This is a genomic window from Claveliimonas sp. (genome assembly GCF_037273965.1).
In the GTDB taxonomy this organism is placed as follows: Bacteria; Bacillota; Clostridia; order Lachnospirales; family Lachnospiraceae; genus Claveliimonas; species Claveliimonas bilis.
The window spans coordinates 1-57,671 of the sequence record NZ_JAYAZJ010000059.1 but is presented as its reverse complement, the minus strand read 5'-3'; the positions used below and the strand labels follow the sequence as shown (position 1 = coordinate 57,671).

Genomic DNA, 57,671 nt, shown 5'->3' with positions numbered 1-57,671 from the left:
GAACCGTGCGAAAGACCGCACCCTTGCAACAGGCAGCATAAGCTGTCGGGCAGGGGTGCTTTTTTATTCAATAGGAACTCCGTTCCCTATCGAATAAAACGCTCCGCGGGATGCGCACTCGCGCGAAGTGGAAGTTGCCGTTAAAGCGACCGCGCTCGGCGCGAGAGTTCCTCTTGCGGAACTCTTTGTTCTTCAATGCAGGGTTTTGAAAAAGAAAGGAGAAAAGATATGAAAGTAAGCATGAAAGACGGATCTGTTCAGGAAATGGCATTTACGGATGAGATCGGGCAGGAGGCGTTTCGTCATACTACATCCCATATTCTGGCACAGGCGGTAAAACGGCTCTATCCTGATACGAAATGTGCTATCGGGCCGGCCATCAAGGACGGATTTTACTATGATTTTGAATTTAGTTTTCCGTTTACATCTGAAAATCTGGCAGATGTAGAAAAGGAAATGAGAAAGATTGTAAAGGAAGCCCTTCCTCTTGAGAGAAGCAGCGTCAGCAGAGAAGAAGCTCTCAAACTGATGGAGGAGAGAAATGAACCTTATAAGGTGGAACTGATAGAAGAGCTGCCGGAAGGAGAAGAGATCAGCCTCTACAGACAGGGAGAATTCGTAGACCTGTGTGCAGGACCTCATGTTTCCAACACAAGCGTTGTGAAAGCATTTAAGCTCCAGAGCGTGGCAGGAGCATACTGGCATGGTGATGAGCACAATCAGATGCTGACAAGAATTTACGGTACATCCTTCCCGAAAGCAGCGGAGTTGGACGAATACCTGAAACGTATGGAAGAGGCAAAAAAGAGAGACCACAGAAAGCTTGGAAAAGAGCTTGGACTGTTTGCCATCATGGAAGAGGGCCCGGGATTTCCATTCTTCCTTCCGAAAGGAATGGTTCTTAAAAACCTTCTGATCGATTACTGGAGAGAACTCCATACAAGAGAAGGATATGTGGAGATTTCCACTCCTATCATTTTAAGCCGTCATCTGTGGGAAAATTCAGGACACTGGGATCACTACAAAGACAACATGTATACCACAGTCATTGACGAGGAAGATTATGCAGTAAAACCAATGAACTGCCCGGGCGGAATGCTGGTATATAAAGTAGAGCCGCGTTCTTATAAAGATCTCCCGATGCGGGTTGGTGAGCTGGGATTGGTTCACCGTCATGAAAAATCCGGACAGCTTCACGGCCTGATGCGTGTGCGCTGCTTCACACAGGACGATGCCCATATTTTCATGACAGAAGATCAAATCCAGGACGAGATCAAAGGCGTTGCAAGACTGATTGATGAGGTATATTCCAAATTCGGATTTAAATACCATGTAGAGCTTTCTACAAGACCGGAAGACAGTATGGGAAGCGACGCAGACTGGGAGATGGCAACAGATGCTCTCCGTGGAGCACTGGAAGATCTTGGTCTTGATTATGTGGTAAATGAAGGAGACGGTGCGTTCTATGGACCGAAGATCGACTTCCATCTGGAAGATTCTATCGGAAGGACATGGCAGTGCGGAACAATTCAGCTCGACTTCCAGATGCCACAGAGATTTGAACTGGAGTATACAGGAGCAGACGGGGAGAAACACCGTCCGATCATGATCCACAGAGTAGCCTTTGGATCCATCGAGCGTTTCATCGGTATCCTGATCGAACATTATGCAGGAAAATTCCCGACCTGGCTTGCTCCTGTACAGGTGAAAATCCTTCCGGTATCAGAGAAATTTGCAGACTATGCAAAAGAAGTTTCTGATTCTTTGAAAGCAGCGGGAATCCGCGTAGAGACTGATGACAGAAATGAGAAGCTGGGATACAAGATCCGCAGCGCTCAGATGGAAAAAGTTCCATACATGCTGATTGTTGGTGAGAAAGAGGTAGAAGAGAAAGCAGTGTCAGTCCGTAAGAGAGACGAAGGCGACATTGGAAGCATGAAGGTAGAGGAATTTACCGCGAAAGTGCTGGAAGATAAATAGTGCTGAATCAGCAGAAGAGGAAAAGAAGGTAAAAGACAGCGTCAAGCGCTGAAAGAAGGATAGAAGCGGGGATAGTATCTGAAAAAGATATTGTCCCTGCTTCTTTTTGCCCTGAAGAAAGAGTTCGGCAGGCGGATTTATGAGATATATGTAATAATCTGGAAGAAATCTCAGATAATTGCAAAATATTGCAAATTATTGCAAAAAATTTCAAATAAAACTTGCAGTATTTGCAATAATATGATATAAATATGATAACAAATGAAAGATAAAGGAGAAAATCCATGAGAAATTTACAAATTCCTGCACAGAGACAGAGGCAGATTTTAGATTATATCGAAAAAAACAGTGGGGCGAATATAAAGGAACTGGCGCAGTATCTGGATGTATCAGAAGCTACTGTCCGGAGGGATCTGGACAATCTTGCCGAAACCGGTGAGATAGAGAGAACTCACGGAGGTGCAGTTATAGGACAGGATAGGGTACCGGAATATACCTATGATGTGAAAATGCAGCTTCGCCAGGAAGAGAAGATTAAAATAGCAAAAAGGGCTGCAGAAATGGTGCAGGCCGGAGACAAAATTTATCTTGGATCAGGTACAACTGTGTATTTTGTGGCAAAAGAAATTGCTGACATTGAAAATCTCACTATTATAACAAGTAATTTATATATTGCACAGTTTTTGCCGGTGCATCCCTCCAGTAGCCTGATCGTGACAGGTGGAGAGAGAAGATATGATTATAATTTAATGGCAGGAACACTGACGGAAAATTTCCTGAGAGATATCAGAGTGGATATCAGTATTTTGGGGTGCGATGCTATTGATGTGGAATTTGGACTGTCAGATTCAAACGTAAATGAAGCTCTTGTAAAAAAACTGGCTGCCAATGCAGCAAGAAAGACGGTGATTGTAACAGACCACAGTAAGTTCGGTAAGACAGCCCTGCAGAAAGTGTTCGATTTGTCAGAAGCGGACTGTATCATTTCTGATACTATTGAAGAGGAGGAAATGGTGGAAGCAATCCGGAGGCAGACAGAGTTAATACTGGTATAAAAAAGACAGTTTATGCGGAAGATGGGGAAGGGATCAGTACGGCAGCTAAAAATGCCGCTACTGCCGTCAATTTATAAAATATAAAAGGAGGAGAAAAAATGAGTTGGCTGAAAGAGGTAATCGGAACTGAGAAGGCAATTATTGCAATGTGTCATATGCAGGCTATGCCCGGAGATCCTGGATATGATGAGACAAAAGGAATGGACTGGATTGTGGAAAAGACTTACCATGATCTGATGGCTCTGCAGAACGGCGGAGTTGATGCAGTGATGTTCTCGAATGAGTTTAGCCTCCCCTATCTGACGAGAGTAGACACAGTGACTGTTGCGGCAATGGCTGCTGTGATCGGGGAACTTAAGAAGTACATTAAAATTCCTTTTGGAGTAAATGTTCTCTGGGATGGTGAAAAGACACTTGATCTTGCACAGGCCTGCGGTGCATCATTTGTACGGGAAATTTACTCCGGGGTATATGCCAGTGATTTCGGATTGTGGAATACAAACAGCGGTATGGTGGCAAGGCACAAAAAAGGCATACATGCAGAAAATGTAAAAATGATTTTTAATATTCTGCCAGAGGCAGCGAAATACCTGGCGGATCGCGATATTGTAGAAGTAGCTAAAACAACGGTGTTCAACTGTAAACCAGATGCAGTATGTGTATCAGGACTGACAGCAGGAGCGCAGACAAATACACAGGTGCTTGCAAGAGTAAAAGAGGCAGTGCCGGACATGGTTGTGTTGGCAAATACAGGATGCCGGCCGGAAACAATTGAGAACCAGCTCTCCATTGCAGACGGGGCGGTAGTAGGCACTACATTCAAAGTAGACGGCAAATTTGAGAACGAAGTTGATGAGAGCCGTGTGAAAAACTTCATGGAGGTGGTAAAGAATTTTAGAAATTAAGGAATAAAAGAGAAAAGAGATGGCGATTAATAATGTAAGGAGGGTTTCTATGAAAAGGAAGAAAGTTTTGTCTATCCTTCTGATTTTGGGGATGACAGCTTCACTGGCTGCATGTGGAAATTCAGAATCCGGCGGCGGAAGCGGAGACAGCGGCAGTGATGAAGATGTAGTAACAATTGTTTATATGCGTCAGGCAGGCAATACAGAAGTAGAAGACGAGTTAATTAAAGAATTTGAAGAACAAAACCCGGGGATCAAAGTACAAGCTAATGATGTTCCGACGGAGGAATGTTACAACAAACTTACATTAGCCCATAATGCGGGCAATCCGCCTGATGTCATCATGACATTCTGGACGCCGGATGCAGCGGCCAATGGTATGCTGGAACCATTGCTGGGTACATATGTGGACGAAGAGGAGTATTTGGATCGATTTGTAAAATCCTGCCGTGAAATGGACACATATGACGGCGATCTCTATGCAATCCCCTTTAGGGCAGGCCCGGATTCCTGGTTTGCCAATAAGGATATGCTGGATGCGGCAGGTCTTGAGATTCCAAAGTTTGGTGATGAGTGGAACTGGGATACTTTCAGAGAATACGCAGAGGCTTTGAGAAATCCTGATACAGGCGCGTACGGAATAGGATTGGTAGGAGGAAATACCAATGGTACAGAGTGGCAATTCTGGCCTTTCCTGTTCCAGGCCGGTGGAAAGATTATTGAGAACGGAAAAGCTGTCTTTAACAGTGAGGCAGGCGTAGAAGCACTGGAATATGTCTGTTCTCTGATCGAAGATGACTTGATTCCTCCGGGAATTACAACCGTTGACTTGAACATGCTTCAGGATATGCAAATTGCAGATACACTTTGTATGTGGACAGATGGTCCGTGGATGTTGTCAACAATGAGAAATACCTATCCGGATGAAAATATCTGTGTTGTTCCTATGACAACAGGAAAGACTGCAGGAAACCTTTCAGGAGGTACATCTTTGGGAATGTCATCTCTGTCGAAACATAAAGAAGAGGCATGGAAATTTATTGAGTTTATGACTTCCGATGAGACACTTTTGAAGTGGAACAAGGAAACAGGCAATGCGCCTCCGATTTACAGTGCATGGGAAGATCCGTATTATGCCGATGACAGAGACTGGCAGGTAATTGAAGAACTTGCGATGCAGGACAATGAATATATTATCCCGGCAAATCATTATCCGGAATCCATCGCTCTTAATCAGATCATGAGAGGATATCTGCAGGCAGCGTATATCGGTGAGATGACACCGAAAGAAGCTCTGGATGCGGCAGCGGCAGAGTGGAATGAGATATTGTCGAAATATGATCCCACGGTGTCCGATCTTATATGGAAATAATTGTCGGGGAAATTTTATAATATGAGCCGGGCCTTATGAAGACCCGGTTCTTACTTTTTGACAAGAACGCTGCCTTGGGAAGGTATTGTAAACATACTGCGGCTTTGGGTGGCGACCTATTATAGACAGGAAGGAAATCGATGAATTACGTAAAAATAGGAAATATAAAGATAAACAGAGGCGTTTTGTTTATTTTGCCGGGTATTCTGTTTTTTACCATTATGGTTATCTATCCGGCAGGATATGTTATTTATTTAAGCCTCTTTACAGAAGGAAAAGGGCTTGGGCTGGAACCGGCTTTTGTGGGGTTAAAAAATTATATAACGGTATTTACCTCTAACAGTTTCTGGCAGATTATGTCCAATACATTGTTCTATTCGTTTGTAGCAACAGCCTGTCATATTGTGATCGGTATGGCAATGGCAGTGCTTTTGAACAATAAGCTGTTAAAAAGGAAAACACTGACGGCAGGAAGATCTCTTTTTTTAGTACCATGGGCAATTTCACCGTCTGTTGTTGCGATCATGTTCCAGGTAATGCTGCATCCCAAGGTGGGGCCGATCGGGATTATATTAAGGCGGTTTGATCCGTCCATTGAATTTAATCCTCTGGGGGATCCTGCATTGTCTCTCCTGACAGTTACACTGACCAATATATGGAAATTTACGCCGTTTTATTTTCTGGTATTGCTGGCAGGACTACAGGCGATTGATGATGGACTGTATGAAGCGGCTCGGATGGATGGTGCGACAGGATGGAAACAGTTTACAAAAGTAACACTTCCACTTATGAAAAATTATATTATAACACTGGCTGTATTTGACTTTGTAAGTACTATGGCATATATGGATCTTACCTGGATTATGACAAAAGGAGGACCATTAAATTCTTCAGAAGTTCTGTCAACGCTGGCTTATCGGACATCTTTCCAGAACTTCCGGTTTGGAGAAGGTTCTGCGGTGGGCGTATTGATCTTTCTGATATCCATTATATTTACGACGATTGCCATGAGACTGATGAGTGAGGAGGATTAAAGAATATGGCAGAAAAAAGGAAAAAAACAAAATATGTGATAGGGATCACGCTGATTGTGATACTGCTGATCGATCTTTTGCCGTATTTGTGGCTTTTAATTTCTTCTTTCCGGGCATCAGATGATCCTTTTACCAGTTCGGTGTTGCCGAGCCACTATACATTTCAAAATTATACGAATATTTTCCAAAGTGAGGATATGTTAAGACCGTTCTTTAATTCATTGGTAGTTGCGGTAGGTGCTACTTTGATTACGATGATACTTGCACTTCTGGCAGCTTATGGATTTTCAAGGTACTATTTTAAAGGGCGGGAATTTATTTTAAGTTTTTTGGTGAATCTTAGGACATTTCCTGCACTGCTTCTGGCCATCGCGCTCTATGTTATGGCAGTAAAAACAGGGCTTTACAATACTTACGTGCCTCTGATCCTGGCCAATACGATGATGAATCTGCCCTTTGCCATATGGAATGTAAAAACGGTGATGGATGGTATTCCAAGAGATCTGGAGGAAAGTGCTCTTGTGGATGGATTGTCCCGAACCTCCGTTATTTGGAAGATTATTGTGCCAGTGGCGACTCCGGGACTTGCGGCCACAGGAATCTATGTATTTATTCTAACCTGGAATGAATATCTTTTTGCCACTACATTTATGAACTCAAATGAAATGCAGTTGGTTACTTCTGTCATTGCGTCAGCGGTTACACAGTTTGGAGTAGATTATGGATGGCTGATGACAACGGCAATGCTGGCATCTGTTCCGGCTATTATTATGTTTATTGCAATTCAGAAATTTATTGTTGGCGGATTGACCGCTGGTGGAGTGAAAGGATAATGCCTATGCTGAGAATGGAAAAATATTGTGAAAATGTAAAGAATGATGCATATGGAGGAAGCATTGAGCTGGTGGAAGATGGGATTACCGCCATTGAAAATGAATTGGAGGCGAGAAAACCGGACGATGTAATGGGAGAAGTGGAAGGCTACGTGGACAGTATTCTGGAGGTGACATCTCCCATACTCCCTCTTATCAATATGCTGAACAAATGTATGATATTTATGGAATCTTACAGGGAAGAAGGCGTGAAGCCGGATGTGTTGAGGGAAAAATTTATTACGTTTCTTGAGACTGTCAGAGAAGAACAAAGACAATGTGTAGACAAAATTGGGAAGATCGGTTCAAGGATGATTGATGAGGGAAATAAAGTTTCTACTTTTTCTACTAGTGGATCTGTAATGGAAATTTTAAAAAATGCAGTTCAAAAAGGAAAGAAAATTACAGCGGTTGCGTTTGAAGCACGTCCTAATGCCGAAGGTTACCGAACTTTATATGAAATCAGCGATCTGGGTATTCCGGTCACTTTCGGGTGTGATGCTCTGCTGTGCAAACTTGTTCCAGGAAGTGCTATGTTTTTTATCGGAGCAGATGCGATTTCTTCTACCGGAGAAGTATATGCAAAAACGGGATCTTATTTGGCAGCACTTGCCTGCAGAGAGTTTGGCATTCCATTTTATGTGGCTGCAGACACGAATAAATTTGATACGATGTCACTTCTTGGCTTTCCAATTAAAGACAGCCACCGTCCGGCTGATGAGGTAACAGCGCAAAAGGTCCCGGATAATTCTCGTATTATTAATATCAGTTTTGAACTGATACCGCCTTCGCTGATCACAGGAATCATTACCGAAAAAGGGCTTATTTCGCCCCAGGCAGTCAGTCTTTTGATGGAGCCGGAAAAGATGAATGATACAATGGTAAAGAAACTGGAGAGATGGAAGGAAGAAAGTGAAAAGTTAAATTAGAGGAGAGGCGGGGAAAAGTATGGATAAAAGATGGAGAGAGCTTGCAGACATTCTGGTAAATTATTCTGTGGGTGTGCAGAAAGGTGACCATGTATTGATTACTATGTACGAGACGGAAACAGCACCGCTGGCCCGGGCCTGTTACCGGGCGGCTGTTATGGCAGGCGGTTATCCACACATTGAATATCTGTCTGCATATCTGGAAAAAGATCTGATGGAATATGGAGATGAAGATCAGGTTGGCTGGATCAACGAAATGTCCCTGTATGGAATGGAGTGGGCGGACTGTTATATCGGACTTAGAGGAGCCAGAAATCCCTATGAATTTGCAAAGATAGAAGGGGGAAAAATGGCAGCTCACAAAAAGGCGATGGGTAAAATATCAGCAGCCAGAAATTCTACCAGATGGGTATTGACAAGAGTCCCCAACGAATCTTTTGCCCAGCAGGCGGGAATGCCGTTGGAGGAAATGATGGAATTTTATTTTGATTCTACCATCCGCAACTGGAAGAAGGAAAGAGAAAGTCTGGAGGCAGTAAAAGAGCTTCTCTCATCTGGAAGCAATGTCCGGGTGACCGGAAAAGAGACAGATATTTCTTTTCAGACAAAAGGGCGCCTGTATGTGGCGGCTGACGGTCACATTAATATGCCGGATGGAGAGGTGTATACCTGCCCGGTGGAAGACAGTGTAAACGGGAAAGTATATTTTGATTTTCCAGGTGTGTATGCCGGAAAGTACATAGAGGGTATTCGTCTTGAATTTAAGGATGGAAAACTGATAAATTTTTCTGCAGAAAAGAACGAAGAGCTTCTTAAAGAGATCCTTTCGATGGATGAAGGTGCATCTACTTTGGGTGAATTTGGCATTGGACTGAATTATGGAATTACGGGATACTGCGGAGATATTCTCTACGACGAAAAGATAGGAGGAACCATCCATTTCGCTATGGGACGGGGATATCCGGAGTGTCTTGGAAATGACAAGTCTGCACTTCACTGGGATCTGATCAAGGATACGAGAAAAGAAGGAGCAGTTTATTTAGAAGGGAAAAAGGTGATGGAAAATGGAAAATGGTTTACCGGAGGAGAAGCCGATTAAACTTCTGGCAATTTCGGCAAGTCCGAGAAAAAATGGAAATACCCAGTTTATTTTAGAAAAAGCTGTCGAATGTATGGAAGATCAGAAATTTCCGGTGGAGCTTATAACTTATAGCTTTGCCGGGAAAAAGATGGAATCCTGTATGGGATGTCTGGCCTGCTACAAAAATGGAGGAAATTGTGTCATCAAGGATTCTTTTGAGACGATCAGAAAGCTGTGGAAAGAGGCGGATTGTATTTTGTATTGTACTCCTGTATATGTGGCCGGGATTCCGGGACAGCTGAAAAACTTTATTGACCGGTTAAGTAATGCGGACTATGGGCTGGATATAAGGGGAACGCGTCATATGAAAACCATAGGAGTGATCGCGCAGGGCGGAGATTTCTTCGGAGGAGGAGCAGAGCTGTGTATGGTGGATATTATGCGCCATGCCGCGATGATGAATTGCGTTTACATTCCTCCAGATGCCTCCTATGTAGGAAGCGGAGGATGGGTATGGGATTCTCATAGAAAGGCCATGGAGGAGAAAGCGGCACTTGCGACAAAGGATTATCAGCTGACTCTGGAAAATGCCCGCAATATCATTACACGGTCCGTTGAGATGGCAGCGATCATCAGAACGGGTGCAGGAAAGTTAAGAGGGGTTCTCGAGACAGACGAAAAGTACAGATATTATTATGAGAGAACGGTGGAGGAGTAGATATGGCTTTCATACTGGCGATCGATATAGGTACTACAGGATTAAAGACAATCGTTACCGATGAAGAGGGAAATATTGTGGATGCCCGCGGTGTGGAATACGGAATGCTCCAGAAGGCAGAAGGAAGCGCCGAGCAAAGCCCTCGTGTCTGGTGGGAGGCAGTGATAAAAAGCTTTCAGGAAATCCTGGATCCTGAACGAAAAAAACAAATTTATGCCATTGGAGTATCCGGACAGTTTCAGAGTCTGATTATGCTGGATCAATCCTTTGCCCCTCTGTACAATGCCATCTTATGGTGCGATCACAGAGGAGAGGAAATGCTGCCGGAGATTTCGAAAAAAGTTGGAGCTGACCGACTCTATGAGATCACGGCAAATCCGGCATTGAGTGGGTCTACTGTCTCCTCACTGCTTTGGGTACGACGGTATCATCCGGATATTTTTGAAAAATGCCGTCATATTATGCTGCCTCACGAATATATTCGATTTCGCCTGACTGGTGAGTGCATGACAGATGTCACTTCTGCTTCCAGTATGCAGCTGTTGAATGTTCCAAAAAGGCAATGGGCAGGAGAGCTTTTTTCGGCACTTGATCTTGACAGGTCTATTGTTGCTCCGTTGTGTGAATGTATAGAAACAGTGGGAAGAACAACGCAGGAAATCCAGGAGCTGACTGGTATTCCCAAGGGTATCCCTGTCATTGCGGGAGGCGGAGACAGTGTGGTGTCTGCTATAGGGACAGGTGTGATACGGGAGGGGAGTTGTTTTACATCTATTGGAACTTCAGGAATCATCTGTACCAATACAAAGAACATTAAATCCGACCCGGCCGGCCGGGTAAACACTTACTGCAGTGCTGTGCCGGGGATGTGGTCAGTCATTACCTGCAGTATTACATCGGGATTTGCTCTGAAATGGCTGAAAGAAAATTTCTGTACTGCTGAACAGATAGAGGCACGAAAGACAGGGCGGGATGTTTATGATCTTTTAAATGAAGAGGCAGAAAAAGCAGGTCTGGGAGCTGGCGGCCTTATGTTCCTTCCTTATCTTATGGGAGACCGTACCCCTCATCTTAATTCTGATGCAAAGGGTGGTTTTCTGGGAATCACATCAAACCATGACAGGAGACATTTTGTGCGCGCTGTGATGGAGGGAGCAGCATATTCTTTGCTGGAAGGAATACAGGTGATGAGAGAGCTGGGAATTGAACTGGATGATTATGTTCTGTGCGGAGGAGGAGCAAAAGGAAAGATCTGGAGAGAAATTATTGCTGACATATACGGAAACCTGGTAACAACAGTGCAAAATGACAGTGGATCTGCCATAGGAGCAGCTGTTCTTGCTGCCTGCGGAAGCGGAATGTATGCTCATCTGGAAGAAGCAGTCAGTCAAATGATAAAAAGAAAAAAAGCAGATACGTACTGTACTGCTCATCACAAAAGATATATGGAATATTTCAGACTTTATCAGGAGATTTACAGAAGGCTTGAAGATCTGTTCCCTAAGTTCACATAGGATTTTCCATGATAACCATTCTGGCAACTGTCTGCGGATCTTCGCCATAGCTCTGTCTGGAAATCAGGATATTGTAAATATAGGTTTCGTCCAGTTCGAGCAGAGAAGAAATTTCGCTGATGCTTTTCCCGTCATCGTTTAAGGCGAGAACCTGCTGGACGTCTTTTGTAACTTCATTTAATGTTTTGGGCATGGGATAAGGTCCTTTCTTTCATATCTTTTTCTATAATGGCAGCGCTGCCCTACAGACAAGGCAGCGCTGTCAAAATATTATGTATCTATTGTAATACAGATGAATGAAAAATGCAAATCTTACAGGTAGTGCAGTCTGTCTAATGTGGCAAGTACCATGTGGCGGCCGGCGTCGGTACCGTCGATGATGCGTCTTGCACGGACAGAGTCTCCGATGTTGAGGATCTCGGTGTCTTCTCCGTCGAATCCTTCTACAATCTCATCCCACAGAGGCGCATAAGCTTTCATGCCGAGGCATACAAAACCATAATCAAAGGGAAGTTCCTCCTCCTTTCCATCTCTTTTCACAATGAAGGAGTGAGGATTTACTTTCTGAAGAGCAGTGTTGACAAGCTGTGTTACCTGATGTTTTTCCATGCATTCTTTCATGCTGGAAGTAGAAGAAGCGTCCAGCCCGTTTCCGATCGTTGGAAGCATTTCAATGATGGTTGTCTTTGCTCCGCGGGGAGCGAAAAATTCTACAACATCCAGTCCTACTGCACCCCCGCCGATGACGATGACAGTCTTTCCGGTCATATCTTTGTCAAATGCTTCTACATTTCCCATCAGATCCTTGATTCCGTATACGCCGGAGCCTTCCTTGCTGAGGTTTTCATGAAGCCCGTCGATCGGAGGCAGAAGAGGAACAGATCCGGTTGCGTTCACGACAAGATCCGGATGATAGGATTTGATCATATCTACCGTTGTGTCTACGCCGGTTTTAATTGTAAGGTTTTTCAGTTTTTCCGCCCGGTGTTTCAGATAGGTCGGGAAGTCTGCCAGTCTTTTCTTTGCAGGGATTTTGGAAATTTCTACGGACAGGCCTCCGATATGATCCTGTTTTTCAAGTAAAGTAACGCTGCAGCTCACTTCCGCTGCTGTACATGCTGCCTCAAGTCCGGCTGTTCCGGCTCCTACTACAACTACGTTGCAAGGTTTCCTTACCTGCTGTTTTTTGTAGGCTTCTCCATTGATAAGATCCGGATTGATGGTGCAGCGCAGTGGTTTGTTTCCGCCGATACGGTTTCCTACACAGCCGATGTTGCAGGAGATACATTTGCGGATATCCTCTACATCGCCGTATCTTGCCTTGTTGCACCAGTCAGGATCAGCGATGAGTCCGCGGCCGATGCCGATGATGTCAGAATCTCCCCGTGCCAGGATGTCTTCTGCAACCTGCGGATTCCGGATATTTCCGATAGCGATAGTCGGTTTGTGGAATTTGTCCCGCACTGCTTTCGCCATATAGGAACGCCAGCCGTCCTCCAGATAGTTTGCGTCGATCTGATACTGGATGGATGGGTTTAAAGCGGAGGAGGTATCGAAAATATCAACCTCATCATTTAAAAATTCCAGATATTCCAGACAATCATCTACTGTGTTTCCGCCTTCTACAAGCTCGTCCACGCTGAGACGAAGAGAAATAGGAATCATAGGACCGACAGCCTTTCGCACCTCGTCAATAACCATACGGCAGAAGCGGGCTCGGTTCTCGGCGCATCCGCCAAATTCATCCGTGCGGTCATTCATAGTAGGAGATAAAAACTGGCTGATGAGATAAGAATGTCCCGCATGGATCTCTACCATGTCAAATCCTGCGTTTACTGCGCGCCTGGCAGCAGTGCCGTAATCTTTGGCAATGCTTTCCAACTCTTCCCTGGTAAGAGGGCGGGGGAGCTCTCCGCCTGGTTTGGAAGGAAGGGTGGAAGCGGAGACAGGCTGCATACCTATTCTGGAAGACATAGCGGATGCTCCTGCATGGTTCAGCTGCACGCCTATGCAGGCGCCATATCTGTGACAGGCTTCTGTGAGATTGAAAAGACGGGGGATATAGCAGTCTTTATCAATACGAAGCTGTGTAGTTCCATTGGATCCTTCCGGATATTTTACACATACATTTTCTACAATGATAAGTCCTGTACCGCCGCGGGCTCTGAGTTCATAGTATTTGATGTGTTCGTCGGTGAGCTCTCCGGTATGTCCTGCGAAGTCGCTTCCCATAGGCATCATTGCAACACGGTTTGGCATGACCATTCCTCTTACTTTAAGAGGACTAAAGATATGTTTGAAGTTGTTCTTCATTTACGTTTACCTCCGTTTTATAAACCTTTGTTTGATCATATTATAAAATATTGTTAAAACAAAAACAAATTCATGTTTATGCCTTTGATGATAGAATCTGTCTATGGATTGAAAAATAAAAAGTGTTTTGTTATAATAAGTAACGATTCAGCCATGGGCCTAAGCAGTAGATCAGAGACTTGAACGGAAAAGGAGAAAAGGTGTAATGAATGATTTAGAGATGTATCGTGAACAGCTGGCGCTTTGTGATGATAAAATCATTGACGCTCTTGTGGAGAGAAATTCCATTGTGGAGAAGATTATGGCATATAAAGAGAAATACGGCATGCCGATTCTTCAGCCGCAGCAGGAGGAAAAGCAGAAAGCAAGACTGAAAGAAAAACTGGATGATAACAAATATAAAGAAGAAATTTACGATGTGTTCCGTCGGATCAACCGCAACAGTAAAAGGATACAGGCTCGAAAACTGTTCGATTACAATATTATATTGATTGGATTTATGGGAGCAGGCAAAACAACAGTTTCCGATTACTTGAGCACAATGTTCGCCATGAATATTGTGGAGATGGATCAGGTGATTTCAGAGAGAGAGGAAATGAGCATTCCGGATATTTTCGCTACATATGGAGAAGAGTATTTCCGGGAACTGGAGACAGATCTTCTGGTGGAGATGCAGAGCAGGAAGAATACCGTAGTTTCCTGTGGAGGGGGAGCTGCCTTAAGAGAAAGAAACGTAAAAGAGATGAAGAAAAACGGAAGGGTGGTTCTTCTGACAGCGAGCCCGGAGACAATCTATGAGCGGGTAAAGGACAGCAACGACCGTCCGGTTTTGAACGGAAGAAAGAATGTGGCCGGAATTTCCGAATTGATGGAGCAGCGCCGTGAAAAATATGAAGCAGCGGCAGATATTGTTGTCAATACAGACGGAAAAAGTGTTTTGCAGGTATGCGAGGAAATGATCCAGAAATTAACAGAAATGGAAGAAGAATAATGTTTGAAAAATTTTTCCCGGACCGGTATGTGGCGTCCACATATGTGATAGACTTTGAAAAATTATATAAAAATGGAATAAGGGGATTGATATTCGATATTGATAATACACTTGTACCTCATGGCGCCCCGGCGGATGAACGGGCCATCCGGCTTTTTAAACGTCTGAAAGAAATCGGGTTTTCCTGTTGTCTGATTTCCAATAATCAGGAAAAAAGGGTAAGGACTTTTAATGAACCCATTCAGGTGGATTATGTATATAATGCCCACAAGCCGTCCACAAAGAATTATAAGAAAGCTATGGAGATTATGGGGACAGATGTGTCGGATACGGTGTTTATAGGCGACCAGCTCTTTACGGATGTGTGGGGCGCCAAACGCACGGGCATTCCCAGTATCCTGGTACGTCCTATTCATCCTAAGGAAGAAATCCAGATTGTTCTGAAGCGCTATCTGGAAAATATTGTACTGCATTTTTATAAGAAAAGCCTGGAAAAGGAAAAAAAGGTTGAAAAAAGCAGTAAACTATTATAAAATGGTAAAAGTGAATAAGAATGCCATGTGCCGGGGGAAGGCACAATTTAAGGAGGATTATAATGGTTTCAGCAGGTGATTTCAAAAATGGTTTGACTGTAGAAATTGAAGGGAATATTTATCAGATCCTGGATTTCCAGCATGTAAAACCTGGTAAAGGCGCTGCTTTCGTGCGCACAAAATTAAAAAATATCATAAACGGCGGTGTGGTAGAAAAGACATTCCGTCCGACAGAAAAATTTGAGACAGCTCATATTGACAGAAAAGATATGCAGTACTTGTATACAGACGGTGATCTGTATAACTTTATGGATATGGAGACATATGACCAGCTGGCAGTAAATGCGGATGTGGTCGGAGATTCTCTGAAATTCGTAAAAGAGAACGAGACGGTAAAAGTGATTTCTCATCAGGGAAATGTGTTTGCTATTGAACCGCCTATCACTGTAGAGCTGCGAGTTACAGAGACAGAACCTGGTGTGAAGGGAGATACAGCAACAGGTGCTACAAAGCCGGCTATCGTAGAAACTGGAGCACAGATCATGGTTCCGCTGTTTGTAAATCAGGACGATGTTCTGAAGATCGACACACGTACAGGAGAATATTTGTCCAGAGTATAATGAGAAGTGTATACAGAGACAGATTCATCTGAATTTTAATAAGAAAAGAAAAAGCCTTGCATTTTGTGCGGGGCTTTTTTATAATGTAAGTTACCATAATATCTATCTGCCTGGGATCTGCAAAAAGACAAAAGCATCTGATGGAGAAAGGAGCTTTATGTCATATGAAAAATTCGTGGAACTGTTGGAAAAAAGGCTTCGGGAGGCTTTGCCGGAAGAGTGGGATATCTGTATCCGTACAGTGATCAAAAATAATGGGAGAGAGCGCAAGGGTATTGTGATCCGTGAGCCAGGGCTTAATATTTCTCCGACGATATATTTGGAGGGATATTTCGAGAGATATCAAAGAGGATATACTCTGGAAGAAATCGGGTGTCAGATTAAAGAACTGTACCAGCATGTGAAAGTGACGCACAGATGGGAGGGAGGATTTCTGACAGAATATGAAAATGTCAGGTCGAGGATTATTTACCGGGTAGTGAACTGTCGAAAAAACCAGGACTACCTTAGAGGAATCCCCTCTGTTCCCTTTTTGGATCTGGCTGTTATCTTTTTTGTAATGCTGGATCTGGATGGTGAAGATAAAACGGCTTTCATGCCTGTGGGGGAAGAGCACCTTCGCCTGTGGAATGTGAAAAAGGAAGACGTTTACCGGGAGGCATGTCAAAATACACCAAGACTTCTTCCGGCTGAATTTGCGCCTATGCAGACTGTTATATATGAAATGGCAGGGGAGGAAGGCCCGGAAGAATGGGAGCAGGGCGAAGAGGATGTCCATATCCTGACAAACAGCAGCCGGAATTTTGGCGCAGCAGCCATACTCTATCCTTCCTGTCTGAAGCGTATCGGGGAATATCTGGGCAAAGACTTTTATATAATGCCAAGCAGTATCCATGAAGTGATCATTCTGCCGGTCAGTATGGCGCCCTCCTGGGAAGAACTGGATCTGATCGTCAGAGAGATGAATCAGACGCAGCTTGACAGAGAGGATGTGCTGTCTGACAGGGTCTATTTTTATTGCCGGGAGAAGGAGAAACTCATGCTGCCGGAAAAAGAATAAGAAGAACAAAGAGTTCCTGGCAAATTAAAAAAGAGCAGTCGGTATAAACTGACTGCTCTTTACGTCTCTGACCAGAGTCGAACTGGCGCACCTGCCTCCGGAGGGCAGTGCTCTATCCACTGAGCTACAGAGACAAGTAGTATAATAGCACAAATGGAACAAAATTACAAGATTGACTTTCAAAAAAATAGCGAGTATTATTTTTAGTGCCAGACTGCATACAGAATAAGAAGTGGAGGTAGAAATGAAGGGAAGACTGAAAAGCAGCGGCAGTACAGCAAAAAAGGGCAGGCTCCTTAAGATTGCAGCGGGATGTCTGATATTGTTAGTGCTGGCTGCAGCGGGATTCAATCTTACCAAAGAGAAAGCGAAAAGCCAGGAGACAAAGGATACGGCAGCAGAGCTGCAGGAAGACATTCAGAAGAAAGAAAACAAAGGCTGGGAGCTGATCGAAGAAAATCCACTGAAAGAAAATACGGATACAGCAATCGAACAGGCCGTCCATGATTATTATGAACAAAAGACAAGTGAAAACGGCTTCGCAGAAGGGTATAACAATCTTACAATTTATCTGAAAAAGGCAAGATATGAGGATTGCTATATTGCCTTTGTGAAATATACTATGAAGATAAAAGACATTTATACAGAGGTGCCGGGGATGGAAACACTGTATCTGAGAAAAGAGAAGGGAAAGTGGCAGATCCTCTCCGAAGGGGCGGAGGATGAGATCCTACAGGAAGCAGAAGAGGTTGCATCCCATGATGACGTACAGCAGTTTATGGCGGGAGTGCAGCAGGATTATGCCGGTGCAGTTGCATCGGATGCTATGCTTGCAGAGGTGCTGACAGATCTGGAACAGGCCTCTTCACAGTAGAGAAGTAAGAAATAGGATATACAACGGATAAAGGAAAGGAATAAGGGATGACAGGTTACAAACATGCATTCAGAAAGGCGTTTCCTTATACGATTCCTGTTTTGACGGGATATCTTTTTATTGGGATTGCCTTTGGCGTTATGTATGCGGAGAAAGGGTATTCCTTTTTATGGGCAATATTGATGAGCCTGCTTGTATATGCAGGCTCCGGGCAATATCTGGCAGTAAATTTTTTTACGCCGGGTATTTCTTTTGTACAAGTGATATTCATGACTTTAATGGTAAATATCAGACACATATTTTATGGGATATCACTGCTTGACAAATTTAATCAGATGGGGAAAAAAAGGTGGTATATGATCTTCGGTCTGACTGATGAAACCTATTCCCTTTTATGTACAACAAAAATACCGGAAGGAGTAGAAGAAGAAAAATTTCTATTTGCGATTTCTATTATGAATCAGTCCTACTGGGTAATCGGTTCTGCCATTGGAGGACTTGCAGGAAGTTTTCTGCCCTTCAATTCGGAAGGGATCGACTTTGCCATGACAGCGCTGTTTGTGGTGATCTTTGTGGAACAGTGGATGGATGCCAAAAACAGGATTCCGGAAACAATAGGCGTGGCGGCAGCGTTTCTCTGCCTGCAGATATTCGGAGCCGACAGTTTTGTGCTCCCTTCCATGCTTCTTATTATCATGATCCTTTTTGCGGGACGAAGGAAGCTGGATGAGAAGGAGGTGGCAAAATGCCGTTAAGTGCAGGAGTATCATTTGTAATTATTTTCCTTGTGGCGGCCACTACTTTTGCTACAAGAGTCGTTCCGTTTTTGATATTTCCAAAGGGGAAAGAGATACCGGAAGTGGTGCGTTATCTTGGAAGAGTGCTGACACCGGCAGTGATCGGTATGCTTGTGGTATACTGCCTGCGGGCGACACCTGTGGCAGAAGCGCCCCATGGGATTCCGGAAGCGGCTGCTGTCTTTGTGACAGCGGCGCTTCATGCCTGGAAGAGAAATAACCTTTTAAGTATCGGAGTAGGCACTGTGCTTTATATGGTGTTGATTCAAGTGTTTTTTTAGGAAAAAGAAAAAGGCATATGACGAGCTGCAGATTATACTGCAGAAGTCATATGCCTTTTTGTGCAAATATCCCTTCTCTGCAAGGTTAGCTTAAATTGATTTTCTTTTTCATAATAATATAAGAAATAATATAAAGTATGATGGCAAATACAATTTCCAGGGCAAAGGAAAGATTTAATATATTTGTCATATAGGAAGCAAAGGTAAAGTCAGAGTTGCCGACAGTACCTATTATAAGGTTATCAGTAAGCAGACCGTAAATCCCCATCAGTATGGTAGCCGCAATCGAGGAGATGGTGGTAAGGACAAATAGGAAACAACAGCTCCCAATACCTTGTGACCGTTAAAAAGCTGCCCCAATATGATGGCTGACTGGATACTGACCACATTGACAACCGCGCCGATGAAGGTAAGTACTACCATATACAGCAAAAAGAAATGAAAGCTGCTCTGGCTGGAAAATCCCAAAAGCCGGATAAATTCTCCCCAATGAGCGCTGAGAGCTTCGGTAACAGGCGGGATAGCGATCAGGATAAAAGCGCACAGGTACAGGATGAAAGCATCAATAGCGCACCATATAGTTCCAGAGAGTGTCTTTGACAGTAAGTGCATCCCTTTGGTGACGGGAAGGGTATTGGTGAGATATCCCTCATCGGAGAATAAATTTTTGTAAAATCTTACTGCTATAACGAGAAGGGTACCAAATGAAGCGCCCGCAAACAGGATGATATATACAGTAAAGGTCAAAGCAATAAGCAATTCGCTTATATCATCAGCTTCATAAGGAAATCTTCCGGTCAGGAATATGCGTCCCAGTATGGAAAATATAATCAGAAAAATATGAATGACGATCAGAAATCTGGTTGTAGATTTCAGATCATACCGAATCAGTTTGCCTAACATCTGAACACCTCCCGGAATAACGCATCTACAGATTTACCCTGATCCATTCGTATTTCATCTACCGCTGCATTGAGTACAACCTGCCCCTGCTTTAGAAAGAGAACCCGGTCCAGGATGTTTTCAATGTCTGTGATCAGATGGGTGGAGATCAGGATGGTCGCGTTTTCGTTATAATTTGTCAATATGGTCTGAAGAATATAGTCCCTGGCAGCAGGGTCCACTCCACCAATCGGTTCATCCAGAACATACAGCTGGGCGTCACGGCTCATTACCAGGGCCAGCTGAACCTTTTCTTTTGTTCCCTTGGAGAGAGCGCGCATACGGGAGTTGACGTCGATCTCCAGATCTGTCATCATATGGTAAGCGCGGTCAGTGACAAAGTTTTCGTAAAAATCTGAAAAATAGGAAATGATATCCTTGATCTTCATTGAGGGATCCAGATAGGTCCTCTCCGGGAGATAGGATACGATCTTCTTTGTCTCAACGCCGGGCACCATTCCATCGATCAGAACCTGTCCTTCTGTAGGAATCAAAAGATCATTGATCAGTTTGATCAAAGTGGTCTTTCCACTTCCGTTCGGTCCCAAAAGCCCGATGATCTGTCCCCGTTCCAGAACCAGATTCAGATTCGTAAGGGCGTTGACATGGTTGTTATATTGTTTGGTAAGCCCTTTGCATTCTAATATCGGCTTCATAGTCAGTGTTCCCCCTTTATAGCTTCCTGAAGTAGAGCAAGCGTCTCTTCATCCTGGAATCCGAGACTGCGCATTTTTTCAAAAAATTCATGGATATGGCTGGCAGCCTGTTCCTGTTTCATTTTTTTCAGCATAGCTTCATCCTCCGTTATAAACCGGCCGCTGGTTCTCTGGGCGTAAACCAGGCCGCTTCTCTCCAGTTCGGAAAGAGCTTTTTGCATTGTGTTTGGATTTACCGCGGCCTCCACGGCGAGATCTCTTACAGACGGAAGTTTATCGCCGGGTTTGTAGACTCCGGAAATGATATCCCTTTGTATCCGTTCCATAAGCTGCAGATAGATCGGGCGGTCATTATCTAATTCCCATGGCATGCATGTCACCTCGTTTCTATTGTACGATTTGATATCCAACAAATGTATTAGCTATATAATACAATAATACATAAATATAAAATTGTCAAGAGAAAAAGAAAAGCCGGCTTATTTGCCGGCGATTTCTTCCTGAAGACGGGAATTGAACTGTCCGCATCTTAACATCTGTATTTCTTCCCGATAAGGAGGGAAAGACTTTTTTGAATTTTCGGAAGAGGGGATATAGGGAGTTTCGAGAATCTTGGGAACATTTTCAAAATCAGGGTGATGCACAATGGTGTGAAGGGCATCAAAGCCAATGGTGCCAAAACCAATATTGGCGTGGCGGTCTTTGCGGGCGCCCATCGGATTCTTGCTGTCATTGATATGGAAGACCGCAATCTGATCTTTGCCCAGAATGCGGTCAAATTCATCGATCACACCGTCAAAGTTATTTTTAACATCATATCCACTGTCATTGGTGTGGCAGGTGTCAAAGCATACACGCAGCTTGTCGTTATACACAACGCCGTCATAAATGCGGGCGATTTCTTCAAAGCTTCGTCCGATTTCAGTCCCCTTTCCGGCCATTGTTTCCAGTGCGACATTGACGGTTGTTTCCCTGGTAAGGATGTGGTTTAGGCCGCGGATGATCTGAGCGATTCCAGCGGATACTCCTGCACCCACATGAGCTCCGGGATGGAGGATCAGAGTGGAGCTTTTGCAGGCGGCAGTACGTTCAATCTCCAGGGCAAGAAATTCTTCTGCAAGTTCATAGGTTTCCGGTTTGACAGTATTTGCAAGATTGATAATGTAAGGGGCATGGACAAGGATCTGTCTGATCCCGTGTTCCTCCATATATTTCCAGGCCGGGTCGATATTCAACTCGCTGATGTCTTTTCGTTTTGTGTTTTGAGGCGCCCCGGTGTAAAACATAAATGTATCAGCTCCGTAGGTGACTGCTTCTTTTGCAGAGCCAAGGAGCATATCCTTTCCGCTCATTCCAACATGAGAACCAATGATCATAACATTCCTTCTTTCTTTTATTATTGGTTATTCGAGGGTAGCATAGTTTCGCGGAAATGGCAAGGAAAATCCAGTTTGTCAAAAGAGAGATATTGAGGGAAAGGGGGAATTATGGTAGACTGTAGAATGATCAAAGGGTATTGTGGAACAGGAATGGAGGAAAAAAGATGAAAAAGCTTTTAGATAAGATAACCGCAGAAATGGAAGAGGCTTTTGAAGAAGCGGGTTATGACAGATCCTATGCAAAGGTAACGCTGTCAAACCGTCCGGATCTGTGTGAATACCAGTGTAATGGGGCTATGGCGGGAGCCAAGGTTTATAAAAAAGCGCCGATAATGATTGCAAAAGATGTGGTGTCTCAGATCGGGAGACAGGGCTGCATTGCAGAAGCAGAAGCAGTTGCTCCGGGTTTTATTAACCTGAAGATTGATGACAGATACCTTGCATCTTATTTGAATGATATGGCGGGAGAGGAAACGCTCGGTCTGGAAAAGACAGAGAATCCGGAAATGATCGTTATAGATTACGGCGGACCTAATGTGGCAAAGCCTCTCCATGTAGGGCATCTCCGATCCGCGATCATTGGAGAAAGTGTCAAGAGAATCTGCAGAGCAATGGGGCATAAGGTTCTTGGAGATATACACATGGGAGACTGGGGCTATCAGATGGGACTTATAATTACAGAGTTAAAGAAACGCCAGCCTGATCTTCCGTATTTTGATGAGTCTTTTGAAGGAGAATATCCCAGTGAGGCGCCATTTACCATCGGAGAGCTGGAAGAGATTTATCCGACTGCAAGCGCCTATGCTAAAGAACATGAAGAATACAGGGAAGAAGCATTGCATGCTACCTATTTGCTTCAGAACGGACACAAGGGATATACCGCTATCTGGAAGCATATCATGCAGGTTTCCGTGGCGGATCTGAAGAAGAATTATGCCAATTTAAATGTGGAGTTTGATCTGTGGAAGGGAGAGGCGGATGCGCAGGCCTATATTCCGGACATGATCGAACGGCTGAAAAAAGAGGGGTTTGCAAGGGTAGATGACGGAGCCCTTGTCATTGATGTAAAAGAAGAGACAGATACGAAAGAAATTCCTCCATGTATGATCCAGAAATCAGACGGGGCCTCTTTGTACGGGACGACAGATCTTGCTACTTTAGTCCAGAGAGAGGAAGACTATCATCCGGATCAGGTGATCTATGTAGTGGATAAGCGCCAGGAACTTCATTTTACACAGGTATTCCGGGCAGCGAAAAAAACCGGGATCGTACCGGAAAAGACAAGGCTTCGTTTCCTTGGATTTGGTACAATGAACGGAAAGGACGGAAAGCCCTTTAAAACAAGAGAGGGCGGTGTAATGCGCCTGGAGAACCTGATCCGTGAAATTAACGAGGAGATGTACCACAAGATCACGGATAACCGGACAGTGGGCGAAGAGGAAGCAAAGGAGACTGCCGGAATTGTGGGAATGTCTGCTATTAAATATGGAGATCTGTCTAATCAGGCCAGCAAGGATTATGTATTTGATGTGGACCGCTTTACATCATTTGAAGGAAATACAGGTCCCTATATTCTTTATACTATTGTACGGATCAAATCCATTCTTCATAAATATGAAGAAATGGGAAAACATCTGGAAGATCTTTCTGTCAGCGGAGCTCACAGTGACAGTGAAAAGGCGCTTATGCTGGAAATTGCCAAATACAATGCTGTCATGGAGACCGCTTATGAGGAAACAGCGCCTCATAAGATCTGTGCGTATATTTATGACCTGGCAAATGCATTCAATCGTTTCTACCATGAAACGAAGATCCTGGCAGAGGAGGATGAAAAAGTACAGGAGAGTTATATTGCAGTTCTGATCCTGACAAAGAGAGTACTGGAGGCATGTATCGATATACTTGGATTTGAAGCGCCGGAAAGGATGTAGACAGGAAATGGAGATTGGGCAGACAGAGAAGCTTTTTTATCAGGACAGTCACATGAAAGAATTTGATGCGAAAGTGCTTTCCTGTGAAAAGGATAAAAAGGGCTATCGTGTTATTTTAGAGAGGACTGCATTTTTCCCGGAAGGCGGAGGGCAATATGCTGATACCGGATGGCTGGATGAGGCAGAGGTCTGGGATGTGAAGGAAAAACAGGGAACTGTCCATCACATAACGGATCGTCCTTTGGAAGTAGGAAAAACTGTTCACGGGAAAATCAGCTGGGAAGAGCGTTTTGAAAAGATGCAGCAGCATACGGGAGAACACATCATTTCCGGGCTTGTACACGCCCGCTTCGGGTATGATAACGTAGGCTTTCACCTGGGAAATGATTACTGTACTATGGATTTTAACGGTCCTATCACGCCGGAAGAGCTGGAGGAAATTGAGTGGGAAGCCAACAGGGCAGTTGCCCTGAATCTGAAAGTAGAGACACTTTACCCCTCCAGGGAAGAGCTTTCCTTTATGGAATACAGAAGCAAAATAGAGATCGAAGGCCAGGTAAGGATTATAGAAATTCCGGGATTTGATGTCTGTGCATGCTGCGCCCCTCACGTAAAGAGAACAGGGGAGATCGGACTGATCAAGCTGGTAGGGAGGATGAACTACAAAGGCGGAGAGAGGATTACCATGCTGTGTGGGTTCCGGGCGCTTAGAGACTACCGGATCAAACAGGCAAATGTAAAAGCCATAGGAAATCTGTTGTGTGAGAAGGAAAATGAGACAGCAAAAGCTGTGGAAAAGCTGAAGGCGGAGCGGGATGGCTGGAAAAATAGAACATTGCTCCTCCAGCAGAAGCTTTTGAGATACCAGGCAGCTGAAACAGCAATAAGAGAAGGCGTGACCTGGATATTTGACAGCGGGCTGGAAGGAAACGGGCCAAGGGAGCTGATGAATGCTTTGCTTGACAGAGGGGCAAAAATAGCGGCTGTGTTTGCCGGAACATCAGAGGAAGGGTATCGCTATGTGATCGGAAGCAGGAAAGAGGATGTCCGTCCGTTTGGAAAAGAGCTGAACGAAAGGTTTGCCGGCAGAGGCGGCGGCAAACCGGAGATGGTTCAGGGAAGCCTGAAAGGGAAGCAATGCCTTATTGAGGAATATCTGAAGAATAAGTAAAAGGAAAGGACATGGGATGCAAAATCCATGTCCTTTTGCCGTTCCATTATAATTTGATTTTTATGACATCTACATCGAGATCCCACAGAAATTTGTCCAGGTCTTTGAAAGAAAGGAAAACGGTAGCAGTGTTTTCCAGAGGATGGATCCCGAGACTTTTACAGCGGGAAAGATCCTTGTCGATAAAAAATTCCACCGCATGATCTGTGTCATTCATAAGTCCGAAGGGGGAAACGCTTCCCTGTTTTAAGCCAAGATACTGTTCCAGGCGTTCCTCTGAGGCGAAGCTTAGATTGCCGGCTCCAAGCGCGCGTCCAAGAGACTTGAGATCTACTTTTTTCTTTTCATCGCAGGTGACAAGGAAGTGACGTTTGCCTTTGGAATCCCGAAGAAAAAGATTTTTGCACAGAGTACCCTTTTCCGGAAGGCCGAGGCGGTCCATGTCCTCCATAGTATGAACAGGTTCATGTTCAACGACTTCATATTTAATACCGAGTTTATTCAGTGCGTCATAGACACGCTGTTTCTGATCTTCCATATTATAAAACTCCTTTCCTGAAAATTATATTTACTATTATATGGCCTGGAGACAGGAAAGTAAAGAAAAGGAAGCGGAATCAGTCGGCAGAGAGTTTATACTTTTTTAATTGAAACTTTTGTAAATGAGAAGTAGAATAAGAAAATCAGGAGTTTTATGTACTGTTACATATTTAGATTTGGAAAGTGAGGAACAGAAATATATATGAGCAATCCATGGGAAAATCCCGGAACAGATCCCGGGTCCGTTGAACCGGGGCAGGAACAAAAGAAAGGCGAACAGGAGAAGACGCCCATACCGTCAATGCCGAAAGTATATAAAACCGGTGCATGGTATGTGTTTGTGCCTCTGGTGATCAAATTAGTCGTCAGTATGGTTGTCAGTATGGCGGCAGCGGGAATATACAGCTTTTTTTACATGTCCAACCACTATGATGAAGCAGTGGGGGCAATGCAGAATCAGGATGCCATGACGGATATGACTTTGACAATAACAGAGCAGCTGATGCAGTATACCACACTGCTGGAGGGGATCAGCGCATTGCTTGTGATTCCTATTATGTTGTTTTTGTTTCACAGGGATCGTAAGAATGAAAAATTTCTTGGAATTGTGCCGAACAAAAAAGCTTCTTTGTGGCAGTATGCAGGTGTGATCGGCATTTCGGCTGTCTTGTGTGTGGGTGTAAATAATCTGATCATAATCGGAAATCTTCAGTCGATGAGTGCATCATATCAGCAGACTACAGATGCCCTTTACAGTGCATCCCTGCCCGTACAGGTGATTTGTCTGGGCCTTTTGGTACCTGCAGCTGAGGAACTGGTATTCCGCGGGGTGATGTTCAGGAGGATGCGCCAAAGAGCAGGATTTATCCGCTCGGCAGTTTCAGCATCTTTGATCTTTGCCGTTATTCACGGAAATATGGTTCAGATGATCTATGCTTTTTTCATGGGAATGGTGCTCTGTTACTTATATGAAAAGTACGGATCTGTCAAAGCTCCGGTATTGGGGCATATGGTAATGAATCTTGTTTCAATTGCAGCTACAGAAACGGCTGCCTATGAATGGATGATGCAGCAGCCTATGAGGATCGGTATTATTACGGTTGTATGTGCAGCAGCGGCGTCCAGTATATTTGTGCTGATACAGCGCATTGATGAGAAACCAGTTCAGCCGTCAGTTTAAATATTACGGAAATATTACAAAAAATTAAAAAAGTATTGCAAAAATATAAATTTTAATTTATATTAAATGTATGGGAGGGGAAACACAGCAACAGGAAACAGACATAGCAGATAATTGAAAAGGGACAGAATTAAGATGAACAGAATAGGAAGAACACTGCTGATGACAGCATTAGCCAGTTCTTTAGCCACGACATCGGTACTTGCTGCACCGTCGGCTGCAGAGCTGGAAGAGAAAAAAGAGGCAGCTACAGAAGAGGCAGAGTCCTTGCAGGAACAGTTGACAGAGCTTATTACCAAGATCGGATCAATGGAAGAACAGCTGATCAAGACCGGAGAGAAGATCATACAGGCCGAGGAAGATTTGGAGGAAGCCGAGAAAAAAGCAGAAGAACAATATGATTCTATGAAACTTAGGATCAAATATATGTATGAAAGCGGAGAGTTAAGTTCTCTGGAAACCCTTATATCGGCAAAAGACTTTTCAGATCTGGTTAACAAAGCGGAATATATTCAGAATGTTCATACATATGACCGGCAAAAGCTGGAAGAACTGGAACAAACAGAAGCAGAAATAAAAGATCTGAAGGAAACTCTGGAGACAGAGCAGAAAAAGCAGCAGGATATGCAGGAACAATATGAGCAGGAGGAAGAAAACTTGAATGCGACTCTGACAGAGAAGAAAGCAGAGATTGCTGACTTTGACGAGCAGATTGCAGCAGCAGCTGAGGCGGCGGCACAGGAAGCGGCGCAAAGAGAGGCCGAGGCAGCAGCGGCAGCAGAACAGGAGGAATCCGGCGAAAGTGACAGTTCACAGCAGGATGAGTCTGACAACAGCACATCCTCTGAAAATACATCCGACGGTACAGAGTCGGGCGGCAGCTCTTCGTCGGGAAGCAGTTCCTCATCGGGAAGCAGTTCCTCGTCAGGAAGTTCCTCCTCTTCGGGAAATACTTCTGTGGCACAGGCAATTGTAAATGCAGCTTACAGCCAGTTGGGAGTTTCTTATGTATATGGCGGTTCCACTCCGGGATCTGCCCTGGATTGTTCCGGGCTTGTGCAGTACTGCCATTCTGTTGCGGGAATTTCTCTTCCGAGAACTTCTTATGCACAGGGTGGATGCGGAGTGGCAGTAACGGATCCGCAGCCGGGAGACATTGTGTGTTATGGAAGCCATGTAGGAATTTACATTGGCGGAGGGAAAATGATACATGCTCCGAAACCGGGAGATGTTGTAAAAATTGCCAGTGTTTACGGATCTCCGTGGTACAGGAGATGCTGGTAATCCGGTGAACATAAAGCTGAAAGCAGGAAGGCAGTAAAAAGAATTGCCTTCTTGTTTTTATTTCTTGGAAAATTTGTTGAAATTGCAGAAAAATTGTTGTATTCTTATTGTGTATAAATATAAATCAGGGTAATGGCGCTTCCGCAAAAGAGCGCGAAACAGACAGAAGTTAACAGCATACAGATAGAGATAAGGTGGGAGAGTATGAAGAAAAAAATAGTACAGGCAACTGTCACGGCGATGCTGGTCAGCTCCATGGTAGTATGTCCTGTTTTTGCAGAACCATCCATAGATGATCTGAAAGATAATAAAGCAGCTGTGGAAGGGGAAGTGACATCTCTGCAGAGTCAGTTGACAAGCATTCTTGACAAGATCAACACACTGGAAAGTGATCTTTCAAAAAAGCAGGAAGAGATTGAAAAGGCCAATGTCGATCTGGAAGAAGCTATTGTGCAGCAGCAAAAGCAATTTGCAGATATGAAAAAACGAATCCAGTATATGTATGAAGCGGGAAATGGAAATGAATTGGAGATCCTTCTCTCCGCGGAAAATTTTTCGGATTTGATCAATAAAGCAGAATACATACAAAATGTACATGAGTATGATAAAGAAAAGCAGGCGGAATGTGAAGCTACAACAAAGAAGATAGAAGAGCTGTCCGCCACACTGCAGGAAGAGGCAGAGTCTCTGGAAAAAATGCAGGTACAGTTGGAAGAGGACAAGACTTCCCTTAATACGATGATAGATGGGAAACAGTCAGAGATTGCCCAGCTGGATGCCAGCATCCAGGAGGCGGTGGCAGCCCAGAAAGCAGAAGAGGAAAAACGTCAGCAGGAAGCAGCACAGGCAGCAGCGGCCCAGGAGGCTGAAGAAAATAGCAACCAGTCCCAGCAGGGAAATAATTCCGCCGGAAACGAAAACAGCAACAGCGGATCAAACGGAGGAGGATCCGGAAGTTCATCAGGCGGAGGAAATGCATCGATTGTGCCGCCGCAGGGGACAGACGGAGCGGCAGTTGTGGCGTATGCAAGACAATTTCTCGGAAATCCTTATGTACTGGGAGGCAACAGCCTGACAAATGGAATTGACTGTTCCGGGTTTACCCAGCAGATTTATGCAAAGTTCGGAGTCAGTCTTGGAAGGACGGACAGTTCACAGGCTTATGCGGGAGTGGAAGTACCGCTTTCACAGGCACAGGCGGGAGACCTTCTGGTGTATTACGGACATGTAGGCATCTACAATGGAACCGGGGGGATCATCCATGCATCAGCTCCCGGAGTAGGTATCGTAGAGTGGAGTGACTGCACTTACAGGCAGATCCGCAGTGTCAGAAGAGTTCTGTAGTAAAATGTCAATGAAGAGAGAAAAATGATCATGAAAGTGCCGGAAAGCCAGAAAAATGCTTGCATCCGGCACTTTTTTATGGTATTATATTCAAGTCGCAAAAAAACACGCATATGTCTGCCTGTAAAGGTGCCTAAGCCTTTTTGATGGATTACAGGATGAAAGGCCGGTCTTACGGGAAATGCAATGTGCGGAAGTAACAAAACCAAATGGAGGAAAGAAACATGAGTGTTATTTCAATGAAGCAACTTTTAGAAGCAGGTGTTCATTTCGGACATCAGACAAGAAGATGGAACCCTAAGATGGCTCCGTACATCTACACAGAGAGAAATGGTATCTATATCATTGACCTTCAGAAATCTGTAGGAAAAGTAGATGAAGCATATCAGGCAATTTCCGATATCGCAGCAGAAGGCGGAACAATCCTGTTTGTAGGAACAAAGAAACAGGCACAGGACGCTATCAAAACAGAAGCAGAGCGCTGCGGTATGTTCTATGTAAATGAGAGATGGCTGGGCGGAATGCTCACAAACTTCAAGACAATCAAGAGCAGAGTAAACCGTCTGAAAGAAATCGAAGCAATGGCTGAAGACGGAACATTTGACGTACTGCCGAAGAAGGAAGTTATCCAGCTGAAGAAAGAGTGGGAGAAACTGGAGAAAAACCTTGGCGGAATCAAAGAAATGAAGAGACTGCCGGATGCAATTTTCATCGTTGACCCGAAGAAAGAAAGAATCTGCGTTCAGGAAGCACATACACTTGGCATTCCGCTTATCGGTATTGCAGATACAAACTGTGATCCGGAAGAGCTGGATTATGTAATTCCGGGAAATGACGATGCAATTCGTGCAGTAAAACTGATCGTTTCCAAGATGGCAGATGCTGTTATCGAGGCAAATCAGGGAGAAACAGGTTACGAAGAAGAATATGCAGAAGGTGAAGAAGCTTACGAAGAGCAGGCTGAAGAAGCTGCAGAAACAGTGGAAGCTTAATTAAAACCCCTTGTATAAATAAGATTTCGACGGAGGAATGAAAAATGGCAGTTACAGCTAGTATGGTAAAAGAATTAAGAGAACTGACAGGCGCCGGAATGATGGACTGCAAGAAAGCTCTTAATGAAACAAATGGAAATATGGATGAGGCGATCGAATACCTGAGAAAGAACGGTGAGGCAAAGGCAGTGAAGAAAGCCGGAAGAATTGCCGCTGAAGGTATTGTAATGGCAGAAGTAAAAGATGACAAAACAGCAGCAATTGTTGAAGTGAATTCAGAGACAGACTTCGTTGCAAAGAATGCTGATTTCCAGGCATTTGTAAAAGCTGTTGTTGATCAGGCAATTGCATCAGAGTCCAAAGATATGGATGCATTCATGGCAGAGGCATGGAACGAAGACGCTTCCAAGACAGTAAAAGATGTTCTGACAGAGAAAATTTCTGTTATCGGAGAGAACTTAAGCATCAGAAGATTTGAAAAGATTGTATCTGACGGATGTGTCGTAGCATATATCCATGGCGGCGGACGTATCGGTGTTCTCGTAGAGGCGGAAACAGATGTCGTAAACGATGAGATCAAGACATGCCTGAAGAATGTAGCTATGCAGGTTGCAGCTATGTCTCCGAAGTATGTATCCCGTGAGGAAGTTTCACAGGAATACATTGATCATGAGAAAGAGATCCTGCTTGCACAGGCTAAACTGGAGAATCCGAACAAACCGGAGAACATCATTGAGAAAATGATCATCGGACGTCTCAACAAAGAGATGAAAGAGATCTGTCTGTTAGACCAGGTATATGTTCAGGACGGTGACCTTACAGTTGCAAAATATGTAGAGAAGGTTGCAAAAGAGAACGGCGCTAACATGACTGTTAAGAAATTCGTTCGTTTCGAGACCGGAGAAGGAATCGAGAAGAAGGAAGAGGATTTCGCAGCAGAAGTTGCGAAACAGATGGGAATGTAATTTTCTAAAATAAAAGGTGCGTGAAGCCCTTGGAAATCCCGTAAAACGGGAATTTTCAAGGGCTTTTTTGCGTTTCGGAGCGAATCGAAACCCGAAGAGGAATTGCTGTAAATTCATAGTGAAATATCTTTAAGTTGATGACATTGCCCGTTTTACGGGTGGGGCGACATCTAGTGTCCGACACAATTCCTGAATACGCCTTTTATCTATAAGCAGCCGAAACCTTAAGGTATAAACGCGGGAACTTATTGTTTCTTCAATTTATTCGGCAGCAGTTCTATAATTTGTTATAGAAAAAAGAAAAGGAGAGATCTGACATGAAAAAGTTCGTCTATGAGTATACGACAAAGGTTTATTTCGGAGAAGGTGTAGCAAAGGAGCAGCTTGCATCGGCAGTTTCCGGATACGGTGAGAAGGTAATGCTTGCTTATGGCGGAGGTTCGGTAAAGAAAAACGGAATCTATGACGAGGTAAAGAATATTCTTGCGGATGCAGGAAAAGAGGTTTTTGACTTTAGCGGCATTATGTCCAATCCTACTTATGCAAAGGTACAGGAAGGTGCGAAACTTGCAAAAGAAAACAAGATTGATTTCATTCTTGCAGTGGGAGGCGGTTCCGTGATCGACTGCTGTAAGATTGTAGCAGCGCAGGCAAAGACGGAAAAAGATTTATGGGAGATGGAGATGACAGACCATCAGTTTCCGACAGATGTCCTGCCAATGGGGGCAATTGTTACAGCCTCCGGAACAGGAGCGGAAATGAACGGAGGTGCGGTCATTACCAACGAAGAGAAGGTGATCAAAGCGGGGATGGCAGCGGCAGCGCCCAGATTTGCAATCCTCGATCCTTTATACACTGCGTCCGTTCCGAGAATGCAGGTGATTTCCGGGGCGTTTGATACATTGAGTCATGCGATGGAAACTTATTTCGGAAATTCCGATCAGGATAATGTTTCTGATGATGTGGCGCTTGCAATCATGAAAAATACAGTTGTAAATATGAAACGACTGATGGGAAATGTAGATGATATACAGGCGAGAGGGAATCTGATGTGGGACTCTGCTATGGCAGAGAACGGGATCTTGAAAGTGGGAAGAGTGACGGATTTCCAGGCACATCAGCTGGAGCATCAACTTGGCGCATATACCGACTGCAATCACGGACAGGGTCTTGCAGTGATTCATCCCGCTTACTACCGTCATGTTGTAGAAGATGCTGAAGAGAAGTTTGAAAAGTTTGCTAAAGAAGTATTTGGTGCAGATACAGCCCGGGCAGGTGTGGAGGCTCTGGCAGACTTTATTAAAGCATGCGGTCTTCCAACAAAGATGAGCGAACTGAAGTCTAAAGTAGAGATTACTCCGGAAATCTTACGCAATGTAGCAGATACATGCAACGTAATCAAGTGCGGGCCGAGAGAACTTAGCCGTGATGAAATATACGATATTCTGATGGAATGTATGTAAACATATTTAAGAGGAAAGATGCCTTTCCGTTTACTCCTTGGCAGTGATGCGGCACGGGCAGCGCAAAGTGTATTAAAAGACAGGCTGCAGGAAATTGTGGACTGGATGGATGTAAGCCGCAGGTCAGATTACAGATAAAAATAATTTCCGAACTTTCGAAAGAGTTTTTTTCAGGCATACCATATGATAAGTAACCTTTGCCTCCGGATCAAGTATCGGGACAAGAACACGGTCTGCAGAGTTCCAGTTATCCGCAAGAGCCATATCGGATACAAAACAAGGAAGGATGGAGGAAGACATCAGCTCTTCAAAGGCGAATCGGTCGGTCTGCACCAGAAAGCGGGAATGCGGCATTTTTTCCCGCGGCAGACTGTGCCAGAATCCGATATCTGAATACAGAAGCATATTTTCTCCATCCATTTCTTTCATATAGATTCCATTGCTGTCAGCAAACCGATGTCCGGAAGGGACGGCGAAAAAGAGCGTTTCCGTTTCTGTTTCCTGTATATGCAGATCTTTATCTTCCGGACGATAAGGCAGGATAATAATCTGATAGAGCTCAGAACGGAGGCCCTCGATTAAAGGCTCACAGTCCCGGCATTCAGAAGAAATGGTCATCTCAGGATACAGATGTGTTGCATTCCGGACGGCTGTGAGCATAGGCATAGGAGCGCAGGAGCCAATGGAGATCGTACGCCCGGCACGATCCAGTGCCCGAACCCTTTCTACCATACTGTCAGTTTGCTCTAGTATTCGCCTTGCATAATCTGCAGCCAACTCTCCGTTGGCATTGAATTCCAGATGGTTCTTTGTGCGCAAAAACAGCGGTACGCCAATTTCATCTTCCAGTTTCTGCATGGAACGAGTCAGAGTGGGCTGGGAAATATGCAGTTCTTCAGCAGCTTTCAAAAGTGTGCCGGATCGGGCAAAAGCCTCAAGATGTCTTAGATGTTCGTGTTCGATCATATCGGTGTCACCTCATTTTCAGTATTCATATATAGTATAGCACAATGCGGGATTGATATTGTACTTTTTCTGAAATACTTTTTATAATTTACATTGTAAACAGGTTGTGGGTATACCACATTCGGAAAGAAAAAGGAGGATATGATCATGGAATATGTAACATTAAATAATGGAGTAAAGATGCCTAAGGAAGGATTTGGAGTATTTCAGGTGCCGGATCCGGCGCAGTGTGAGCAGGCGGTTCTTGATGCCGTCGCAAGCGGCTACCGTCTGATTGATACAGCAGCTGCATACATGAATGAGGAGGCAGTCGGGGAAGCCATTGCAAAGTGCGGCGTGCCGAGAGAAGAGCTGTTCATTACCACAAAGCTCTGGGTACAGGATGCAGGTTATGAAGAGGCAAAGAAAGCTATCCGGACATCTCTTGACAAATTGGGACTTGACTATCTTGATCTGTATCTGATCCATCAGCCCATGGGTGATTATGTAGGAGCATACCGGGCAATGGAAGAGGCGTATAAAGAAGGCACATTAAAGGCTATCGGCGTTTGCAACTTCTATCCGGCACGCCTTGCGGATCTGTGTGAGACTGTGGACGTAATCCCGGCAGTAAATCAGGTGGAACTGCATCCTTTCTTCCAACAGGAAAATGCACTTGCCCTGATGAATGAGTATGGCGTGATTCCAGAGGCATGGGGACCTTTTGCAGAAGGAAATCATGGGATTTTTACCCATCCGGTGCTCTCTAAGATTGGCGAAAAGTATGGAAAGAGCGCTGCTCAGGTAGCTCTTCGCTGGAATGTGCAAAGAGGCGTAGTGGTAATTCCGAAGTCTGTGCATAAGGACCGTATGGAGCAGAATATAGCTATATGGGATTTTAAATTAAGTGACGAGGACATGGCAAAGATCGCCGAACTGGATTTGGGTTACAGTGAGATTGTCAACCACGATGATCCTGCATTTACTAAAATGCTTCATAGTCTGAAAGTTCACGATTAAAGCAACGGGAGGTTCCTGAAAGATGATCTTCTATTTTACCGGAACAGGAAACAGTCTCTATGCAGCGAAACAGATTGGAGGAGAGTTGATAAGCATTCCCCAGGTAATTCACAGGAAAGAGCAGAGCTGGAGGGCAGAGGAGATTGGGATTGTCTGTCCTGTGTATGGACATGAAATGCCTGCTATGGTAAAAGGATTTTTAAAAAAGGCAGAATTTCAGACAGAGTACTTTTTTCTGATCCTGACTTATGGAAATATACATGGCGGCGCTGCAGAGCTGGCACAGCAGGAACTGAAACGATGCGGGAAAAGGGCAGACTATATAAACACTCTGAAGATGATAGATAATTTTCTGCCATCCTTTGATATGGAAGAGCAGATCGCATCTGAGCATGGAAAATATATTGAGAAACATCTAAGCCGGATATGTTCAGACATTAAGAAGCGTATACATTGGACACAGCCGGCCACAGAAGAAGACCGGCTGTGGCATCAGAAATATCTGGAATATCAAAAATCCGTCCCGACAGAGCAGTGGAAACACATTTATCAGGTGACAGAGGAATGCATCGGCTGCGGAATCTGTACACGGGTCTGTCCGGCGGGATGTATTGAACTGAAAAAACAGAGGGCAGTCCACATAATGAAAAATTGTCAGATGTGTATGGCATGCATCCACCACTGTCCGGAAAACGCCATCCGTTTGACAATCCCGGAAAAGAACCCGGCGGCCCGATATCACAACGAACATGTCCGTCTTACAGAGATCGTAAAGGCGAATCATCAGGATGCAATGCAGTAAATCAAAAAACGAAGCGCAGAGTGCGTTTCCAAGTTTCAGGAGGTATCATAACAACGGATAATCTTCTCCGGAATAAGGCGTTCACTGTCAGCGTGGGAGATGTGGAACATATGGCTGCCTGTGACTACGTGGGGCTGGTTTCTGCAAATAAGGAAGAGAATAAGATGGAGAAAGCAGGATTTACAACCACAAAAAGTGAGTTTGTCAATGCGCCGGTGATCAATGAACTTCCTCTTACATTGGAATGTGAGCTGACGGATGTGATCGGCGGGTCCAAAATTTTTGGAAAGATTGTTAATGTGAGCATTGATGAAAAGGTTCTTGGGGAGGATGGGGAATTGAGTCTGGAAAAGTTCAGTCCCATTACTTACGATACAGTGCATTACGGATATTACAGGCTGGGAGAGAGAGTCGGAAATGCCTTTAAAGACGGAAATGCACTGAAATAGACACAGCTGGTTTTCCTATATTGTATGGGGAATCAGATACAGTAAGGATAGAGTTTAGAAAGAAAAAGAGCAACCGGAATGAGGTTGTTCTTTTTGGCATAAGAATAAGATCCCGATCATACCGCTGATCAATAAATTGCAGATGAAAAAATGTATGATGAAGTCAGTCATATAAATCCTTCTCCTTAATCAGAGTCTTTGGAAAGGATGGAACGTAAATTGCGGAGTTCTGTTTCTGACAGTTGATTGTTTTCCAAATATGACGAGAGCATTGCGCTGATGTTTCCATCATAGAAACGGTTCAGGAACGAATTGCTCTGCTGATTGATATATTCGTTTTTTTCTACGAGAGGAGTATAAACAAATACACGCCCCTGTTTTTCATAAGTCAAAGCGCCTTTTGTCACAAGACGTTTTATAAGAGTCTGGATTGTTTTCGCGCTCCACGAAGTAGTTTTCAATAGTCGATCTGTTATTTCATTTGTGCTGATGGGAGCAAATTTCCATACTATTTTCATAACTTCAAACTCAGCTTCAGAGATCTGTGGTAAAGCAGACATAATCATTCCTCCCTTGAATCTTACATGTGTAATAAAAATATTATAGTATGTTCCGGTGCATTAGTCAAATAAATGAAGATTCGGATGACCGGGCAAAACTTATAAAGTGTTGAGAAGAAAGAAAAATGATAGTATTATTAATAATAAGAAAATGCAGGAGAAAAGGAGGAACACCGGTGTATTTCTCGTATGGTAAAACCGAAGTGGAATACCTGAAAAGCAGAGACAAAATTCTAGGTGAGATCATAGATAAGATCGGCCCCGTTGAGCGTAAAGTGGATACGGATTTATTTTCATCTGTCGTTCATCATATTATCGGACAGCAGATTTCCACAAAAGCCCAGGAGACGATCTGGAAACGAATGCAGGATGGACTTGGCAGTGTTAATGCAGAAAGCATTGCGGCGGCGGATGTTTCCGCTCTGCAGTCTTTTGGGATCACATTCCGTAAAGCGGAATATATCAAAGATTTTGCCAAAAAGGTAGAGAGCGGGGAATTTGATCTGGACAGTCTTTCTCACATGTCCGATGAGGAGGCAGTCAGGCGGCTGGCATCTCTGAAAGGGATCGGTGTGTGGACAGCAGAAATGATCCTCCTATTCTGTCTCCAGCGTCCTGATATTTTCAGCTATGATGATCTGGCGATACTAAGGGGGCTGCGAATGGTCTATCATCACAGAAAAATAGATAGGAAGCTATTTGAAAAATACCGCAGACGATTCAGTCCCTGCTGCAGCGTTGCAAGCCTTTACCTCTGGGCTGTAGCAGGAGGCGCTATACCTGGTATGAAGGACTATGCGCCAAAAAGGAAATGACAGGAAATGGAGGGAGCATATGCAGTACATCAGTCATTACAGATCGCCGCTGGGTGATATTCTTCTGGCGGCAGATCAAAACTGCCTGACAGGATTGTGGTTTGAGGGACAGAAATATTTTGCCCTTCATCTGGATAAAGAAAGGGAAGAAAAAGAAATTCCGGTCTTTGAGAAAACGAAGGAGTGGCTTGATATTTACTTTTCCGGGAAGGAGCCTGACTTCACAGTGACTCTTCGTTTTATTGGGACGGATTTCCAGAAGGAAGTGTGGAAGATCCTCTGTTCTATTCCATATGGACAGACCATGACTTATGGGGAGATTGCAGGAAAGCTTGCTGAAAAAAGAGGAAAAAAGAGCATGTCAGCCCAGGCGGTAGGCGGCGCTGTGGGACATAACAGAATTTCCATTCTTGTTCCCTGCCACCGGGTTGTGGGAAGCGACGGAAGCCTGACGGGATATGCAGGCGGGATTGAGAAAAAAGTGAAACTGCTGACATTGGAGAAGGCGGATATGAAGTCTTTCTTCCTCCCAAAGAAAGGAACGCTATAATGAAACTGTGTGGGAGGAAAATGCGGATGGACTGGATGAACAAAGTGCTCTCGGGAACAAAAGATCTGCTGAAATGCAAGGATCATGTCCTGGTGGGGATAGATGGCAGGTGTGCGGCCGGAAAGACTACATTTGCGGCCGGGCTGCAGCGAAAAGAAGGCTGCAGTGTGATTCATATGGATGACTTCTTTCTGCGTCCGGAACAAAGGACGCGAGAACGATTAGAGTGTCCGGGCGGAAATGTGGACTATGAACGTTTTCGGGAAGAGGTTATGGAACCGCTGATAAAAGGTGAAAAATGTTTTTACAGACCTTACGACTGTCATCTGCAGACGTTTGGAAAGGCAAAATGCATAGAACCGGGACGGCTGACGGTCGTGGAAGGATCTTATAGCTGTCATCCTGCTTTGTGGAACTATTATGACCTCCATGTTTTTATGACAATTGATCCGGCTTTGCAGATACAGAGGATTGAAAAACGGAATAGAGAAAAGGTCAGAGATTTTCGGGAAAAATGGATTCCTTTGGAGGAAAAGTACTTTTCTGCATGCAGAACAGAAGAAATGTGCGAGATAAAAATTTCTGATTTTATTTTGAATGAAACAAATTGCGAAGAAGGAAAGGAAGAGTAAAAATGAAGGGAAGACAAATAATTTTCAGCCCTACAGGAGGAACGAAAAAAGTAGCGGATCTTCTTGCAGGAGAATGGAATCTGAAAAGAGAGGCGGTCGATCTGACAGATCCTTCTGTGGATTTTGGAAGTATTTCCGTGGAAAAAGAAGAGCTGACGCTTATTGCGGTGCCGTCCTATGGCGGACGTGTTCCAGCGCTTGCAGCAAAACGGTTCCGTCAGATCAAAGGAAATGGGGCAAGGTGTGTGATTGTCTGTGTGTACGGCAACAGAGCCTATGAAGATACTTTGACAGAGCTTGAGGATCTGGCGGAAGAATGCGGATTTGAGGTTATAGCGGCAGTGGCTGCCATTGCAGAGCATTCTATTATGCATCAATATGCGACAGGCAGACCGGACAGAGAAGATGAACAGGAATTGAAGGAATTTGCAGAAAAATCTGGAAGAAGTTTCAAGAAGAGCAGAGTAAAGGGCAAATATGGGAGCAAGAAAAGAGAAAAATATCAGACTTTAAAGTGCCGGGGAACCGTCCTTACAAAGAATCTGCCCCTGTGCCTATGGTGCCGAAAGCAGAGGATGGATGCAACCAATGCGGAATCTGTGTGAAGAAATGTCCTGCAGAGGCAATTTCTCTCAATCATGTACAGGAAGCAGATGAGAAAAAGTGCATTTCCTGTATGCGCTGTGTGGTTGTATGCCCTGCCGGGGCAAGAAAAATAAATGCAGCGGCAGCAGCTGCCGTTGCACAGAAGATCGAAAAGGCCTGCTCTGTCAGAAAGAGGAATGAACTGTACTGTTAAGATCAGGTGTGTTAGCATCAAGCGGCACTTTGGCAGGGCCGGTGGAATTTCTGACAATCAGACTTGCATGGAGGAGAAGAGTTCCGATCGCAACTTCGTTCATCAGGCTTTCCAGTGCATAGTATCCGCTTTTGCCAAGCTGGATCCGTTCCTGGCGCACGGTTGTGAGAGGAGGAGCGGTGTAGGCGCAGATGGGAAGATCGTCAAATCCGATGATACTGATATCGTCCGGAATGCGGTATCCCATCTGCTGGCACTGGATCATAGCAGCATTGGCAATAAGATCGTGGCTGCATATGATGGCGGTAACCCCGAGATTTAAAAGCCGGGGAAGATGTTTCTCCATGCACTGGGTAATATAGTAGGAGCTCCCGGCATAGGTAGGATCGCTTTTCAGGCCGTTTTGGCGAAGTGCCGAAAAGAAAGCCTTGTGGCGAACCTGCATAATGTGCGAGCCGAGGGCGTGGCTTAGATAGCCGATTTTTTTATGCCCCTTTTGTTTTAAGTGAGAGACAGCCAGCTCCATCCCCTCACCATTGTCGATCCCTACATATCCGATATGGGGATTTGCCATAATATAGTTGTCGTAAAGGACGGTGGCAGTGTGGCTTGTGTGGAAGTCTTTCATCCAGGGGTCGCTTAAAGAAAAGCCCAGGATGAAGGAGCCAAGATAGTCATGCTTCAGCATAAACGTATCATAAGAATAAGATTTCTGCAGTTTTTCCGTTACCGGAATAATGTCTACTGAATAGCCGGCCGGTTCCGCCATCTGCCGGAATCCTAAGATAATCTCATACCCAAAATCGTGAGGGTTTTCATAATCCATATTTTCAATCAGAATACAAAGTCGGCGTACCCCTCCGGGACGCCGTATTTTTGTATATCCCAATTCTACAGCTGTTTCAAGCACATTTTTTTGTAAAGTTTCGCTGATGTCAGTCGCCCCATTGAGCGCTTTGGAGACAGTACCCTTGGAAATCCCCAGTTTATCAGCAATATCCTGTATTGTAGCCATATAAGGACCGCCCTTTCTTTTGGAAAATATCTGTTCATATTATAGCTAAGTAAAGATAGAAAATCAACGGATTTTAGGTAAAACAAAAGGAAGTTTCGTATATTTTCGAAAAGGAAATATGAGTAAGTAGAAAAACTATACAAAAAAATGAGAAAAAAACTATGAAAAATAGATAAATCTTAAAATTTGTACAGATGAATTATTGACTAAAATAGAAAGAGAAGGTATGATTAACACACAACGAAACAATACGAAACTTTTAAGGAAATGGAGATGAAGTAATGAAGAAGAGAGGGTTGGCGCTGCTGCTTACTGCCGGACTTCTGGCGACCGGACTTAGCGGCTGTGCCGGACAATCTGAAGGCGGAGCAGGAGAGACGGAAAAAGTCCGCCTGATGGTGTGGTCGCCGTCCAATGACCAGTCAAAAGACAGCGGGGAATGGCTTCAGACAATGTGCAAAAATTTTGCCAAAGAACATCCGGAGTGGGACATCACCTTTGTGTATGGCGTAGCGGATGAAGCCAGCGCAGCGGGTCAGGTATCGCAGGATCCGGAAGCCAGTGCGGATGTTTTTATGTATGCCAATGATACACTGACTACAATGACAGATGCAAATGCACTGGCAAAATTCGGAGGAAAGTACAGGGAACAGATTGAAGAGAGTAATTCAGAAGAGGTGTTGGCCTCTCTGATCAAGGATGATGAACTTTATGGCGTTCCTTTTACAACAAATACCTGGTTTATGTACTACGACAAATCGGTATTTTCCGAGGAGGATATTAAGAACCTGGATACCATGCTGGAAAAGGGAGTGGTATCGTTCCCGTTCACAAACTCCTGGTATCTGCCGGCTTTCTATATTGGGAACGGCTGTACTTTATTCGGGGATGGTACAGACGAGTCCAAGGGAGTGGATTTTGGCGGAGAGAAGGCAAAAGAAGTTACGGATTATCTGATCGATCTTGAAAGTAATCCAAATTTCCGTATTGATGCGGATGGTTCCGGTATTGCGGGGCTTCGTGACGGAAGCATCAATGCTATGTTTTCAGGCTCCTGGGATGCCAATGCGGTAAAAGAAGCTTTAGGGGACAACATGGGAGTAGCTTCCCTTCCTGCTTATACGCTTAACGGGGAAGAAAAACAGATGATGTCTTATGCGGGATCCAAGGCAATCGGAGTAAACCCCAACAGTGATAATATGGTGGCGGCGATCGAACTTGCGGTCTATCTGGGATCGGCAGAAGCACAGAGAGCTCATTATGAAATGTGCGGCGTTATTCCATGCAGCACGCAGCTTCTTGAAGAGACAGAATTTGCGGAAGACGATCTTGTATCAGCACAGGATGATACATTCAACAACACATCCATCCTGCAGCCTTTCGTGTCCAAAATGAACAACTGCTGGACTCCTGTGGAAAATATGGGTAAGGGAATCCGAAATGGAAGCATTACTCATGAGAATGCGGCAGAACAGACAGAACAAATGAACGATGCAATGAACAGTGATGGAATCTAAATGAGGTGAAGAGGATGGGAATAATGAAAAAGAGAGTCAATCAGTTTCCGACACCCTATACCTGTACAAAGGCAATCCGCGAAGGCGGACTTGAAACAAAACTTTCCATGGTTTTAATGGGGTTTGGAAATATTGTACACGGCCAGATCATAAAAGGATTTATTTACATGGCTGTGGAAATCGCGTACGTAGTATTTATGGTTATGAATGGCATCCGGTTCCTTGGCATGCTTCCGTCCCTTGGAAGTATCCCCCAGGAGGAAGTGTGGGATGAGGCAAGTCAGGTATATGTATATACAAAAGGAGATCAGTCCGTTTTGATCCTTCTTTATGGAGTTGCTACCGTTTTAGTAACGATCCTTTTGATCTGTGCCTGGAGAGGCGCCTTGAAAAGCGCATACAAAGCAGAATGTCTGGCAAAAGAAGGACGGCATGTCAACAGCTTCGGAGAAGATCTGAAGTCTCTCCTTCATGAGAATCTCCACCGGCTTTTGATGACGCCTCCAGTGGCATTTATTTTTGCATTTACTGTACTGCCTTTGATCTTTATGATCTGTATGGCGTTTACAAACTACAGCAAGATCGACAATCATCTGATGCTGTTTGACTGGGTGGGTCTTGATAACTTTAAAGCGCTGTTTGATTCCAGCAGTATTTTGGGAAGCACCTTCTGGTCTGTGCTGATCTGGACTTTAGTGTGGGCATTTTTTGCCACTTTCAGTAACTATATTTTCGGAATGATCGTTTCTCTTCTGATCAACAGAAAGGGAACAAAGGCAAAAGGATTCTGGAGATTTTGTTTCGTCCTGTCCTGTGCAGTGCCTATGTTTGTCTCTCTTCTGATCATGCGGACGATGCTGCAGCCGGAAGGAGCGATTAATGTTCTTTTGAGAAACTTGGGGTGGATCGCTCAGGATGCCAGTCTTCCTTTCTTTACAGACCCTACATGGGCCAGAGTGACGGTAATAGTTGTAAATATCTGGGTAGGTGTACCTTATACACTGCTTCAGCTGACCGGCGTCCTTCAGAATATTCCTGCAGAGCTTTACGAAGCGGCGAAGGTAGACGGTGCCAATGCATTTCAGACATTTACCAAGATCACGCTTCCGTATATGCTGTATGTGACAACTCCGTATCTGATCGTTACCTTTACGGGAAATGTCAATAACTTTAACGTTATATACCTGCTTTCAGGAGGAGATCCGGTCACGGATCTGGCGTCAACAGCGGGAAGTACGGACCTGCTTGTAACATGGCTCTATAAACTGACGATTGATAAACAGTATTACAATATCGGTGCAGTCATCGGTATTCTAACCTTTGTGATCCTGGCAGTGGGCGCACTGTTCACATACAGACACAGCAAATCTTATAAAGAAGAAGGAGGATTCTAGATATGGCAGGAACAAAAATGCATTCTGCAAAAAGAAAGCGCTTTATCAATAATTCTATTGTTCATATCGTTTTAGGAGTGCTTGCAGTGATCTGGGTTTTCCCGATTATCTGGGTCATCCTTACAAGCTTCAGGGCAGAAAAAGGATCCTATGTATCCACATTTTTCCCACAGTCTTTTACGCTGGATAATTACGAAAAACTGTTTACGGATACCTCGATCCTGAATTTCCCACAGATGTTCACAAATACGCTGATCATTGCGATCTTTTCCTGTATACTGTCGACTTTTTATGTCCTGGCAGTTTCCTACTGCCTGTCCAGGCTGAAATTTAAGCTTCGCAAGCCTTATATGAACATGGCAATGATTCTGGGGCTGTTTCCCGGATTCATGTCCATGATTGCAGTGTACTTTATTTTGAAGGCAGTGGGACTGACCGAAGGAAATCTGATCCGGCTTGCGTTGATCCTGGTATATTCGGGAGGAGCAGGATTGAGTTTCCAGATTGCGAAAGGCTTCTTTGATACGATCCCTATCGCTGTAGATGAAGCGGCTCTTCTGGACGGTTGTACAAGATGGCAGATTTTTACAAAGATCACTCTGCCTCTCAGTAAGCCGATCATCATCTATACAGTACTGACATCCTTTATGGCGCCGTGGCTGGATTTCATTTTTGCAAAGGTAATCTGCCGTGCAAATTCCGACCAGTATACCATTGCTATCGGACTTTGGCAGATGCTGCAGAAAGAATACATTGATAACTGGTACACCAGCTTTGCGGCAGGCGCAGTACTGATATCCATTCCGATTGCCGCTCTCTTCCTGTTTATGCAGAGATATTACGTGGACGGTCTTTCCGGAGCGGTAAAAGGATAAAAAACAAATATGAGGTATGGCAGCATGAAAAAGACAGCGAGACAATGGAAAGATATTTATTCCAGTTTGGAATTTGAAAAAAAATACGTGTATGAGGGCGAAGGTCTCGGAGCCCTCATCACGGAACAGGGAACCTTTTTCCGGCTTTGGAGTCCTTTCGCTGAAGAGATCATCCTAAATCTCTACCTGGATGGAAGTAAGGGGGAAGCCTTTGAACGGCATGCCATGAAAAGGTGTGAAAAGGGGGTATGGCAATACCGTACTGAACGAAATTTACACGGAATCTATTATGATTTTACTCTGCAGATGGAGAACAGTACGGTTTTTTCTGCGGATCCATATGCGCGTGCATGCGGGATAAACGGACAGCGGAGCATGGTCGTGGATTTAAAGAAAACGGATCCGGAAGGCTGGGAGGAGGACAGTCCTCCGGCAAAGGAGGAAGAAACGGTCATCTATGAGCTTCATGTCAAAGAATTTTCCTGGGATGAATCCGGGGGATTTCCCAAAGAAACAAGAGGAAAATACCGGGCGTTTCTGTACAATGATACAACTCTCTACAGTGACGGCGTCCATCCAACAGGGATTCCTTATCTGAAGAAGCTTGGAGTAAATTACGTACAGCTTATGCCGGTATATGATTACGGCTCTGTAGATGAAACAGGCGAGGAAACGGAATTCAACTGGGGATATGATCCCATTAACTACAATGTGCCGGAGGGCTCTTACTCTTCCGATCCGGCGGCAGGAGAGGTGAGAATCCGGGAGTTGAAAGAAATGATACAGTCTTTGCACAGACATGGATTCCGGGTAATCATGGATGTGGTGTACAATCATACCTACTCCCTGGATTCCTGGTTTCAGAGAACGGTTCCCTGGTATTTTTATCGGGTAAAAGAGGACGGGGAGATCTCGGATGGATCCGGGTGCGGGAATGATATTGCAAGTGAGATGCCTATGTGCGGGAAATACATTTTGGAATCGGTTCTTTACTGGGCTGAAGAATACCATATAGACGGATTCCGTTTTGATCTGATGGGACTTTTGGATGTGGATTTAATGAACCGGATCCGCCGTGCCCTGGATGAAAAATACGGAAAAGGGGAAAAACTTCTATTTGGAGAACCGTGGGCGGCAGACAGTACAGCCATTGCATATGAAAAAGAGCAGGCTTTAAAGGCCAATATCCGCAGTCTGGACCATAACACAGGGATGTTTTGCGATGATACAAGGGATGCTATCAAGGGGTCTTCTTTGGAAATCTGGGAACCGGGATTTGTAAACGGGGCACAAAAAATGGAAGAACAGATTTTAAGAAGTGTATGCGCCTGGTGCGGAGACGGAGAGGATCATGTAAAAGCGCCTTCACAGGTGATCACCTATGTCTCTTCTCATGACAATCAGACTCTGTGGGATAAGTTATGCCAGACAACAAAGGATGAGGCATTGAGAAAGAGGGAGTACAGGCTGGCAGCAGGGATATATATGACATGTCAGGGGAATCTTTTCTTTCTGTCGGGGGAAGAATTTGCCCGCACAAAAGATGGGATTGAAGACAGCTACAATGCTCCTATAGGGATCAACCGGCTGGACTGGAAAAAAGCCTGGGAAGAAGAAGAGCTGGTAGATTATTACCGCGGTCTTATCGCCCTGCGCAAACAGCTTCCCGGACTGTGCGATAAGAAGACATCAGCGTGGAAGCGCATCCATGGCCAGTGGAAGAAGGAAGGGGTTGTCAGCTTTCTGGTAGATAACCGAAAGGATGGAGAGAACAGCTCCTGGGATATTCTGAAGGTGAGCTATAACAGTAGAAAAGAGCCTCAGAGGCTGACGCTTCCGGAGGGAGAATGGGAAATTTTAGCCGACGGACAGAACAGCTTTCTGTGGAAGAAGCCGGAAACGGTGGAAAAAGCCATTACCATGGAACCGGTGAGCATGCTGGTGCTGGGACAAAAAAGACCATGGAGAAGAAGGGACAATAAAGGAAAAAGCGCATGAAATGGATATATGGAAAACAGGACTTTAAGACAATTGAAAGAAGCGAGGAAAACTGTTATCTGATGACAAATGAGCTGGGAGGATTTTCTTCCCTGACTATGGCAGGAGGGGCGGCCAGAAACGACCATGCGTTTCTCATGGGATGCTTAAAGGCTCCCAACTGCCGGTACAATATCATTCATCGCCTGAAAGAACAGCTGGATGATCTGGTACTCTCCACACAGGAATTTGCAGACGGGACGAAGGAAGAAGGATACCGGTTCCTCACCTCCTTTTCTTATGAAGATAATCCGGTCTGGATCTTTCAGGCGGACGGTGTGGAAATACGAAAAGAGGCGGCGCTGGATCCGGAGAAAAATGCAGCGGTTCTCAAGTATGAGATTGAGAACAGAAGGCGGGAGAGCTGTATCTTTCAGGTAAAACCTTTCTTTCAGTTTGCGCCCAAAGGAGAAGACATGGAGGAAGGGCAGAAAATTCTGCTTGACGGGAACAGGATCCGCTGCAGGGATATGTGTCTGGATGTCCGGACAAATGGGGATTTCTGTTCGGTCCCCATGGAAAAAGAGACTTATTTTTACCGCTATGATGCCTGTGACGGGCGAAGACCGACAGGGACAGCAGCGGCAGTCCACACGGTTGCAGCAAAGATCCTTCCGGGAGAAGAAAAGACGCTGGAGATTGTCTATGCGCTGGAGGGAGAGGAACCCCCGGCCCTGGAGAGGCCCGATGAGGTGATCGCCCGCGTCCGTTCATTTCGAGACAGATGGCAGGAGAGAGGCAGCTGGAAGAGCGAAATAGCGAAAGCTCTGGCAAGAAGCGCATCCGCATTTGTGACAAGACGGGAATCTACCGGAGGAAAGACCATTCTTGCAGGCTACCCTTTTTTCGAAGATTGGGGACGGGATACCATGATCGCTCTGCCGGGAATCTGTCTTTCCACCGGCCAGTATGAGACTGCCAAAAGCATTCTTCGCACTTTTGCTGTCAATGAGAGAAAAGGGCTGATGCCCAACCTCTTCCCGGAAGGCGGGAAAGAGCCTATGTACAATACAGTGGATGCCGCTCTTCTCTTTATCAACTGCGTCTACCTCTATTATGAGAAAACAAAAGACAAGGCCTTTATAGAAGAGATGTATCCGGTAATGGAGCGGATCATCACTGCATACCGGGAGGGTACGGATTATGGGATCGCCATGGACGCCGACGGACTGATCCGTGCGGGAAAGGAGCTGGATCAGGTGACATGGATGGATGTGCGCATCGGCAAGATCCTTCCCACTCCCCGCCATGGCAAACCGGTGGAGATCAATGCCTACTGGTACAACGCCCTGAAGATCATGGACTTTTTTGCGGGAGTGCTGGGCCATCCAAAGGAGCAGTATCAGGAGATGGCGGAAAAGGTAAAGCTGTCTTTTAGGGAAAAGTTCTGGATGGAAGAAAAACATTGCCTGAAAGACGTTCTCTCCGGAGAAGCGGCGGATACACAGATCCGCTGCAATCAGATCTGGGCAGTTTCCCTTCCTTTTACCATGATGGATAAGGAGAAGGAAAAGCAGGTAGTGGAGACCGTGTTTGAAAAGCTCTATACTCCATATGGGCTTCGGACACTGGAAAAAGAAGATCCTGATTTTCATCCTTTCTATGGCGGAGAGATGATGGAGAGGGATCTTGCCTACCATCAGGGAACGGTCTGGCCCTTCCCTATGGGCGCCTACTATCTGGCCTATCTGAAAGTAAACAGTTGGAGCGAAAAGGCCAGAGGCAGAGTGAAACGACAGATGGAAGCGCTGGAGTGCGCTATGCGGGAAGGATGTATAGGACAGCTGCCGGAGATTTACGACGGGGAGAATCCAGCCTCGTCAAAAGGGTGTTTTGCCCAGGCCTGGAGTGTGGGAGAAATACTTTGGGTATATGAAAATCTGGAAAAATAGTATATGATAAAGAATATGATGAAAGTGGATCACAGAAATGTGATAGATAGAAAGGAGATACAAACATGGAACAGGCATTGGAAATGATGTTGCAGGAAAAATTTCATAAAGGAATCAAAGAAGCATCAAAGGAAGAGATTTACACAGCGCTTCTTTGTGTGACAAAAGATAAAATGAAAGGCATGAAGGCTAATACCGGAGACAGAAAGCTGTACTATATTTCAGCGGAATTTCTCATCGGAAAGCTTTTGTCCAATAATCTGATCAATCTGGGACTTTTCGAGGAGACAAGGGAGGTACTGAAAAAGTACGGGCATGATATCACAGAGATCGAGGAGATGGAACCGGAGCCTTCTCTTGGAAATGGAGGACTTGGCCGGCTTGCGGCCTGCTTCCTTGATTCCATTGCAACACTGGGACTTGCAGGGGACGGAGTGGGCCTTAACTACCACGAAGGTCTCTTCCTGCAGAAATTTGCAGATCATAAGCAGTGGGAGGATAAAAACCCATGGATTACGGAAAACAGCTGGCTGACCAAGACAGACCGCCATTTCCAGGTTCCTTTTAAAGATTTCACATTGACGTCTACTATGTATGACATTGATGTGCCGGGCTATGAAAGCGGATGCAATAAACTGCATCTCTTTGACCTGGATACCGTAGATGAAGGGCTGATTCATGATGGAATCCAGTTTGACAAGACAGATATCCGGAAGAATCTGACCCTGTTCCTCTATCCGGACGACAGTGATGAGGCGGGGCACCTTCTTAGGATCTACCAGCAGTATTTTATGGTGAGCAATGCTGCACAGCTCATTATCCGTGAAGCGGAAGAAAGAGGCGTAAACCTTTATCATTTGCATGAACATGTGTGCATCCAGATCAATGACACTCATCCGACTATGGTGATCCCGGAACTGATCCGTATTCTCACAAGTGAGAAAGGCTTTAATATGGACACAGCCGTAGATGTGGTGAGAAAGACATGTGCCTATACGAATCATACGATCCTGGCAGAGGCTCTGGAGAAATGGCCGGTTGCCTACCTGGAGCAGGTAGTGCCCCAGCTTATGCCGATCATCCGTGACCTGGATGCAAGAGTCAGAAGAGACTTCCACGATGAGAGAGTCTACATTATTGATGAGCAGAACCGTGTACACATGGCTCACATTGATATCCATTACGGCTATGCTGTAAATGGAGTTGCCGCTCTTCACACAGAGATCCTCAAGGAATCTGAGCTGAAGCCGTTTTATGACATTTATCCGGAGAAGTTCAACAATAAGACCAACGGTATTACTTTCCGCAGATGGCTGCTCCACTGCAATCACAGACTGGCAGACTATTTGAAAGAGCTGATCGGAGAAGGATTTGTAAAAGACGCTTCCCAGCTGGAAAAGCTTCTGGAATATCAGAATGATGAGAAAGTGCTGGCACAGTTGAAGGAGATCAAAAAAGAGGCTAAAATTGAGCTGAAAAATTACCTGAAGATGACACAGGGCATTGAGATTGACGAGAACTCTGTCTTTGATATCCAGATCAAACGTCTCCATGAGTACAAGAGACAGCAGATGAACGCTCTTTATGCTATTTATAAATACAAAGAGATCAAGAAAGGCAATCTTCCGAAACGCCCGGTCACAATGATCTTCGGCGCAAAAGCGGCTCCTGCCTATACGATCGCAAAGGATATCATCCATCTGATCCTCTGCCTTCAGGAACTGATTGAGAAAGATCCCGAGGTAAGGAAATATCTGCGCATTGTGATGGTGGAAAATTATAATGTAACGAAAGCAGAGAAGCTGATCCCTGCATGTGATATTTCCGAGCAGATCTCTCTTGCCTCCAAAGAAGCATCCGGAACAGGAAATATGAAATTCATGCTGAACGGAGCAGTGACACTTGGAACAGAAGACGGCGCTAATGTAGAGATCCATGAGCTGGTAGGCGATGACAATATTTACATTTTCGGTGAGAAGTCCGAGAAAGTCATTGATCTGTATGCAAATGCATCTTACTGTTCCAAAGACATTTATGAAAATGATCCTATGGTGGAAGAGCTGGTAGACTTCATTATCAGCAAGGATCTGATCCGTATCGGAGATCCGGTGAACCTGGGACGTCTGTATAAGGAAATCGTAGGAAAAGACTGGTTCATGACACTTCTGGATGTGAAGGATTATATCCGCACAAAGGAACAGATGCTGGAAGACTATGAGGATGAAAAGAGCTGGGCAAAGAAGATGCTGGTAAATATTGCCAAGGCGGGATTCTTCTCTTCTGACAGAACCATCGCGGAGTATGACAGAGACATCTGGCATTTATCATAGGCAGCAGGGGGATAGAAAGCAATGAGACAGACAGGAATATTGATGCCGGTATCTTCCCTTCCCTCCCGGACAGGGATTGGGGAGCTGGGAAGCAGTGCATATCAGTGGATCGATATGATGAAAGAAAACGGCATAAAGATATGGCAGATCCTTCCTCTGAATCCGGTTGGGTACGGAAATTCTCCGTACCAGCCTTATTCCTCCTATGCGGGGGATGAGCTGTATATCAGCCTGGATATTCTGAAGGAGGAAGGACTTTTGACAAGTCTTCCGGAGAGCTTCCGGGAGAAAGAGAAAAGGGTGGACTATGATGCAGTCCGTTCCTTTAAGATTCCTTACCTGAAAGAAGCTTTTGAAAGGTTCCGGGAACAGAAACTGGATCAGGAAGCAGACTACCGCCAGTTTGCAGATCAGGAATGGGTGAAGGAATACAGTGTATTCCGCGCACTGAAAGCGGCAAACGGCGGAACATGCTGGAACGAGTGGAAAGAAGAGGACAAAAACTGGCCGGAAACCCGGCGGCAGCTTACGGAGGAAGAAAGAGAGGAAGCTGCTTTCCACGTTTTTCTTCAGTATCAGTTCTTCAGACAGTGGATGAAGGTAAAGAAGGCAGCCAATGACAGCGGCATCCGGATCATGGGAGATGTGCCTTTCTATGTGGGGGTAGACTCTGTGGACGTATGGGGCGGGAAAGATAATTTCCTTCTTGATACCGACGGACGGCCCATTTTTATTGCGGGAGTGCCGCCGGATTATTTCAGCGCGACAGGACAAAGATGGGGAAATCCTATCTATGACTGGGACTATATGAAGGAGCATGAGTATCGGTTCTGGCAGGACCGGATCGGTTACAGCGGAAAGCTTTTTGATATTGTGCGTATTGACCATTTCCGGGCTTTTGACACATATTGGAAGATCCCGTCTACCTGCCCCACAGCTGTCGAGGGAGAATGGATCGAGGCACCGGGATATGAGGTGCTTGATATCCTGACCGAAAAGCTGCCGGATGTGGAGCTGGTGGCTGAGGATTTGGGAGATCTGCGCCCGGAAGTTCTGACGCTGAAGGAACATTATCATTTAAAGGGTATGAAGATCCTTATGTTCTCCATTGGGACGAAAGGAAAATATGCATACGACAGCTTCCATGATACGGAAAATATGATCATTTACACGGGAACTCACGACAATGATACCCTCATGGAATGGTACGGTAATTTAAACACTGCCCAAAAACGCAAAGTAAGAAAATTCTTAAAAAGGCAGGGATGCAGCCAGGGATCCGTAAAGGAGAGACTGCTCCATTATACTTTTAAAAATAAGGCGGAGTACGCCATTGTTCCAATGCAGGATATTCTGGGACTTGGAGAAGAAGGCCATATGAATACACCGGGAACAGTCGGTTCTCCAAACTGGGAATGGCGCCTTCCGGATTTCCATGAGGCCGTGGAAGACTTAAGATCTCTGAGAAAGGAAATGACAGATCGGAAATAGAAAGGGACAGCAATGGAATTTACAGGAGTTTATCATAAAACATCGGAACAGATGAGCTATGCGCTCAATGAAAATGAGCTGGTGGTAAACCTTAAGACCGGCTATGACGTCAGACGGGTGTTCATTCATCACGGGGATCCCTTTGAAGCAGGAATCCTGGGAGGAAATGAGAAGTGGACGGGAACAAGGGAGGAGATCGTATTTAAGAAACGGCTCCGCCATCAGATCTGGTGGACCACAACCCTTCAGCCGCCTTACAAAAGATGCAAGTATTATTTTGAACTCCATACGGAAACGGAGATCTGGTATTACTGTGAAGACGGTTTTCTGACAAAAGACCAGATAGACATGGAGGGGCGGATGATCCAGTGCTTTACCGTTCCATGGATGAATCCGGCGGATGTAAACTGCACCCCGGGGTGGGTTAACGATACGATATGGTATCAGATCTTTCCGGATCGGTTCTGCCGCGGGGAAATAGAAGGGGAAAGAAAAGAGGATTTCGTTCCCTGGAGAAAAGGCAAGGTCACCAATGAGGAGAGGTTTGGCGGCAACCTGGAGGGAATCAGGCAAAAGCTTCCCTATCTTGCGGATCTGGGAATTACTGGCATCTATTTGAATCCTATCATGGAGGCCGAGTCCAATCACAAATACGACACTACAGACTACACAAAGATCGATCCTCATTTCGGAGATAAAGAAACATTTGCGAAATTAGTAAAGGAGGCTCATAGTCTTGGTATTCGGATCATGGTGGACGCAGTGTTTAACCACTGTGGTCCTAAGTTTGCTCCATGGCAGGATGTGCTGGAGAAAGGACAGAAATCTCCTTACGCCGACTGGTTTATGGTGCAGACCTGGCCGCTTCTCAAAAAGCGTGCGGATACAAGGGACGGCAGATTTTATTCCTTTGCTTTCGCCGATCAGATGCCGAAGATCAATACCAACAATGAAGAAGTGATCGATTACTTCTGCGGCGTATGTGAAGGGTGGATCACAGATTATGATATTGACGGGATCCGGTTTGACGTGGGAAATGAAGTGTCCCACCGTTTTCTGAAAAAGATTCGGGAACATTTAAAGAGATGCAAAGAGGATATTTATCTTCTGGGAGAGATCTGGCATGATGCAAGCCAATGGCTGATGGGGGACGAGTATGACTCTGTGATGAATTATCCGCTGATGAGCGGGATCCATGACTTTTTCCTGGACAAAGGGATGAAAAAAGAGGAGTTTGAGTATATGATAAACCGCTGCTATACCATGTATATGCAGCAGAATAACAATGTCATGTTCAACCTTCTGGATTCGCATGATACGGAGCGGCTGATGAACCGTTTTCACGATCTGGATATGTTTTACCAGCAGCTTGCCGTGCTCTTTACCATGCCGGGAAGTCCCTGTATCTATTATGGTACAGAGATCGCCATGGAGGGCGGACACGATCCGGACTGCAGAAGATGTATGCCATGGGATGAGCTTGAGACTCCCAAAAATCAGGAAAAGATCCGGTCTGTAAAATCTTTGATCCGGATGAGGAAAGAAGAGGATGCCTGCAGGAGCCTCTATTTCCACTTTCCGGGGGAATATGAAAATGAAAGATGTGTGGAGTACATTAAGTTGGATGAAAACCAGAATGAGCTGGAGGTTCTCTTGAACTGTTCGGAAAATGAGATGAAAGTAAGACCGGAAGGAGAAATCCTTTTTTCCAGAAAATACAAAGACGGTATTTTAGAAAAAAACGGAACTCTGATCCGAAGAAAGAAGAAACGATAGAAGGAGGAGCTGCAAATGGTTAAGACAGAGAAAAAATGGTGGAAGGATACAGTAGTTTACCAGATCTATCCCCGTAGCTTCCAGGACAGTAACGGCGACGGAATTGGCGACATCAGGGGGATCATACAAAGGCTGCCTTACCTGGAAGAGCTGGGAGTTGGCGCCCTGTGGCTCTCCCCTGTATGCCGCTCTCCCCAGGACGACAATGGCTATGATATCTCGGATTACCAGGATATCGATCCCATGTTCGGGACGCTGGATGACATGGAAGAACTGATTCAGAAGGCAAAAGAATGCGGAATACGCATTATTATGGATCTTGTCCTGAATCATACCTCAGATGAGCACCGCTGGTTTAGGGAAGCAAGGAAAAGTAAAGACAATCCTTACCACGATTACTATGTGTGGAGAGATGGAAAAGAGAGCAAACTTCCCAATGATATGGAATCTGTGTTTGGAGGACCGGCATGGGAATGGGTGCCGGAGCTTGGACAGTATTATTTTCATCAATTTTCCGTAAAACAGCCGGACCTTAACTGGGAAAATCCCAAGGTGCGCCGCGAGATTTACGATATGATCCTGTGGTGGATGGATAAGGGCGTCGGGGGCTTCCGGCTGGATGTGATCGACCAGATCGCCAAGGAGCCGGATCTGAAAATTACAAATAACGGCCCGAGGCTTCATGAATTTATCCGGGAGTTAAGCAAGGAGACGTTCCAGAAGGGCGATCTGATCACAGTAGGAGAGGCATGGGGTGCAGATACCGAGAGGGCGAAGCTTTACAGCAATCCTGACGGCAGTGAATTTTCTATGGTATTTCAGTTTGAACACATCGGTCTTGACCAGCAGGAGGGAAAGACGAAGTGGGATCTTAGCCCGCTTCCCTTTGTGAAGCTGAAAAAGACTCTTGCAAAATGGCAGACAGAATTGGCAGGACAAGGATGGAACAGCCTGTTCTGGAACAACCATGATCTTCCCCGCATTGTCTCCAGATGGGGAAATGACGGAAAATACCGGGTGGAATCCGCCAAGATGCTGGCATCTGTGCTGCATGGAATGCAGGGAACTCCCTATATTTATCAGGGAGAAGAACTTGGAATGACCAACGTGCATTTTGATGATATCAGCCAGTATAAAGATATTGAAACGCTGCACATGTATGAAGAACGGATGGAAGAGGGATATTCCGAAGAGGAAGTGATGGCCTCTATCTATGCAAAAGGCCGGGATAACGCCCGTACACCGATGCAGTGGGATGAGAGCAGACATGCAGGTTTCACAAAAGGAACTCCCTGGATTGCAGTCAATCCCAATTATCGGGAGATCAACGCTGCCAGGGAAATGGCGGATCCGGATTCTGTTTTTCGCTATTATCAGAAGCTTATCAGACTGCGAAAAGAATATCCTGTCTTTACAGACGGCGTATTCTCGTTGCTTCTTGAGGAAGATGAGCAGATTTTTGCCTACACAAGAACCGACGAAGAGTCAGAGCTTTTGGTATGGGCCAACTTTACGGACCGTCCGGCGCAGTGTACTTGGCCGGAAGAGTGGAAGGAAGCCGAAGTGCTTCTTAGCAATTACGACAGCAGTATGAAAGCAAATGAGCTGCGGCCTTATGAGACGGTCATGATGATCAGGACCTTACAATAAAACATCATAAAACATTAAATTTTCTTTAGAAAATCTTTCGATTCTTATAGCGTCCTCCTTTAGATTTTTGGGGTATCCTAAAAATAACAAGGAGGACGCTTCTATGAATATCCAGACATTAACACAATATTTTCTCGAATACGGAGCTTTTTTTATTTATCTCATCGTGCTTTTGGAATACCTGAATCTGCCGGGATTTCCGGCGGGAGTCATTATGCCGCTGGCCGGAATATGGGCATCTCAGGGAGAAATCAGTTTTTTCATGGTTATGATACTGACAGTGGCGGCAGGTCTTACAGGAAGCTGGGCGCTTTATTTTCTGGGAAGGGCCGGGGGAGAGAAGGTGCTGGGTTTTTATTTCAGGAAATTTCCAAAACAAAAGCCGGTCATTGAAGGAAAGATAGAGATGCTGCGGGAAAAAGGGTGTATCGGCGTGTTTGTGAGCAAACTTCTGCCGATGGTGCGCACACTGATCTCTATACCGGCCGGTATGGTGAAAATGGATTTCATAAAATATACTATAAGCTCTACGCTTGGAATCTTTTTGTGGAATCTGGTATTTGTAGGAGCCGGATATTTCTTCGGAGAAGCCGCAATTCGTATCTGATAGCTGGAGGAGGGAAAGACAATGAGAATTGCTATGCTGACAAACAATTACAAACCTTTTGTGGGAGGCGTGCCGATTTCTATTGAACGGCAGGCTAAGGCTTTAAGAGAACTGGGGCATGAGGTGATGATCTTTGCACCGGATTATGGAGATACAGAGGAAGAAGAGGGAGTGATCCGCTGCCGGATCCGGAAAAGACGGATGGCCAATGGGATGGTATATCCCAGATTATTCAGCCCTGAGACAGAGAGTGCCTTCCGAAGGGAGAAGTTTGACTGCATCCATGTGCATCAGCCGGTTTATATGGGAAATATGGCTTTGTATCTCGGAAGAAAATACCATATTCCCATTATCTATACGTACCATACACGTTATGAGGATTATCTTCATTATCTTCCGGTATTCCGGGAAGAAGAAAAGGCAGGAGCAATCCGAAGGCTCCTGATCCGCGCGGCCAGAGAGAGGGTGATCCCCTGGTATATGAGATGGTTTACCAACCGGTGTGATACCGTACTTGCACCGACAAAAGGAATGAAAAGAGACATCCTGCTGAATGGAACCTCTTCTTTGGTGGAAGTATTTCCCACAGGCCTGGACGAGGGGTTCTTTGAGGAATACAAAGAGGCGGCGATTGCAGTCAGGAAACAGTATGGAAAGGATAAGAAGTATCTCTTCTGTACAGTTTCCAGGCTGGAGGAAGAGAAGAATCTGTTCTTCTTATTAAAAGGGATGAAAAAACTGAAAGAAGAAGGCATGGAGTCTTTCCGGCTCCTTCTTATCGGAGAGGGAAGTCTGAAAGGGGGACTGGAGAAGACAGCAGCCAAATGGGGACTGGAGGATTGTGTAACATTTACCGGAAATATTCCCAATGAAGAACTTCCAGCTTATCTGCAGGCAAGCGATCTCTTCTTATTTTCTTCAAAGTCAGAGACTCAGGGTATTGTGATCCAGGAAGCGCTGGCAAGCGGATGTCCGGTGATAGCCATCCGGGCAAATGGAGTGGAAGAAGCGATAGAAGACGGATGCAACGGATATCTGGCGAAAGAGGATGTACATGAGTGGTGTATGAAGATCTGGAAGGCTCTGGAAGGTCCCGGCAGGAGAAAGATGAGGGAGGAGGCCAAAAAGAGCGTATCCGGTTACCGGAATCTGGCTCTGGCTGCAAGAGAGGAGCAGATCTATACCAATTGTATGGAGGCAAAATGGAAGGAGGAGACAGCGGGTGAAAGGGAACATGCTGCAGTATCTTTTTCAAGGTTATTTAAAATTACTTAAACGAACCATGCGTATTCAGTGGGAAGAAAACGAAGTGGGACGCGAAGGACAGATTTTCGGCTTCTGGCATGAGGACAGTTTCTGTATGAATCTTATACTGGAAGAACTGGCCTTAAGTGCAGGACCGGTCAATGTGATCGTCACTGCGGACCGCCGGGGGGATTATATTCAGAATATGGTGGAAAGCTGCGGCGGAAAAGCAGTCAGAGTGCCCGACGGAAAGGCTTCCTATCATACGTTGAAATCGATACAGAAAGATCTTGCAAAAGAGGAAGAGTCGATCGCGGCGGCATTGGACGGTCCTTTGGGACCCAGGCACGAACCGAAGAAACTGGCTTTCTATTTTTCAGAACAGATGCAAAAAGAATTTACAGGATTTACCCTGGAATATTCTGCCTGTATCCGCCTTTGGTGGCGCTGGGATGAATATGCGATCCCGCTGCCTTTCTCGAGAGTGTCTGTAT

At 45.0% G+C, this 57,671-nt stretch carries 55 protein-coding genes, 1 tRNA gene and 1 other annotated feature (1 of these 57 running past the window's edge); of the genes, 45 read left to right on the top strand and 11 right to left on the bottom strand.

Going from position 1 to position 57,671, the window contains the following annotated elements; genetic code table 11:
- Window positions 1-28 (top strand) — a binding site (T-box leader) (it extends 199 nt beyond the left edge of the window).
- Window positions 29-228: 200 nt separating this feature from the next.
- The 10 genes from thrS (at window position 229) to xylB (ending at window position 11,460) form a co-directional block, all read left to right on the top strand.
- On the top strand, window positions 229-1,980 hold the full coding sequence (thrS, locus tag WJ238_RS04370; RefSeq protein WP_276535516.1) for a threonine--tRNA ligase: 1,752 nt from the start codon (window positions 229-231) through the stop codon (window positions 1,978-1,980).
- Window positions 1,981-2,264: 284 nt separating this feature from the next.
- Window positions 2,265-3,035 carry a DeoR/GlpR family DNA-binding transcription regulator gene (locus WJ238_RS04365; RefSeq protein WP_256193786.1) on the top strand — a complete coding sequence of 257 codons (771 nt, stop codon included), beginning with the start codon at window positions 2,265-2,267 and terminating at the stop codon, window positions 3,033-3,035.
- A gap of 98 nt (window positions 3,036-3,133) precedes the next feature.
- Window positions 3,134-3,940, top strand: coding sequence for a BtpA/SgcQ family protein (locus WJ238_RS04360; protein ID WP_256193788.1), 807 nt, complete (start codon window positions 3,134-3,136; stop codon window positions 3,938-3,940).
- Between the two features lie 49 nt (window positions 3,941-3,989).
- On the top strand, window positions 3,990-5,312 hold the full coding sequence (locus tag WJ238_RS04355; protein WP_256193789.1) for an ABC transporter substrate-binding protein: 1,323 nt from the start codon (window positions 3,990-3,992) through the stop codon (window positions 5,310-5,312).
- A 140-nt stretch (window positions 5,313-5,452) separates the two neighbouring features.
- The gene (locus WJ238_RS04350; RefSeq protein ID WP_337606264.1) at window positions 5,453-6,346 is read left to right on the top strand and encodes a carbohydrate ABC transporter permease; all 894 of its coding nucleotides are present in this window, start codon (window positions 5,453-5,455) and stop codon (window positions 6,344-6,346) included.
- 5 nt (window positions 6,347-6,351) lie between these two features.
- Window positions 6,352-7,179, top strand: coding sequence for a carbohydrate ABC transporter permease (locus WJ238_RS04345; protein WP_256193793.1), 828 nt, complete (start codon window positions 6,352-6,354; stop codon window positions 7,177-7,179).
- Window positions 7,180-7,184: 5 nt separating this feature from the next.
- The gene (locus WJ238_RS04340) at window positions 7,185-8,147 is read left to right on the top strand and encodes an eIF2B alpha/beta/delta subunit family protein (RefSeq protein ID WP_337606261.1); all 963 of its coding nucleotides are present in this window, start codon (window positions 7,185-7,187) and stop codon (window positions 8,145-8,147) included.
- 19 nt (window positions 8,148-8,166) lie between these two features.
- Window positions 8,167-9,246, top strand: a complete 1,080-nt coding sequence (locus tag WJ238_RS04335) for an aminopeptidase (RefSeq protein ID WP_337606260.1) — start codon at window positions 8,167-8,169, stop codon at window positions 9,244-9,246.
- On the top strand, window positions 9,212-9,946 hold the full coding sequence (locus WJ238_RS04330; protein WP_337606258.1) for a flavodoxin family protein: 735 nt from the start codon (window positions 9,212-9,214) through the stop codon (window positions 9,944-9,946). Before WJ238_RS04335 ends, WJ238_RS04330 begins: the two co-directional genes overlap by 35 nt.
- Before the next feature lie 2 nt (window positions 9,947-9,948).
- Complete coding sequence (xylB, locus tag WJ238_RS04325; RefSeq protein WP_256193800.1) at window positions 9,949-11,460, top strand: xylulokinase; 1,512 nt, start codon at window positions 9,949-9,951, stop codon at window positions 11,458-11,460.
- Here the strand turns inward: xylB and WJ238_RS04320 are convergent.
- Window positions 11,453-11,653: a hypothetical protein gene (locus WJ238_RS04320; protein ID WP_230105722.1), complete on the bottom strand. Its 201-nt coding sequence runs from the start codon at window positions 11,651-11,653 to the stop codon at window positions 11,453-11,455. The two genes, xylB and WJ238_RS04320, sit on opposite strands and share 8 nt — an antisense overlap.
- A 119-nt stretch (window positions 11,654-11,772) precedes the next feature.
- Complete coding sequence (locus WJ238_RS04315) at window positions 11,773-13,773, bottom strand: oxidoreductase (protein WP_337606257.1); 2,001 nt, start codon at window positions 13,771-13,773, stop codon at window positions 11,773-11,775.
- A gap of 205 nt (window positions 13,774-13,978) precedes the next feature.
- On the opposite strand from WJ238_RS04315, the gene WJ238_RS04310 reads away from it, so the two are divergent.
- The 4 genes from WJ238_RS04310 to WJ238_RS04295 all read left to right on the top strand — a co-directional run bounded on the left by WJ238_RS04310 (window position 13,979) and on the right by WJ238_RS04295 (window position 16,977).
- Entirely contained in the window at window positions 13,979-14,764 is a 786-nt protein-coding gene (locus WJ238_RS04310; RefSeq protein ID WP_256193804.1) for a shikimate kinase, read from the top strand.
- Window positions 14,764-15,297 carry a YqeG family HAD IIIA-type phosphatase gene (locus WJ238_RS04305; RefSeq protein ID WP_230105725.1) on the top strand — a complete coding sequence of 178 codons (534 nt, stop codon included), beginning with the start codon at window positions 14,764-14,766 and terminating at the stop codon, window positions 15,295-15,297. The genes WJ238_RS04310 and WJ238_RS04305 overlap by 1 nt, the downstream gene beginning before the upstream one ends.
- Window positions 15,298-15,359: 62 nt before the next feature.
- A complete protein-coding gene (efp, locus tag WJ238_RS04300; protein WP_230105726.1) occupies window positions 15,360-15,917 on the top strand; it encodes an elongation factor P in 558 nt (185 codons plus the stop codon).
- Window positions 15,918-16,074: 157 nt separating this feature from the next.
- Window positions 16,075-16,977, top strand: a complete 903-nt coding sequence (locus WJ238_RS04295; protein WP_337606255.1) for a DUF5688 family protein — start codon at window positions 16,075-16,077, stop codon at window positions 16,975-16,977.
- Window positions 16,978-17,039: 62 nt separating this feature from the next.
- Here the strand turns inward: WJ238_RS04295 and WJ238_RS04290 are convergent.
- Window positions 17,040-17,111, bottom strand: a tRNA-Arg gene (locus WJ238_RS04290).
- A 110-nt stretch (window positions 17,112-17,221) separates the two neighbouring features.
- Here WJ238_RS04290 and WJ238_RS04285 point away from each other — a divergent pair.
- Genes WJ238_RS04285 through WJ238_RS04275 form a run of 3 tightly spaced genes read left to right on the top strand, consistent with a single transcriptional unit; the run spans window position 17,222 to window position 18,929 of the window.
- Window positions 17,222-17,851 carry a hypothetical protein gene (locus WJ238_RS04285; RefSeq protein ID WP_230105728.1) on the top strand — a complete coding sequence of 210 codons (630 nt, stop codon included), beginning with the start codon at window positions 17,222-17,224 and terminating at the stop codon, window positions 17,849-17,851.
- A gap of 47 nt (window positions 17,852-17,898) precedes the next feature.
- Window positions 17,899-18,606, top strand: a complete 708-nt coding sequence (locus WJ238_RS04280; protein ID WP_230105729.1) for an AzlC family ABC transporter permease — start codon at window positions 17,899-17,901, stop codon at window positions 18,604-18,606.
- The gene (locus WJ238_RS04275) at window positions 18,597-18,929 is read left to right on the top strand and encodes a branched-chain amino acid transport AzlD family protein (protein ID WP_230105730.1); all 333 of its coding nucleotides are present in this window, start codon (window positions 18,597-18,599) and stop codon (window positions 18,927-18,929) included. The genes WJ238_RS04280 and WJ238_RS04275 overlap by 10 nt, the downstream gene beginning before the upstream one ends.
- Before the next feature lie 267 nt (window positions 18,930-19,196).
- On the opposite strand, the gene WJ238_RS04270 is transcribed toward WJ238_RS04275, so the two are convergent.
- The 4 genes from WJ238_RS04270 to WJ238_RS04255 all read right to left on the bottom strand — a co-directional run bounded on the left by WJ238_RS04270 (window position 19,197) and on the right by WJ238_RS04255 (window position 21,903).
- A complete protein-coding gene (locus WJ238_RS04270) occupies window positions 19,197-19,832 on the bottom strand; it encodes a hypothetical protein (protein ID WP_337606253.1) in 636 nt (211 codons plus the stop codon).
- Window positions 19,826-20,527 (bottom strand): ABC transporter ATP-binding protein, encoded by a 702-nt coding sequence (locus WJ238_RS04265; protein ID WP_230105732.1) that lies wholly within the window; start codon window positions 20,525-20,527, stop codon window positions 19,826-19,828. Before WJ238_RS04265 ends, WJ238_RS04270 begins: the two co-directional genes overlap by 7 nt.
- A 2-nt stretch (window positions 20,528-20,529) precedes the next feature.
- Window positions 20,530-20,898, bottom strand: a complete 369-nt coding sequence (locus WJ238_RS04260; protein ID WP_230105733.1) for a GntR family transcriptional regulator — start codon at window positions 20,896-20,898, stop codon at window positions 20,530-20,532.
- Between the two features lie 108 nt (window positions 20,899-21,006).
- Window positions 21,007-21,903 carry a deoxyribonuclease IV gene (locus tag WJ238_RS04255; protein ID WP_230105734.1) on the bottom strand — a complete coding sequence of 299 codons (897 nt, stop codon included), beginning with the start codon at window positions 21,901-21,903 and terminating at the stop codon, window positions 21,007-21,009.
- A gap of 167 nt (window positions 21,904-22,070) precedes the next feature.
- On the opposite strand from WJ238_RS04255, the gene argS reads away from it, so the two are divergent.
- Window positions 22,071-23,837 (top strand): arginine--tRNA ligase, encoded by a 1,767-nt coding sequence (gene argS / locus WJ238_RS04250; protein ID WP_230105735.1) that lies wholly within the window; start codon window positions 22,071-22,073, stop codon window positions 23,835-23,837.
- Between the two features lie 7 nt (window positions 23,838-23,844).
- Entirely contained in the window at window positions 23,845-25,008 is a 1,164-nt protein-coding gene (locus WJ238_RS04245; RefSeq protein ID WP_337606252.1) for an alanyl-tRNA editing protein, read from the top strand.
- A 46-nt stretch (window positions 25,009-25,054) separates the two neighbouring features.
- On the opposite strand, the gene WJ238_RS04240 is transcribed toward WJ238_RS04245, so the two are convergent.
- Entirely contained in the window at window positions 25,055-25,546 is a 492-nt protein-coding gene (locus WJ238_RS04240; protein WP_256193818.1) for a prolyl-tRNA synthetase associated domain-containing protein, read from the bottom strand.
- A 204-nt stretch (window positions 25,547-25,750) separates the two neighbouring features.
- Here WJ238_RS04240 and WJ238_RS04235 point away from each other — a divergent pair, with 204 nt between their 5' ends.
- The 6 genes from WJ238_RS04235 (at window position 25,751) to WJ238_RS04210 (ending at window position 32,776) form a co-directional block, all read left to right on the top strand.
- Window positions 25,751-26,728 (top strand): CPBP family intramembrane glutamic endopeptidase, encoded by a 978-nt coding sequence (locus WJ238_RS04235; RefSeq protein WP_337606250.1) that lies wholly within the window; start codon window positions 25,751-25,753, stop codon window positions 26,726-26,728.
- A 135-nt stretch (window positions 26,729-26,863) separates the two neighbouring features.
- Window positions 26,864-28,012 (top strand): C40 family peptidase, encoded by a 1,149-nt coding sequence (locus WJ238_RS04230; RefSeq protein WP_256193821.1) that lies wholly within the window; start codon window positions 26,864-26,866, stop codon window positions 28,010-28,012.
- A gap of 204 nt (window positions 28,013-28,216) precedes the next feature.
- On the top strand, window positions 28,217-29,356 hold the full coding sequence (locus WJ238_RS04225) for a C40 family peptidase (RefSeq protein ID WP_230105740.1): 1,140 nt from the start codon (window positions 28,217-28,219) through the stop codon (window positions 29,354-29,356).
- A gap of 224 nt (window positions 29,357-29,580) precedes the next feature.
- Entirely contained in the window at window positions 29,581-30,348 is a 768-nt protein-coding gene (gene rpsB / locus WJ238_RS04220) for a 30S ribosomal protein S2 (RefSeq protein WP_230105741.1), read from the top strand.
- Window positions 30,349-30,392: 44 nt separating this feature from the next.
- On the top strand, window positions 30,393-31,313 hold the full coding sequence (gene tsf, locus WJ238_RS04215; protein WP_316269100.1) for a translation elongation factor Ts: 921 nt from the start codon (window positions 30,393-30,395) through the stop codon (window positions 31,311-31,313).
- A 317-nt stretch (window positions 31,314-31,630) separates the two neighbouring features.
- Window positions 31,631-32,776 (top strand): iron-containing alcohol dehydrogenase, encoded by a 1,146-nt coding sequence (locus WJ238_RS04210; RefSeq protein WP_316269098.1) that lies wholly within the window; start codon window positions 31,631-31,633, stop codon window positions 32,774-32,776.
- A gap of 123 nt (window positions 32,777-32,899) precedes the next feature.
- On the opposite strand, the gene WJ238_RS04205 is transcribed toward WJ238_RS04210, so the two are convergent.
- A complete protein-coding gene (locus WJ238_RS04205) occupies window positions 32,900-33,742 on the bottom strand; it encodes a LysR family transcriptional regulator (RefSeq protein ID WP_337606246.1) in 843 nt (280 codons plus the stop codon).
- A gap of 147 nt (window positions 33,743-33,889) precedes the next feature.
- Between WJ238_RS04205 and WJ238_RS04200 the strand changes: the two genes are divergently transcribed.
- The 3 genes from WJ238_RS04200 to WJ238_RS04190 are packed head-to-tail and all read left to right on the top strand — an operon-like array spanning window position 33,890 to window position 35,992.
- Window positions 33,890-34,741 (top strand): aldo/keto reductase, encoded by an 852-nt coding sequence (locus tag WJ238_RS04200; protein WP_337606245.1) that lies wholly within the window; start codon window positions 33,890-33,892, stop codon window positions 34,739-34,741.
- Between the two features lie 22 nt (window positions 34,742-34,763).
- A complete protein-coding gene (locus WJ238_RS04195) occupies window positions 34,764-35,543 on the top strand; it encodes an EFR1 family ferrodoxin (protein ID WP_337606244.1) in 780 nt (259 codons plus the stop codon).
- A gap of 20 nt (window positions 35,544-35,563) precedes the next feature.
- Entirely contained in the window at window positions 35,564-35,992 is a 429-nt protein-coding gene (locus WJ238_RS04190) for a flavin reductase family protein (protein WP_316269092.1), read from the top strand.
- Between the two features lie 185 nt (window positions 35,993-36,177).
- Here the strand turns inward: WJ238_RS04190 and WJ238_RS04185 are convergent, their stop codons facing one another.
- Window positions 36,178-36,552, bottom strand: coding sequence for a BlaI/MecI/CopY family transcriptional regulator (locus tag WJ238_RS04185; RefSeq protein ID WP_316269090.1), 375 nt, complete (start codon window positions 36,550-36,552; stop codon window positions 36,178-36,180).
- Between the two features lie 176 nt (window positions 36,553-36,728).
- On the opposite strand from WJ238_RS04185, the gene WJ238_RS04180 reads away from it, so the two are divergent.
- From WJ238_RS04180 to WJ238_RS04160, 5 genes are read left to right on the top strand one after another with little or no spacing between them, the layout of a single operon-like run.
- Complete coding sequence (locus WJ238_RS04180; RefSeq protein ID WP_316269561.1) at window positions 36,729-37,367, top strand: DNA-3-methyladenine glycosylase family protein; 639 nt, start codon at window positions 36,729-36,731, stop codon at window positions 37,365-37,367.
- A 19-nt stretch (window positions 37,368-37,386) separates the two neighbouring features.
- A complete protein-coding gene (locus WJ238_RS04175; RefSeq protein WP_337606242.1) occupies window positions 37,387-37,917 on the top strand; it encodes a methylated-DNA--[protein]-cysteine S-methyltransferase in 531 nt (176 codons plus the stop codon).
- 26 nt (window positions 37,918-37,943) lie between these two features.
- Entirely contained in the window at window positions 37,944-38,549 is a 606-nt protein-coding gene (locus WJ238_RS04170; RefSeq protein WP_337606241.1) for a uridine kinase family protein, read from the top strand.
- Window positions 38,550-38,551: 2 nt separating this feature from the next.
- Window positions 38,552-39,154, top strand: a complete 603-nt coding sequence (locus tag WJ238_RS04165) for a flavodoxin family protein (protein ID WP_337606240.1) — start codon at window positions 38,552-38,554, stop codon at window positions 39,152-39,154.
- Window positions 39,106-39,348, top strand: coding sequence for a DUF362 domain-containing protein (locus WJ238_RS04160; protein WP_337606239.1), 243 nt, complete (start codon window positions 39,106-39,108; stop codon window positions 39,346-39,348). Before WJ238_RS04165 ends, WJ238_RS04160 begins: the two co-directional genes overlap by 49 nt.
- On the opposite strand, the gene WJ238_RS04155 is transcribed toward WJ238_RS04160, so the two are convergent.
- Window positions 39,320-40,363 (bottom strand): LacI family DNA-binding transcriptional regulator, encoded by a 1,044-nt coding sequence (locus WJ238_RS04155; protein ID WP_337606238.1) that lies wholly within the window; start codon window positions 40,361-40,363, stop codon window positions 39,320-39,322. The genes WJ238_RS04160 and WJ238_RS04155 overlap by 29 nt on opposite strands.
- 281 nt (window positions 40,364-40,644) lie before the next feature.
- Between WJ238_RS04155 and WJ238_RS04150 the strand changes: the two genes are divergently transcribed.
- The 12 genes from WJ238_RS04150 to WJ238_RS04095 all read left to right on the top strand — a co-directional run.
- Window positions 40,645-41,880: an extracellular solute-binding protein gene (locus WJ238_RS04150; protein ID WP_256193860.1), complete on the top strand. Its 1,236-nt coding sequence runs from the start codon at window positions 40,645-40,647 to the stop codon at window positions 41,878-41,880.
- A 14-nt stretch (window positions 41,881-41,894) separates the two neighbouring features.
- Window positions 41,895-43,274 carry a carbohydrate ABC transporter permease gene (locus WJ238_RS04145; RefSeq protein WP_337606237.1) on the top strand — a complete coding sequence of 460 codons (1,380 nt, stop codon included), beginning with the start codon at window positions 41,895-41,897 and terminating at the stop codon, window positions 43,272-43,274.
- Window positions 43,275-43,276: 2 nt separating this feature from the next.
- A complete protein-coding gene (locus WJ238_RS04140; protein WP_230105760.1) occupies window positions 43,277-44,149 on the top strand; it encodes a sugar ABC transporter permease in 873 nt (290 codons plus the stop codon).
- A gap of 24 nt (window positions 44,150-44,173) precedes the next feature.
- Window positions 44,174-46,147: a type I pullulanase gene (pulA, locus tag WJ238_RS04135; protein WP_337606236.1), complete on the top strand. Its 1,974-nt coding sequence runs from the start codon at window positions 44,174-44,176 to the stop codon at window positions 46,145-46,147.
- A complete protein-coding gene (locus tag WJ238_RS04130; RefSeq protein ID WP_337606235.1) occupies window positions 46,144-48,078 on the top strand; it encodes an amylo-alpha-1,6-glucosidase in 1,935 nt (644 codons plus the stop codon). Before pulA ends, WJ238_RS04130 begins: the two co-directional genes overlap by 4 nt.
- A gap of 65 nt (window positions 48,079-48,143) precedes the next feature.
- Window positions 48,144-50,408, top strand: a complete 2,265-nt coding sequence (gene glgP, locus WJ238_RS04125) for a glycogen/starch/alpha-glucan phosphorylase (protein ID WP_316264913.1) — start codon at window positions 48,144-48,146, stop codon at window positions 50,406-50,408.
- Window positions 50,409-50,429: 21 nt separating this feature from the next.
- Entirely contained in the window at window positions 50,430-51,899 is a 1,470-nt protein-coding gene (malQ, locus tag WJ238_RS04120) for a 4-alpha-glucanotransferase (RefSeq protein WP_337606234.1), read from the top strand.
- A gap of 12 nt (window positions 51,900-51,911) precedes the next feature.
- Complete coding sequence (locus WJ238_RS04115; RefSeq protein WP_316264910.1) at window positions 51,912-53,675, top strand: glycoside hydrolase family 13 protein; 1,764 nt, start codon at window positions 51,912-51,914, stop codon at window positions 53,673-53,675.
- A 15-nt stretch (window positions 53,676-53,690) separates the two neighbouring features.
- The gene (locus WJ238_RS04110) at window positions 53,691-55,325 is read left to right on the top strand and encodes a glycoside hydrolase family 13 protein (protein WP_337606233.1); all 1,635 of its coding nucleotides are present in this window, start codon (window positions 53,691-53,693) and stop codon (window positions 55,323-55,325) included.
- A 103-nt stretch (window positions 55,326-55,428) separates the two neighbouring features.
- Window positions 55,429-55,932 (top strand): DedA family protein, encoded by a 504-nt coding sequence (locus WJ238_RS04105; protein WP_230105767.1) that lies wholly within the window; start codon window positions 55,429-55,431, stop codon window positions 55,930-55,932.
- 21 nt (window positions 55,933-55,953) lie between these two features.
- Window positions 55,954-57,207 (top strand): glycosyltransferase, encoded by a 1,254-nt coding sequence (locus WJ238_RS04100; protein ID WP_337606232.1) that lies wholly within the window; start codon window positions 55,954-55,956, stop codon window positions 57,205-57,207.
- Window positions 57,155-57,671 (top strand): DUF374 domain-containing protein (locus tag WJ238_RS04095; protein ID WP_337606230.1); only part of this gene is annotated, 517 nt, incomplete at its 3' end. The genes WJ238_RS04100 and WJ238_RS04095, both read left to right, overlap by 53 nt.

Coding starts and splice junctions, on each gene's coding strand:
- WJ238_RS04310 (WP_256193804.1), top strand. CDS start 13,979: ATGAATGATTTAGAGATGTATCGTGAACAGCTGGCGCTTTGTGATGAT.
- WJ238_RS04145 (WP_337606237.1), top strand. CDS start 41,895: ATGGGAATAATGAAAAAGAGAGTCAATCAGTTTCCGACACCCTATACC.
- WJ238_RS04350 (WP_337606264.1), top strand. CDS start 5,453: ATGAATTACGTAAAAATAGGAAATATAAAGATAAACAGAGGCGTTTTG.
- WJ238_RS04255 (WP_230105734.1), bottom strand. CDS start 21,903: ATGATCATTGGTTCTCATGTTGGAATGAGCGGAAAGGATATGCTCCTT.
- WJ238_RS04275 (WP_230105730.1), top strand. CDS start 18,597: ATGCCGTTAAGTGCAGGAGTATCATTTGTAATTATTTTCCTTGTGGCG.
- WJ238_RS04175 (WP_337606242.1), top strand. CDS start 37,387: ATGCAGTACATCAGTCATTACAGATCGCCGCTGGGTGATATTCTTCTG.
- WJ238_RS04210 (WP_316269098.1), top strand. CDS start 31,631: ATGAAAAAGTTCGTCTATGAGTATACGACAAAGGTTTATTTCGGAGAA.
- WJ238_RS04110 (WP_337606233.1), top strand. CDS start 53,691: ATGGTTAAGACAGAGAAAAAATGGTGGAAGGATACAGTAGTTTACCAG.
- WJ238_RS04330 (WP_337606258.1), top strand. CDS start 9,212: ATGGAAAATGGTTTACCGGAGGAGAAGCCGATTAAACTTCTGGCAATT.
- WJ238_RS04185 (WP_316269090.1), bottom strand. CDS start 36,552: ATGTCTGCTTTACCACAGATCTCTGAAGCTGAGTTTGAAGTTATGAAA.
- tsf (WP_316269100.1), top strand. CDS start 30,393: ATGGCAGTTACAGCTAGTATGGTAAAAGAATTAAGAGAACTGACAGGC.
- WJ238_RS04285 (WP_230105728.1), top strand. CDS start 17,222: ATGAAGGGAAGACTGAAAAGCAGCGGCAGTACAGCAAAAAAGGGCAGG.
- WJ238_RS04195 (WP_337606244.1), top strand. CDS start 34,764: ATGATCTTCTATTTTACCGGAACAGGAAACAGTCTCTATGCAGCGAAA.
- WJ238_RS04140 (WP_230105760.1), top strand. CDS start 43,277: ATGGCAGGAACAAAAATGCATTCTGCAAAAAGAAAGCGCTTTATCAAT.
- WJ238_RS04260 (WP_230105733.1), bottom strand. CDS start 20,898: ATGCCATGGGAATTAGATAATGACCGCCCGATCTATCTGCAGCTTATG.
- rpsB (WP_230105741.1), top strand. CDS start 29,581: ATGAGTGTTATTTCAATGAAGCAACTTTTAGAAGCAGGTGTTCATTTC.
- argS (WP_230105735.1), top strand. CDS start 22,071: ATGAAAAAGCTTTTAGATAAGATAACCGCAGAAATGGAAGAGGCTTTT.
- WJ238_RS04265 (WP_230105732.1), bottom strand. CDS start 20,527: ATGAAGCCGATATTAGAATGCAAAGGGCTTACCAAACAATATAACAAC.
- WJ238_RS04320 (WP_230105722.1), bottom strand. CDS start 11,653: ATGCCCAAAACATTAAATGAAGTTACAAAAGACGTCCAGCAGGTTCTC.
- WJ238_RS04170 (WP_337606241.1), top strand. CDS start 37,944: ATGGACTGGATGAACAAAGTGCTCTCGGGAACAAAAGATCTGCTGAAA.
- WJ238_RS04280 (WP_230105729.1), top strand. CDS start 17,899: ATGACAGGTTACAAACATGCATTCAGAAAGGCGTTTCCTTATACGATT.
- xylB (WP_256193800.1), top strand. CDS start 9,949: ATGGCTTTCATACTGGCGATCGATATAGGTACTACAGGATTAAAGACA.
- WJ238_RS04305 (WP_230105725.1), top strand. CDS start 14,764: ATGTTTGAAAAATTTTTCCCGGACCGGTATGTGGCGTCCACATATGTG.
- WJ238_RS04355 (WP_256193789.1), top strand. CDS start 3,990: ATGAAAAGGAAGAAAGTTTTGTCTATCCTTCTGATTTTGGGGATGACA.
- thrS (WP_276535516.1), top strand. CDS start 229: ATGAAAGTAAGCATGAAAGACGGATCTGTTCAGGAAATGGCATTTACG.
- WJ238_RS04295 (WP_337606255.1), top strand. CDS start 16,075: ATGTCATATGAAAAATTCGTGGAACTGTTGGAAAAAAGGCTTCGGGAG.
- WJ238_RS04115 (WP_316264910.1), top strand. CDS start 51,912: ATGGAATTTACAGGAGTTTATCATAAAACATCGGAACAGATGAGCTAT.
- WJ238_RS04240 (WP_256193818.1), bottom strand. CDS start 25,546: ATGGAAGATCAGAAACAGCGTGTCTATGACGCACTGAATAAACTCGGT.
- glgP (WP_316264913.1), top strand. CDS start 48,144: ATGGAACAGGCATTGGAAATGATGTTGCAGGAAAAATTTCATAAAGGA.
- efp (WP_230105726.1), top strand. CDS start 15,360: ATGGTTTCAGCAGGTGATTTCAAAAATGGTTTGACTGTAGAAATTGAA.
- WJ238_RS04225 (WP_230105740.1), top strand. CDS start 28,217: ATGAAGAAAAAAATAGTACAGGCAACTGTCACGGCGATGCTGGTCAGC.
- WJ238_RS04365 (WP_256193786.1), top strand. CDS start 2,265: ATGAGAAATTTACAAATTCCTGCACAGAGACAGAGGCAGATTTTAGAT.
- WJ238_RS04315 (WP_337606257.1), bottom strand. CDS start 13,773: ATGAAGAACAACTTCAAACATATCTTTAGTCCTCTTAAAGTAAGAGGA.
- WJ238_RS04230 (WP_256193821.1), top strand. CDS start 26,864: ATGAACAGAATAGGAAGAACACTGCTGATGACAGCATTAGCCAGTTCT.
- WJ238_RS04200 (WP_337606245.1), top strand. CDS start 33,890: ATGGAATATGTAACATTAAATAATGGAGTAAAGATGCCTAAGGAAGGA.
- WJ238_RS04130 (WP_337606235.1), top strand. CDS start 46,144: ATGAAATGGATATATGGAAAACAGGACTTTAAGACAATTGAAAGAAGC.
- malQ (WP_337606234.1), top strand. CDS start 50,430: ATGAGACAGACAGGAATATTGATGCCGGTATCTTCCCTTCCCTCCCGG.
- WJ238_RS04235 (WP_337606250.1), top strand. CDS start 25,751: ATGAGCAATCCATGGGAAAATCCCGGAACAGATCCCGGGTCCGTTGAA.
- WJ238_RS04245 (WP_337606252.1), top strand. CDS start 23,845: ATGGAGATTGGGCAGACAGAGAAGCTTTTTTATCAGGACAGTCACATG.
- WJ238_RS04205 (WP_337606246.1), bottom strand. CDS start 33,742: ATGATCGAACACGAACATCTAAGACATCTTGAGGCTTTTGCCCGATCC.
- WJ238_RS04155 (WP_337606238.1), bottom strand. CDS start 40,363: ATGGCTACAATACAGGATATTGCTGATAAACTGGGGATTTCCAAGGGT.
- WJ238_RS04160 (WP_337606239.1), top strand. CDS start 39,106: ATGGTGCCGAAAGCAGAGGATGGATGCAACCAATGCGGAATCTGTGTG.
- WJ238_RS04100 (WP_337606232.1), top strand. CDS start 55,954: ATGAGAATTGCTATGCTGACAAACAATTACAAACCTTTTGTGGGAGGC.
- pulA (WP_337606236.1), top strand. CDS start 44,174: ATGAAAAAGACAGCGAGACAATGGAAAGATATTTATTCCAGTTTGGAA.
- WJ238_RS04360 (WP_256193788.1), top strand. CDS start 3,134: ATGAGTTGGCTGAAAGAGGTAATCGGAACTGAGAAGGCAATTATTGCA.
- WJ238_RS04340 (WP_337606261.1), top strand. CDS start 7,185: ATGCTGAGAATGGAAAAATATTGTGAAAATGTAAAGAATGATGCATAT.
- WJ238_RS04335 (WP_337606260.1), top strand. CDS start 8,167: ATGGATAAAAGATGGAGAGAGCTTGCAGACATTCTGGTAAATTATTCT.
- WJ238_RS04270 (WP_337606253.1), bottom strand. CDS start 19,832: ATGTTAGGCAAACTGATTCGGTATGATCTGAAATCTACAACCAGATTT.
- WJ238_RS04165 (WP_337606240.1), top strand. CDS start 38,552: ATGAAGGGAAGACAAATAATTTTCAGCCCTACAGGAGGAACGAAAAAA.
- WJ238_RS04150 (WP_256193860.1), top strand. CDS start 40,645: ATGAAGAAGAGAGGGTTGGCGCTGCTGCTTACTGCCGGACTTCTGGCG.
- WJ238_RS04345 (WP_256193793.1), top strand. CDS start 6,352: ATGGCAGAAAAAAGGAAAAAAACAAAATATGTGATAGGGATCACGCTG.
- WJ238_RS04105 (WP_230105767.1), top strand. CDS start 55,429: ATGAATATCCAGACATTAACACAATATTTTCTCGAATACGGAGCTTTT.